The sequence below is a fragment of the Pseudolactococcus reticulitermitis genome (assembly GCF_002260845.1).
Taxonomy (GTDB): Bacteria; Bacillota; Bacilli; order Lactobacillales; family Streptococcaceae; genus Pseudolactococcus; species Pseudolactococcus reticulitermitis.
In genome coordinates this window covers 170624-228294 of record NZ_BEDT01000002.1, presented here as the reverse complement: position 1 = coordinate 228294, position 57671 = coordinate 170624, and the positions used below count along the sequence as shown (strand labels likewise).

Here is a 57671-nt window from a genome sequence, read left to right as displayed (position 1 = left end):
CTCTTCTGAAATGAACAGCATGTGCAGGAGTTGCCCAATCACGTAATTGTCTGTTATTTTAGTGAGAAAACGATCTTTTCGATAGGCTGCTTTGGCTTGCTTGATTTCTTGTTCAAAGCCATGGCGCGGTTGCGATTCCAACTTAAAAATCCGAAAGCTAGAGATGCCTCGACCGATTAAAATATAGAGAATAAAGCCAAAAATGGGGAGTAAATTCACGACAAAGATCCAAGACCAGGTTGCCGCTGTGCTTTTTCTTTCACGAAAAATGATGACTAGGGAGAGGATGAGGTTGATGAAGAACATCATGGTACTAAAATGTGTTCTAATATCTGTCAAGATCAAATCTAAAATAGCATTCATACCTTTATTTTAACATATTATTTGCAAAAAAATGATTTGAGAGTTATGTCATCTCATTTAAAAAGGCATATAAAGCGCTGATAGCATAGAGATAGTGTTGCATTCATCTGAGTCTAGGCAAATATAATTCCCTTTTTTCGTATAAGTCCCATCGCCGCCAGATTTAGTCGTTGCTAAAAATAGACTGACTGTCGTCATTTCTTGGCAAATGGCACAAAGACCTTTGATCGGATTGCTACCAAATTCACCGAAAGTGCCTTGAAGCTGATTATTTTCATCGTAAAATAAGATGAATTTTCATCCCTGATCGGGATCGTGCCAGGCGACATAACTATTTTCTCGGAGGTCTAAACTCGCCCAGTTGGGGATACCGTACTCCAAATTTATAACATTTATCATGAAAACGCACCTAGTTTTTTTCTGATAATAAGAAAAAGAAAAAAAACTAAGGTTTCGTCCCTTTAACTCTTATGTTTCCTAGGATTTTATAAAAATTCTATTTTTATATCTTCTTGAATAATTTCTGATTTTGGAGTAGTATATACATTATGTAGGTTATATTTTCAGAAATGAGGGGGAGATCATGGAAACTTTTTTATAAGTATATTTTAAAAATCATCGGAGAACTGAGCAAGGTACAGACAAAATCAATCTCTTTCAAAAAACTCGAAAATCGCATTGATCTCACGAAAAAAACCATCATAACCTATCTCGACACTTTAGAAGGCTATTGTAAAGAAAATAACATTAAACCCTTTATAATTGATAATCAAAAAATTAGATTATCAGCAAAATCTAATTTTAATGTTTTGGATTTATATTCTTCTATGACGCAACATGCCATCAAATATCAAATTATGACACGGGTTCTGTTAGAGCCACAGGTCTCTTCTGTCAAGTTATACCTGTTCAAATTTATACTGCTGCGCAACTAAAAGGTGAAAAGCCTGATGTCATCATCTCTAACTGGCTACCTGATAAAAAATATCAGGATATTCCCTTCTTCTCTACTTCTTTATTCTACTCAGATTGGAGTCGAGATGATTTAACTCAGTTTATTTATGATTTATCAGATCGGAAGAATCGACTCAGATAAACGTTAAAAATATTATAAAGAAAGGTTTTAGATTGGCGGAGCCTATCCGTCAATCTAACTATACTCAAAAATGAAATTAGTAAGTGTTTTAAATGAATTGCCAATCGTCGGAATACAAGAGGGCAAAGTGATTGGTATCACATCAAAAGTCGTTGTTTCAATGGAAACAAGATGCGTTAAATATTTAATCTTTAACATGATTCAGCATACGAACGTCCCAACAGCAATTGATTTTGAGGCGGTTAGAGGATTAGGTAACGACTATATCGTGGTCCTAACAGCCAATGAAATCAAACCTTTTTCGGATAAGTCAATCCATCTAGAGCGTACGGTTGATCTCATCGGGACACCTGTTTTGATGGACCTTGGAAATAAAGTTGGCAAGGTCATTGATTTTGAAATCAATGAAAAGACTGGTGAGATTTCGAAAATCATCCTAGACTCAGATAACAGCTTCACAGGTCAACAAATTATTTCGCTTTCTGAACATTTTATCATTGTGACTGAGATACCAGAATGCTACCAAATAACGGGTGATCAAAAAGATATGGTCTTTTCTTCACCTCAAGAGTGTGTCGGTGATTCAGAAGAATCGGTATCTGCTGAAACTGAAAAAATAGTGCTCGATCAAAAGATATTAGAGTTATTGACGGGACAAGTCACTGCTAAGAAAACAGCTTCAAAAGATGGCAACTTCTCCATTAATTCCGGTGTGATGTTGACCCCAGAAATGATTGAAGCTGCCAATCAACAAGGCGTGCTAGGCGATTTAGTGATGAATGTTAAATAACCCACGCCTGATGACGCGACTGATATTAAAAAAATAATCTACCTTTTTGCCTTAGTTAGTTTTTCATTTAAAATGGTATCTGAAAATACTGGAAAGGCGTCAAATTTTTGGGGTAAAATCGCATCCATTTTTGTCAAGGTTTGTGCTTGGACTGCTGCAACTGTATCCGTGTCATTAACTAAGGTGGTAGACGTTAATCAAATCGTCCACCACCTTAGTTAATGCAAAATATTGGTAGGATAACACGGCTCATTCCTCCTGAATTTAAGGGAAATTCTCCCAAATGATAGCATTATCATACAAGTATAGTATAATAGTCCTATGATTACAACACAAGACGGCCTCAGAAAGCCAACAACTTTAGAAGCAATTTTTTATTTCATCCTCTCACTCCTGATTAATGCGACAGGCAATGGTTTGACCGTCGCAGCCAATATGGGGTCTAGCATGTGGACCGCTTCCGCTGCGAACATTGCCTTTGATTTTAACGCTTCTATTTCTTGGGTGCTGATTATTTATGGTGCTTTACAGATTCTGATTAATATCGCCCTGCTAGGTCAAGTCAATTTTTCAAGTATTCTAGGTAATATTATTTTTATCAGCTTCTTTGGTCCTTTTGTCGGTATTTTTAAACAATTTTTTATGAATTTAGGCATTTCAAATTTACCCCTGTTCGCCACGATTAGTCTCGATATTCTAGGGATTTGTTTGGTTGCCATTGCCGTTTCAATCTATCAACGGCTCAATCTCATCTTACATCCAGGGGATGAGATGACTAATATTCTCCGGTTTAAATATTTTAGTGGCAATGCCAAAATCGCCCAATGGGTTAATTTTTCAATCCCCGCTCTCGTTATCATCGTTTTAAGTCTCATTTTTCGACAAATCGTTGCTGTCAATATCGGAACGGCAATCGCCCTCCTGTTTCAAGGGATAATGATTACTTATTCTGACCAGCTTATTTTTCCTAGATTGAAACACAGACTATGAGGGTCTGTGTTTTTTCTTCGCTTCTTCATTTGGCGACTGTCTTTGTGCTAATGCCAGTTTGCATCTGATAGGACATTTCCCAAAACAGATATTCAAACTCTAAACTTGATTTGAAAATCGTCTGAATTGCCTGATGTTCCTGTTCAGATTTATCTTGCAGTAAACTTTCTAATTTGGCTAATAACCATTCTGCTGATTTTGCGAAGTCGGCAGAGGCATATTTTTCTAGCCAAACGCGACAGGCTTTGAGCAGACGTTGGGCAAACTCAGCATAAGTCCAAGCACACGGTAGTACTGTCGCGATGATTTTGGATAGCTGACCACTTTGGGCAGTGGCTAACATATTGGCAGCATAGGCGCGATTAAACAAGGACGCCTCAACTTGCGCAGCCACTTCTGCAGATATGTCAAATGTCGCCATATAGTTTCTATGCGTCTCGAGTTCTGAGCCTAAAATATCAGACTGTATTTGCGTAAAATAGCACATACTTGATTCGTCATCCGCATTAATCGCGGCATAAGCCATAAGGCGGGCATAATCAAGGAGGTAGAGGTAGTCTTGTAGCAGATAGAATTTAAATTTTTCTTGTGGTAACGTGCCCTGTCCGAGTTCTTGGACGAATGGATGCTGGTAGGTCGTTTCCCAAAGTTCTAGCACATTTTCTTTCAAGCGTTCTGCTAACATTTTTCAACCAATCCTTTCAACTCATTCGCCGCTTTCTTAATCTCTGTTTGTCCCATAATCGCCGAAACGACCGCAAAGCCATCAATTCCCATAGCCTTAAAATCTAGAATGCTAGCCTTATTAATACCACCGATAACGACGATAGGCAGATTAATCGCTGCACGAATTTCAGCCAGTTCAGCTAATGATACCAGCTGTGCATCTGTCTTGGTATCAGTCGCATACATAGCACCAACCCCTAGATAATCAGCGCCAGCCTTGCAAGCCGCCTGTGCTTCCGCCAAATTACGGGCAGAAACACCAATCAGCTTATCAGCGCCAATCAAGCGCCGAACATCAGCAAGCGGTAAATCATCTTGCCCAATATGCACACCCTCTGCATTGATCGCTAGCGCAATATCCACACGATCATTGATCAGCAATGGCACGCCGTACTGACTTGTCACTTTTTTCACGCGTCTAGCCGTGTCTAAAAATACTTTAGAACTCGCTGTTTTTTCTCGTAATTGAACAAGCGTCACACCGCCTAAAATGGCTTGTTCAACTGCTTCTTCCAAGGTTTCGGTAGACATCAGGTCACTATCCGTCACTAAGTACAGGCTATAATCTATTGCTTTAGTCAATCGTCACACGCGCCCTTTCTTGTAAAATCGTCTCAGTCAACAGGCTAATCCCGTCCTGAATCGCCGCATGAAATTGACCATTACCACCTTTCCCCGCTTTTTCAAAGGCTATTTCTCCAGCAATGCCCATTGACAAAATCGCCGTTGCGGTTGCCTGAAAAATGGTATCTGGATTCCCGCCGCAGTAAGCACCGATTAATGACGTACACATACAACCAGTTCCTGTAATCGCCGCTAATTTCGGATGGCCATTGGCAATAGTTATGACTTGTTGACCGTCAGAAATGACATCTACTGCACCTGTAATGGCAATGACCGCACGCAACTGCTTAGCTAAACTTTTAGCAAGGCTAGCTGTTTCGTCTGTATTTTGCAAATCGTTATCAGCGGCATCAACACCTTTCGTCGCGACATCTAAACCAGCGATAAATTTAATCTCAGAAATATTGCCACGAATCACTGAAAAATTAACTTCTGACAACAACTGGTCAACTGTTTGATTCCGGAAGGCTGACGCACCAGCGCCAACTGGATCTAAAATCACTGGAATGCCAACTGTATTAGCCGCCTTACCCGCTGCAAGCATAGCAGGAACTGTCCGCGAATTAAGGGTGCCGATATTGATGACAAGAGCTTGTGACATTTGCGCAATATCTGCTGCCTCTTCAATTGCCTCAGCCATAATCGGCGAGGCACCAATCGCCAGTGTGATATTGGCGCAATCATTGACCGTGACATAATTGGTTAAATGATGAATCAAAGGTTTTGTTTTCCGAACATTTTCTAGCATGTTGCCCGTCAGTTTCGTCAGTTTCTTCTCTCCTCTTTCTTTATACAAATCATGAAAATGGTGGGTCGGACCATTTCCCCGCCCAAAAGGCAAGGCGTGCATAATCGCTCCTGTCACATAGTCTTTGGCCAGTCGCACTGCTTCAGGCATAGGATGCCCCAAGGCGAGATTGCTAGCAATGGCTGAGGATAAGGTGCAGCCTGTGCCGTGTGTGTTTTTAGTCTGAATCCGCTGCCTTGTCAACTGATAAAATTCAGTGCCATCATACAGCACATCTGTTGCCTCTCCGCTGGCATGCCCGCCTTTGATGAGGACCGCCTGACAGCCCATCTCATGAATTTTTCTCGCTGCGATTGCCATATCAGCGACTGTCACAATCGTCATCCCTGAAATTTTTTCAGCCTCTGGAATATTGGGCGTGATTAACGTTGCAAGGGGAATCACAACATGAATCAAAGTCTCAATCGCATCAAGGGCCATCAGGGGGCTGCCATTTTTGGCATACATGACAGGGTCAATCACGACATTTTTAGGTTGCCAAATTTTAAGGGCATCGGCAACTGTTTGCATCGTTTCAATCGTGTTCAGCATTCCGATTTTGACCGCATCCGGCTCAATATCTTCAAAGACATCTCTGATTTGCTTGTCAATCATGTCAGGGGTCACATCCATAATCCCGCTGACACGATAGGTATTTTCAGCGACAACTGCTGTAATCACAGACATGCCATAGACACCATGAGCCGAAAATGTTTTCAAATCAGCTTGAATTCCTGCACCACCACTACAGTCAGAGCCTGCAATCGTCAGCGCTTTTTGCGTCATTTCCATACAAAAAACCTCTCCTTTTCATCACAAGGAGAGGTCGACTGACACTTATCTCAATCGCACACCGCTCAACTCGTGAAAAATTTGAGTTGAGGTTTATTTGTGTACCAAAAGTCTATCGATCACATCCCTCCGCTCGTGCTAACGAGTTCAGGTTCAAAGAGTCCAGAGCAAACGCTCAATCTCAGCCAAAAACGGCTCCCCTTGTGATGGGTTATTGAATTAATTGTGTTACTAAAAGTCATTATAACACGTTTTTCTTAATTTTAAACTAAAAATTCATCTTTTTTGAAAATCTGCTCAATTCGATCAATCAGTTCTTTTGCATCCGAAAAGATTTCTGATATAATGAAAGCAAAGTAGAAGGAGACAAGATGACATCTGAGACACTTTTCAATCTGATTCTGACAACAGGACAAACAAACACTGCCATTCTTATGATTGGCAGTGAGGGGTCGCGCAATGACCCAACTGTGAAACCAGACCCCTATCAAGATTTTGACATCACCTATTTTGTTTCGGATGCTGATTTTCCAACTTTCGAGCAGTTTGACCGCAGTCATTTTGGCGACATCATGATTCAACAGATTTTACCTGAGAAAAATCGCTGGTGCTGGCTGATGCAGTTCATGGACAGCAATCGCTTGGATTTAAAAATTCAGCCTGTCTCTAGTGTGCCTGATTATTTGGCGGACGATACGCTCAACACGATTTTGCTGGATAAAACAGGGAGTTACAGGAACTTACCCGCAACATCTGACCAAACCCACTGGGTACAGCGTCCAACTCAGACTGACTTTGACAATAGCATCACAGAATTTTTCTGGGTCAGCACTTATGTCCTCAAAGGCATCTTGCGGGGCGAACTTCTCTATGCCAACTTCTTTTTTGAGACAATTGTTCGTGAGGAACTTTACCGACTGCTGACTTGGCGGGTCGGTGTTGACACAGACTTTTCGCTATCAGTTGGTAAGGCACACAAACGACTCCCTGATTATTTTGAGGGGCTTGAGCGCTTGTATGACTTGTCAGATTTGACACGGACTTCGCAAGCGCTCTCTACTGCGCTGACGATGGTGGATGACCTATTACCAAGCCTGAGTCATGATTTACAACTGACTTATGACAAAACAGCCGTTGACCGCACGACTGACTACATTTTTCGACAACTATAAAAAGCCTAGAACGGCTTTTTAATTTTCTTTCACATAGACTTTGACAATCTCGGCGATATACATATCGTGGTAGTCTTTTTCGGGATAGTGTTCGGCAATTTGGGCATCTAGAAATTTCTCGGGGTCAATCGGGGCTTGGTAAAGTTTTTTCATCACGAAAACCATCTCCGCTTCTTCAAAGCCCACCGTGTCCTCAAAGTTGTGGGGCGTGAGACCAGCTTTAGCGATTTTGTCAATGTCACGGCCACTTGTGTGACCGAGATAGGTCAGCTCTTTTCGAAAATCGCGACCAAAAAAGCTGAGGGTAAAGGTATCGGTAGCGTCCACAAAGGTTTTTGTATAGCGCTGCGGGCGGATATAGACTGTCGCGACGTTCCGGTTCCAGAGAAAGCCCAAACCTCCCCAACTAGCGGTCATAGTATTGCAATTGTCAGCCGTACCAGCCGTGATGAGTAACCATTCCTTACCGATTTTCGTGAAAGGGTTCATGTCCAAGATGTTAATGCGGACTGCTTTAAATGTCATGTGGGGGCTCCTTTTCTTGATGTTTAAAGTTTCTCTAAAAAATCACGAACTTGTCGGCGATTTTTTAAAGTGATCAGTTTGACTGTATTCGAACGCGATTCGAGTGCTGTCACGATATACGGCCGCACTTTTTGATTAAAAGTCCAAACAAACTTTAAGAACTTCAGGTACTCTTTATCAAACATTTTTTCTTGAAAATAGTCAGGCATATCTGGACGCGAGCTTTTATCCTGACGAAATTGCATGGAACGTTTGATGATGCGAAAGATGTTTCGTTTAGCGGGAAAGTCAAGCCAGATGACCGTGTCAGCTTGTGCAAGCCGCATCGGTAAGGTACCCGCGTAATTTCCGTCAATAAGCCATCTATCAGTCGCCATCACTTCTTCTTGTTTCGTGATGAAAGTCGCCCGGTCTAACGTCTTACCACCAGGCAAATGATAAAAGGCATCCAAAGAATAAACAGGTAGCTGCAACTTTTTGGCAAGTTCTCGTGATAAAACCGATTTACCAGCACCAGATACGCCAATAATCATAATTTTCTCCATATCTTCATTTTACACTAATTTAACGTAATAAACTATTATTTATCAATCAAAAAAGAGCCCGAAAGCTCTTTTTTTCATTTCTCTAAAATCTCTCGTAAGACTTCTGGATAAAGCAAATACTCCATCTCATGAATTCGTGCCTCAAATGTTTCTAATGTATCATTTGGTAAAATCGGCACACGCCGTTGAGCAATAATCTGACCTGTATCGACGCCTGCGTCAACATAATGAATGGTCACACCACTCTCTGTCACACCTGCACGCCAAGCATCTTCAATACCATGTGCACCCGGAAACTCTGGCAAAAAAGCAGGGTGGATATTAATGATTTTACCTTCATAGGCTTGTAGCAAGGTTGGGCTGACGATTTTCATGTAGCCAGCTAGAACGATAAAGTCAATCTCATATTGCGCCAAGAGCTTTAGCAGTTCCGTCTCATAGGCGGTCTTGTTCTCAAATTCCTTTAATTCAAAGCTATATGTCGTAATGCCAAGTTTTTCAGCGCGCGCCAAAGCCTTGGCATCTCGTTTATCTGTGAACAAAAAGCTAACGGGAATGCCTTTTTTGACCAGATTTTCAAAATTTGTGCCAGAACCGCTGGCAAAAACCGCTGACTTCATTTGATAATAACCGCGGCTGTCTCACGCTTAACGATTTGACCGATTTCAAAGCCCTTGCCGTCAAGCAAGGCTTTGGCTTGATTAAGATTTTCAGGTGAAATCGCAAGCACCATGCCCAAGCCCATATTGAAAATTTCAAACATTTCGCTGTGTTTGAGGTTACCTGTTTTTTCTAACAAATCAAAAATCGGTAAGCTATCCCAAGTGCCTTCTGTGATTTCTGCTGCTAAGTCATCGCCAAACATCCGAGGAATATTTTCGATGAAGCCACCGCCTGTGATGTGTGAAATCCCGTTAATCACACCTGCTTTAACCAAAGGCATGAGGTCCTTGACATAAATTTTAGTTGGGGTTAATAAATTATCAATCAATTTTTGACCGCCAAGTTCAGCCATTTGGGCATTTAAATCAGTCTCGGCAAAAACCTTGCGGACAAGTGAAAAGCCATTGGAATGGATACCTGATGACGCCAGACCAATCAGTATATCGCCCTCTGAAATCTTCTCCCCCGTGATGATCTGAGACTTCTCAGCCACACCGACTGCAAATCCAGCGAGGTCATAATCATCTTCCCCATACATCCCAGGCATTTCAGCGGTTTCGCCACCGACTAGGGCTGCATTAGACTGGACGCAGCCTTCTGCGACACCTGCTACGACTTGTTCGAGTTTGGCAGGAATGTTTTTGCCAGTTGCGACATAATCTAGGAAATAAAGAGGTTCTGCGCCTGCGGCGATGATGTCGTTGACGCACATGGCAACACAATCAATCCCAATCGTGTCGTGCTTGTCCGCCTCGATAGCGAGTAGGAGTTTTGTGCCAACACCATCTGTGCCAGAAACGAGAACGGGCTCTTTCACACCAGTCGTCGTCAGGTCAAACATGCCGCCAAAACCGCCTAGCGCACCCATGACACCTAAACGTTCTGTGCGTTTAACGTGTTTTTTAATCCGTTCAACAACTTCATAGCCAGCTTCTACATCGACACCAGCTTGCGCGTAAGCATTTTTTTCAGACACTCTTGTTCCAACTTTCTTTTGTTTAAGCCAATTCAAATACGGCCTTTTTTATCATTATAGGTTAATTCTCTCGGAAATCAGCAAAAAAACTGCCTTTTTAGACAGTTTTTAGCGATAATGTTCGGTTTTCAGAACAACTGCTAGGTCATCAAGAAAAATGTACAGCCAAATCATACTGAGCGATTTTCGTCTCACCTTGCCAAAATTGATAGCTGGCTTTAAAACCGTGACTTGATTTTTGATAATGCTGGGTTTTAATTTGAAAATGTTGCAGGCCAACTGGTGTGGCAATTGCTGTCTTCGTCACAACTTCTGGGTGCATTTTCATAATCGTAATCGGCTGTGAAAAGCGTGTAATCGTCAGCATTTCAGCATCATATTTCATGACGACTTTCTCGCCTAGTTCATTTTGATAAACGAGAAACTGACTCCCATTTTTCTCATGATAATCGCCAGTAAACGCCTCATGAATGACCTCGGTCTCACGGTCAATTTTGATGAGGTTATCAATCGTTATTTTGACCATTTAAACCTCCTTCATCATCGTGCCAATGGTCGCAAGAATTTCATTAGCGGTTGGGACTTGCGCCAGTTCAACAGATTTAGCCGCTGAAATGGGCATGAAGTGTCCGCCCAACCTTTTGATCGGACCTCTGAAACCTGTTTCGATGATTTGTGCCAAGATTTCACCAGAAATGCCCGAGCGTGTTACCGCCTCAGTTAAAATTAAAACCCTACCCGTTTTTTGAGCAGACGCCGCCAGTGTCTCAATATCAAGCGGTGAAATCGTAATCGGGTCGACAATTTCAACAGAGACAGCCGTTTGACTCGCAACCGTCTTAGCCACCTCAACCATTCGCCCGAGGGCAATAATCGTTACATCACTACCAGATTGGACAACTTTAGCCTGACCAATTGGCACTTCATAGAGCTCAGACGGCACAGGCATGGCTGTTTTATAGAGCGATTTCGGCTCAAAAACCAAGACAGGATTATTATTTTTAACCGCCGCAACTAAAATCCCTTTGGCATCATAAGCATTGGATGGCATAACAACAATCAAGCCAGGCACATGCGCAAACCAGTTCTCAAAACTTTGAGAATGCTGGGAGCTTGCGCCAGTTCCTGAGCCACTGGCTGCACGGATGACCATGGGCACAGACTGCTCGCCATTAGAAAGAAAATGGATTTTCGCCGCTTCATTAACGAGCTGATCAACAGCAACGGTCAGAAAGTCTGAAAACTGAATCTCAAGAATAGGGCGTTTGCCAAGCAAGGCTGACCCTGTCGCGACACCCGTAATGGCAGCCTCAGAAATCGGCGTATCTAGCACACGATCTGGAAAGTCTGCGATTAAACCTTTTGTCGCCCCAAAGCCGCCACCATAAGTGCCGACATCTTCACCCAAAAGATAGCTTTCCGGAATCGTCTCTAAAATTTGACGAAGACCTTCGTTGACTGCTTGTAAATACGTTTTAGTCACTGTAAACCGCCTTCCAACTATCGCTTGGCATGCTTGCTTCCTCATCTGTTAAAGCCTGTTCAGCTTCTGCTGAGAGGTGACGGTAAATTCTTTCATCAATCAAGGCAATTTCTTCTGATGAGACATCATAGTCCGCAATCAAGACTTCCCGTAATTTTTTAATCGGGTCTTCCCAGTTAAAAAACTCGTCTGGCGTACGATATTGCTCGCTATCCGAGCGTGAATGCCCCTTAAAGCGATAAGTCACGGCTTCAATCAAGACTGGACCACTTTTAACATCTTGACGCGCCTGTTTAAAGACATCATGAACAGCAAAAACATCTTGCCCATCTACCTGATAAGCGCTCATCTCATAATTTTTGGCGCGCTCAGAAATGCTCCCTGCAATCATCACAGACGCATCACTCGACATGGCATATTGGTTGTTTTCGACCACAAAAATAATCGGCAATCGCCAGATACTGGCTAAGTTCAGACTTTCGTGAAACGTACCTTCATTAGTCGAGCCATCCCCCGAAAAACAAACGACGATACGCTCTGAGCCATCCATTTTTAGCGCTTGCGCTAAGCCTAAAGCGACTGGATAGTTCCCGCCAACGATGCCGTTGCCGCCAAAATTCCCGACTGATATATCGCTGATATGCATGGAACCTCCATGTCCGCCATTTGTCCCCGTTTTTTTGCCGAAAATCTCAGCAAACATGGGATAAGTCTTCGTCCCTTTAGCAATGGCGTGCCCATGATTGCGATGCGTTGAAAGTATCAAATCGTCTGGTGACAAAAGATCACAAACAGCAGTTGCGATGGCTTCTTGACCATTGTAAAGATGGGTCGTGCCATACAAACAACCCGCTCGATTTTTATCGTCAATGATATTTTCAAAATCTCGAATGGTCACCATCGTTTGGTACCAACTCAACGCCCGATTTTTTTCAATATGTTGCATCATCTCTTTCCTTTCTGCGACTTTGTCTTGAACTTCACGCAAAGTCTTTATTTTTTTTCGTACATAAGCACATGTAACTCTATTATACGATAATTTTGATAAAATAAAGTATTTCAGTTTCATAAAATTTACCGATAAGCGAACAGACAGTGTAAAGTTGTGATTAGTTAGGAAATAATAAGTATTTTTTAACTTAATATCGTGCATTTTTTAGTAGATTAAGTTATAATATAACTACATATCATATAGAGGGTGCAGTATGTCCAATACAAAATTAGAGAAAGTTTTCCGTGATCCGGTTCATAACTACATTTCGGTCAACAATCAGACCATTTATGACTTGATTGGCACAAGAGAATTTCAACGCTTGCGCCGAATTAAACAGCTCGGTACATCCAGCTACACCTTTCATGGTGCGGAACATAGCCGTTTTACCCACTGTTTAGGTGTCTACAATATTGCCAAGCAAATCACGGAAATGTTTACCAAAAACTATCCTGAAACTTGGAACCCAGAAGAAAATCTTGTCGCTCAATGCGCTGCTTTACTGCATGATGTTGGTCATGGTGCTTTCTCTCATACGTTTGAGGGGATTTTTGATACTGACCACGAAGCCATTACCGTCAATATCATCACTGATCCATCGACCGAAGTCAATGCTGTCTTGAGAAAAGTGGCGCCTGATTTTCCTGAAAAAATCGCCAGCGTCATCACGCACGATTATGACAATCAGCAGGTCGTTCAGCTCATTTCAAGCCAAATCGATGCAGATCGCATGGATTACCTTTTACGCGATTCTTATTATACAGGCGCAACCTATGGCGAATTTGATTTAACACGGATTATGCGTGTGATTACGCCCGTTGACAATGGGATTGCCTTTAAGATTCAGGGCATGCACGCTGTAGAAGACTATATCGTCAGTCGCTACCAAATGTATATGCAAGTCTATTTCCATCCCGCAAGCCGTGCGATGGAAGTCCTACTCCATCAGCTTTTGAAGCGTGCCAAAGTCCTCTATCCTGCTCAGAAAGATTATTTTGAACTGACCAGCCCGCGTTTAGTGCCCTTCTTTGAGCATAATTTTACGCTGTCTGACTATCTCCATCTCGATGATGGGGTCATGACGACTTATTTTCAAAATTGGCAGACGCATCCCGATGAAATCTTGTCAGATTTGAGCAGTGCCTTTATCAATCGCAAATTAGCCAAATCCATCAAATACGATAAGGCTGATGAGCAAGATTTAGACATTCTACGGCAAATCATTGCCAAAATTGGTTTTGACACAGATTACTATACGGCTGTGCATTCTAACTTTGATTTACCCTATGATCTCTATCGCCCAGAGCTTCAAAACCCTCGGACGCAAATTGAAATCATGCAAAAAGATGGGACGCTCACTGAATTATCTGAGCTATCTAGCCTTGTTAAATCTTTGACTGGCACGACACATGGGGATAATCGCTTCTATTTCCCACGCGATATTCTCAGCCCAGAGACACTGTTCAAAGCTGAACAAGAAGCCTTTGTCAGCTACATTAGGAATGACCATTTTTTAGGAAAAGAAAGGAAGTAAGCTGAAATGTTCAGTTTACAACTAGATTAACATGTCAATTAAACTCGTTGCTATCGACATTGATGGCACTCTTGTCAACAATAATCGTGAAATCACACCTGAGGTATTTGAAGCTGTTCAAAAAGCTAAAGCTGCTGGCGTCAAAATCGTCATTGCCACTGGCCGACCACTTTTGGGTGTCAAAAACATTCTCGAAGACTTGAAGCTCCTCGATGCGGGCGACTATGTCATCACTTATAATGGCGCACTCGTGCAGGCGACTGCGACTGGCGAAGCTTTCATCGATGAACCTCTGACTTATGACGACTACTTGGATATTGAGATGGAAAGTCGCAGACTTGGGACACCCCTTCACTCGATTACCATGTCAACGGTCTACACGCACAACCGCGATGTCAGCAAATACACGATTAACGAAGCCTATATCACTGGTCTACCCTTGAAATATCGGACGGCTGAGGAAATGGGCAAACATGAAATTGTGAAGATGATGTATATTGATGACCCTGAAAAACTGGATGTCACGATTGAAAAATTGCCACAACGTTTTTGGGAGCGTTATAATATCGTTAAATCAACGCCTTTCTATCTCGAAATTCTCAACAAAAATGCGAGTAAGGGACTTGCCGTCCAGCACTTGGCTGAAAAGCTCGGCATCTCGCATGAAGAAACCATGGCCATCGGCGACGAAGAAAATGACCGCTCGATGTTAGAAGCCGTGGGCAACCCTGTCGTCATGGCAAATGGTAACCCAGAACTCAAGAAAATCGCCAAATACATCACCAAATCAAATGAAGAATCTGGTGTCGCACACGCGATTAACGAATGGGTGCTTTAAGCAGTCAATGCAATAGACATATCGATATAAATAAGTGCCTAGCACTCTGATGAAAAGCCTAGCAAAAGGCTATGGAGGAAATAAAAATGCCACGTAAAAAAGTGATTACTGATGAAATGATGCTGGATTTTGGCTTTCAGTATCTCAATACCTACGGATTTGAAAAATTCACGGCTCGTGATGTTGCGCAAAAATTTGGGATCTCGACACAACCGATTTATGGTGCCTTTAAAAACATGGAGAACTATAAACGCGCTGTTTTGGCACATGTTTTTCACTATATGTTTGATGTTAAACTGAGTGAAAAGTATGCTGAGGATCCTTTAGTTTCAATTGCGATTGCCTTTATTCGATTTTCTGAAGAAAATCCTAATCTCTATCGCGCGCTTTTCGTTGAAGGTTTTGCCCGCAATCACGTCATGTTTGACTATTCTCTTGAGAATTATAAAAAAATTGTTGCTAATTCAAGTCAATACAAAGACCTAACAGAGGATCAAATTGAGGCCTTGCACATTCGGACTTGGATTGTTGTCAATGGCATGGCTGCGTCAAGTATTGCAGGCATTCGAACTTATTCAAATGAGTATTTGATCACGATATTTGAAGAAATCATCAACTATATTCTCAAAAATCCTAATATTGTACCGATTTCACGGTAATTCAGACAAAAAGTGTTACACCCGACACAGGAGGTCATAAAATGGATAATCAAACGTTTGTTGAACGCGTCGCGACATATTACACGATTGACGACTATGCCAACTATGCCGTCATTTATTTCAAAAGTAATGAAATCGAACCGATGAAACAAGTCAAGCTTTACAAGACAGAAGATCCCAACTTGGCGCACGCTTTTGATCAGTACATCGCCAATTTTGATGTTAAAGCATTGACTGAAGCTAAATGGCGCGTCAATCCTGAGTATTGGCTAGAAAAAGTGATTACACCTGATATCGTCGAACAATTCTATGTGGATTGGTTGGCAGAACTTAAAACCTTGCAAGAAAATATCAAAAAATGATGCCGAATAGGCATCATTTTTTGATAAACGGATTAGTGAGGCTACTACTTTCGATAATGTCGACATCGGTCTTAAACTCGCTGAGGACTTGTGCCACTTTTTTGACAAATAAAACTTCGATATGGTGACCAGGATCAATCGCCAAAAGCCCTGCTGACAGCATATCATGCGCTGTGTGGTAGTAAATATCACCAGTGATGTAGACATCAGCTTGCTTGGCGATTGCTTCTGGGTAAAATTTCCCGCCACTACCACCGCAAATGGCGACACGTTGAATGGTTGGTGACAGGCTTTGGTCGTAACTGACCACTGTTAAACCATCTAAATCGAAAACTTTCTTGATTTTTTCAGAAAAATCGTCTAAGGTTTGTGGTTGGATATGCCCCACACGACCCAGACCAAAGTCTGTCAGATTTTCAGTCTCCATGATATCTAACAGCTCACAAAACCAGTCATTCAACCCATTTTCGACGATGTCAATGTTAGTATGGCTGGTGTAAACGGCAATGCCTGCGCGCGCTAAATCCAAGATGATTTTTTGTTGTGTATCTTGATCTGTCAAATTATCCAGTGGTCGAAAAATCACGGGATGTTTGGCTAAAATCACATCGACTTTTTGGTCGATTGCTTCTTGGACAGTCTGCTCACGAATGTCTAGCGTAACCATGACCTTCTGAATGTCTTTATTTAAAGTACCGATCTGCAGACCAACTGGATCATCTGCCATGGCGAGTTCCTTTGGACAGTAGGCTTCATATCGCGCGAAAAAATCACTGGCTAACATTTAAAATCTCCTTGATTTTGGCAATTTTAGCTGAAAATTCGGCTTGTTTTTGTTGGGCTGACGCCGGAATGTTTGCTAATATCGCTTGATTGACTGCTAATTCTGCTTGCCATTTGTCGAGAAAGACGGCTGATTTTTCTTGTAGCAGATAGGGACCGAAACACAATTCTGCTTCGGTTAAATTGGCTTGTTTACCGTGGCGTGCGACGATAATTTCATAAATCTTGTCATTTTCTGCTAAGATTTTTTCATCAGAAATCATGAAATCGTGTGCCTGCAACCATTGTCTGAGATGACGTTCGCCGTTATTGGGTTGTAAAATCAAGGTTGAGACGTGGTCAAGCTTATCACGACCATCCTCTAAAATTTCAGCAATCAAGTGACCGCCCATACCGGCAATCGTCACCGTCGTCACACCATCAACTGCTGAGTCAAAAGCAGCCAAGCCGTTGGCCAATCTGACAGTGATTTGATTTTGCAGACCTGCCGCCTGAACATTGGCCACAGCACTCTCGTAAGGGCCTTTAACAACTTCTCCAGCAATGGCTTGGCTAATCCGACCAGACTTGATTAAATGGATAGGTAAGTAAGCATGGTCGCTCCCAACGTCTAGCAGAACGGCATCTTGTGGGACAAAGGCGCCGACTTGGGTCAGGCGATTTGATAATTTTTCATTTTTCATTTTAAAACTGTTTTTTCTCCAAAGTGACAGTAAGGCAAGACAGGACAGGCGACGCATTTTGGCGCACGCGCGGTACAATGATAACGCCCAAAGAAAATCAAACGATGATGGGTCACAACCCAATCTGCTTCAGGCACAACGGTCATCAGCTTTTCTTCCACTTCTGTGACCGTTGCCGACTGCTTGATCAACTGCAAACGTTTCGACACCCGCTCGACGTGTGTATCGACAGCGATACCTGGAATGCCAAACGCATCTCCCAGCACGACATTCGCCGTTTTACGCCCCACACCCGGCAAAGTCTGCAACAAGTCTTTATCTCTCGGGATTTCACCCCCAAAGTCCGTCTCGATCATCTCAGCCGTTCTGACGATATTTTTAGCTTTACTCCGATACAGACCAATGGTCTTGATTAAGCTTTCAACATCTGACATATCTGCTTGGGCTAGGCTTTGACTATCAGGATATTTAGCAAAGAGTGCTGGTGTCGCCTTGTTCACCCCTTTATCCGTCGCCTGAGCCGACAAAATCACCGCGATGAGTAGTTGAAACGGCGTATCAGCGTTCAGCTCACCATGTGCCTCTGGAAACATCTCAGCGATAATCTCTAGCACTTCTAAAAATTTCTTTTTACTGAGCATCGTCATACCCCCAAGCCTTGCGCAGGCTATCGACTGAGTTAAAATAGTCCTCAGAAAGTGGGGCATCAGTCTGTTGCTCAGCCTTGCGCATCTCACGTTCTTCTCGATTATCCGCAATATCACGCGCCGTCACAATCCCGTCATTACGCCAATTGCGCAAAATCGCTCGAATATAAGGCAAAGAAACTTTGCGGTTCAAGGCTGCTTCACGCAAGGCTTGTAAGATTAAGTCCGCCTCGAATTTGTCATCCGACAACCATTTTTGCAATTCTTCGATATTAATCGGCGTCAAGCCACCCGGCATTTCTGGCTCAAAGGCTGCGATGAGACGTGATATGTCGGAAACGGCTGGCTCGTCATCCTCAGGGATTGTTATGTCGGAACTTGCATCCGATAAAATAGCATCCAATTTGGCAAAGGCTGGCCGTGTGTCAAACCGCATCTCACCTGTCAGGTCATCAAATTCAGCCGTCAATGTTGCTGAATCTGTCAATAAATTAATGGCTTGATTGACATCAGCTGTCGTCAGCTGTAAAAAGCCAGCAATTTGACTCGGCGCCAGTGCTTCATTGCCATAAAAATAAAGCCAGACATTGAAACTCGCAAGTGTCGGAAAAATCTCTAAAATATGCGTCAATATCGCCTGTGGTAAGACGATATCTTTTTTAAATTGGTCATAATAAGTCATAACTTCATTATACCAAAAAACCACACCTTGCGTGATTAAAGATTAAAATAGTCCTATTTGGCGAGCGGTTAAAATGATCATCAAAAAGAGAAATCTTCTCCCAATTGTTGAATCGCTTGACTTGTTTTTTGCAGATTTTGATAGCTCTGGTCAAAATGTTCTGAGACATACATGTAAAAGAGAATATCAACGACGTAGAGTTGCGCCATCAAACTCATGGTCGCTGCTGTTCGCATTTGGAAAGCTTCACCAGAAATTGAGTGCAGGACATAATCTGAAAGCTGTCCTAAAGTAGAGTTTTCATTCGACGTAATTGCGATCATCGGCACTTTCATTGATTTGATAACGCTTGCAAGTTCGACAACTTCTTTCGTTTCCCCTTTCATCGATATACCGATAAAAGCGGCCTGATTTTTCTGAATAGCAAGAAAGGTAATCAATTGATGGGTATCTTGAATAAAATAGACTTGCTTCCCAATTCGACTAAATTTTTGGAAAATATCTTGAGCGACAATGGCTGAGGCACCGATACCAAAAACAAAAATGACCTCGACCTTATCCAGACAAGACACAACCGACATCACCGCCTCATCTGACAATGACGTATTTGTCGTCTCAACCATATGATTAATCCGAACTTTTAATTTATTTTTAATGGATAGGGGCGTCTCAGCATCACTCACTTCTTCATAATCACGCTCATTATCTGCGTGAATGGCATAAGCGGCACTTAATTTCTGTTTAAACTGTGAAAAGCCGTCATAGCCTAATTTTCTGGAAAATCGGACTAGGGCTGCTGAGGAACTTCCGATCTCCTTAGAGACTTCCTGTGCGCTCTTCTCCAAAATCGACTCGCCAGACTCAAAAATATAATCTGCTATCCGTCTTTCGACAGCTGTCAACCGCTTATATCTTTCTCTCATTATCAGTAGTGTATCCATAGCACCTCCATTCCTTCTTTTATTATAACAAAGAGGCTGGCATAAGCCAACCTCTTCTCTTTTAAGGCTCGATTGTCAAGAGGACTTGTCCTTTGTCAACCTTATTTTTGGCAGCAACACTGATTGCTTTATAGGCACTAGAATTCGTCACAACAATCGGCGTTATAGCTGATAAACCAGCAGCTTTGATTTTGTCAAGATCAACACGTAGCATTAAATCCCCTTTTTTCACGCGCTCATTTTGTTTGACAAAACTTTCAAACCCTTCTCCGTTTAACGCAACAGTATCCATGCCAATATGGATTAAAATTTCGACACCCTCATCGCTTGTCACACCGATAGCATGTTTAGTCGGAAAGACAGTTGTGACAATCCCATCTACAGGTGAGTTGATTTGTCCATTTGACGGCTCAATCGCAATACCTTTTCCTAGCATCCCACTAGAAAAAACTTCATCAGCAACCTCAGACAACTCTTTCACTGTGCCTGACATCGGTGCATAAACAGTTGCTGCTTCAAAAGCAGGCGTTGTGACCACGCGCAAAGTGGGTTGAAGGGTTTCCATTTGAACTTCTTGACCATAATTATCTGCTTTTATTTTGGCATCTTTGGGGATGCCGAAGAAATAAGTCGCAAGGAAACCACCCGCATAAGCACCAAGTAAACCTAATACATAAACTAGCCATTTGCCATGAGCAATTAAAGAAATTAAAGCGACACCACTAGGGCCTGGGGCAATCGCACCCACATTACCGAAAAAGCCGATAATTGCGCCACCAATACCACCACCGATACAGGCTGTGATAAATGGTCTCCCCATTGGCAGGGTTACCCCATAAATCAGGGGTTCGCCAACACCAAGAATACCGACAGGTAAAGCACCTTTAATATTTTGAACAAGTGTGCGATCTTTTCTGAGTTTAGCCCAAATTGCCAAGGCTGCACCGACTTGACCTGCTCCTGCCATTGCCAAAATTGGTAATAAATTGGTTTGACCGGTTTTCGCAATCATTTCCAAATGAATCGGGCCTAAAATTTGGTGTAAGCCTAGCATCACCATTGGTAAGAAAGCAATACCTAACACAAAGCCAGAGAAAGCACCACCAATATTTAAGATACCATTAATCCCACCAATCAAGTTATCGGAAACAAAGCCAGCAAGTGGCATGATTAGGAAAATTTCTAACAAACCGATAAGAATCAAACTAATCGTCGGTGTGACAATGATGTCCACTGACTCGGGTACCATTTCGTGAAGTTTCTTTTCGATGATTGATAGTAACCAAACAGCTAGTAAGACACCGAGCATCCCGCCTTGACCTGCTGAAAGGGGCTGACCTGTGAAGATATTTTTGATTGGGCTTTCTGGATTCATACCATTTAGCATGACCACACCACCAATAACCCCACCAAGCGTTGGTGTCGCACCAAATTCATTAGCAGCATTGATACCAACGTAAATCGTCAAGTAGGCAAATAAGGCATTTTTCAAGATATTCATGATATCAATATACTGCTGCCATGTTGCCGCGTTTAAATCACCAGCCAACACCATATTAGATAGGACAGCCGAAATCCCTGCAACCAATCCTGTGCCGACAAACGCTGGAATCATTGGCACAAAAATGTTTGAAATTGATTTTAAGACAGATTTTAATTTTGAGGGTTTATTATATTTTGCTTTAGCCGCTGCTTTATTGGCTAATGTCTGTTCCTCAAAGCTCAAGCCTTCCGAATTTGGAAAAGTCTCGCCGAGTTTGACCCCGACCATGTCCACCATTTTCTTGGCAACTTTATTAACTGTTCCGGGTCCTACGACCACTTGTAGCGTTTCATCTTCAACAATGCCCATGACACCATCAATCGCTTTCAGACCAGCCATATTGACCTTTGAGTTGTCAATAATCGTCATCCGGACACGTGTCATACAATGAATCACTTTTCTGACATTCTTTTCCCCACCAACATTTTCATAAATTTCTCTTGCAATCCGCGCCATTTTTTCTTCTGCCATTTTTTATCTCCCATTCCCTTAGATTGATTAATGCAATGTATCTTTAACAAATCCTTCCGCTTTGGTCAGTTTAGCTCGTCCCTCCTCCGCAGTTGAATCGGTTAAAATCATAACAATCGCAAGCTTGACATCCCGATTGGCTGCCTCGAATGTTGCCTCAGCCTCCTCATAGCTACATTCTGTTGCTTGCATGATAATTCGCTTGCTACGCTCAACCAATTTTTCATTGGTTGGCTTGACATCAACCATCAAATTATTGTAAACTTTGCCGATGCCAATCATCGCAACCGTTGAAATCATGTTCAAAATTAATTTTTGAGCTGTGCCGGATTTCAAACGCGTTGACCCCGTTAAAAACTCAGGACCACAGTCCACTTCTATCGGCAGCGCTGCGTGTTTGGAAATCTCAGCATTTTTGTTACATGATAGACTAGCCGTCGTTGCCCCTACTGCTTTGGCATAATCTAGCCCACCTATCACATAAGGCGTTCTGCCACTTGCCGCAATGCCAATCACTGTATCATTTGGATTCAGATTTAAGTCAATTAAATCTTGACGCCCTAAGGCTAAACTATCCTCTGCCCCCTCTACTGCAACTGTCATGGCTTGCTCACCACCTGCAATCAAGCCAATCACTTGTGTCGCAGGCACACCAAATGTCGGCACACATTCAGCTGCATCCAGTACGCCTAAGCGACCACTTGTCCCAGCACCCATATAAATCAAGCGCCCCCCCTGCTTGAAGGAGGTAATCACTGCAGTCGTAACGCTTTCAACTTCTGGTAAAGCCTGTGAAACGGCTGTGGCAACTTTTTGGTCTTCTTGATTCATTTTATTCAAGGCCTCATGGACACTCATTTGATCAAGGTTGTAAGTTTCTGTATTTCTGCGTTCTGTTGTTAGTGTGGATAAATCAATCATTTTGTTTCTCATTTTCTATTCTAAATTTTTGTCCTGCGCCAATATAGTCAAGCAACGCTATATCCTCAGCAATAATCTGCCCTACTCTATTGACTTTTGAATCCGCTTGCAAATCTTTTTTCACAATTTGAATTTCCCCCATATAACGCCCATAGTCACAATTATCAATCGTAATCGCTCCTTTATGTCTAGCACTTGTATTTTCTGGACGTATCTCGGGTATTGCCTTAAATCGAGCAGTAGCACTACGTATCACATCTCTCGCAGCATCTTGTCTATTGGCATGGTTACCTAGAACGTAGCTAAAGTCGGCTGTCTCTGCTCGTCCTCTTAAAAGAACCGTTTGCTCCTTGATATAATGGCTGAGTTGTCTAGCTGTCATCTCTTTCAAACCGCCATCCCCGATGTAAATATCATCTACGGACATTCGCTCCATATCCATCAAAGCCGCAAGCGGATGTAAAAAGCGATGTGCTTCTAATGTCGGTAAGCCTAGATATAAGGGGTGTCTCAGATCTGCATCTCCTGGTACAAAGGCCATGACCTTGAAACCATGTTGTCTAAGACATTTATTTTTCTCAATGAAATCATCATGTGACATCCCCGTTTCCGGACGTGGATAGTAATTATGCCATGCCTCTAACTGATCAAAATTAGCATGATTTGCTTGTAATTCATCAATATCCTGCTGAGTAATGGTGCTGGCATTTAAACTGATGGTAATGTCTTGACTAGCCTTTGAAATCGTTGCATTGCTGATATGATAATCCATTCTTAAACCAGTGACACCAAGCGCTTTTAGCTCTGCCAAATTGTCAAAGGAAAAGCCTGAACGACTTAAAGCATCACCCGAAATATCAACCATTAACTTTAAGTGATTGGCTTTGGCAAGTCCACCCAAGTCAATCAATCTTTTTTTATAAAGCTTGACATCATCTTCTGGAATATGCATTGAAGTAAAGATTCCTTCAAAACCACGATTAGCCATTTTTGTGAGATATGAACGCTTTGTTTCATTTAAATCTGTGTTCATAAATATCGAGAAACCATACATATTTCACCTCCTTTTGAAATAATATTTCATTTCTATGATTTTATTATACATTAAAAGAATTATAATTTCAACACTTTATTTATATTTTTGTAAAAAAAGAAATATTATTTCAAAAATGGCATTTAAAAAATCACGTTCAACGTGATTAAAGATTGAAATAGTCATATTTAGCAAGCTCATGTAAATCGTAGAGGGTCTCTTGATAAACGGCATAGTTCAACCAATTTGAAAAGAAGAGACTGGCCGCACTCGACCAAGTCATCCGTGGCTTTTGTGTCGGATCATCATTTGGGTAGTAGGCATCTGGCACAACCTCCTCACCCAATTCAGCCTTATCCCGCTGATATTCAAAATCCAAAGTCATGCGGTCATACTCTAAATGCCCAAAGCTGTAAATCTCACGCAGATTTTTCTTGACAACAAGAGACAAACCAGACCTTTCACCATAAGATAAAATCTCAAAATCATGCGGTAAATCGCTCGCCAAGGTCTCAGTACTTCGAGAATGTGGGGCAACAAAATCATCATCAAAGCCACGAAATAAAACATGTTTCGGATTCTCCACCGTCTGATGATAAACCCCCCATAACTTTTGCGCCAAAGGATGTTTAGGGATACCATAACGCGCATATAGTCCCGCCTGCGCCCCCCAACAAATATGTAGGGTCGAATAGACATGCGTCCGTGACCAGTCTAAAATCTGATGCAGTTCATCCCAGTAATCGACTGCTTCAAACGCTAAATTCTCAACAGGCGCCCCCGTCACAATCATGCCATCGTAATACTCAGTTTTAATATCATCAAAACTTTTATAGAAAGTATCCAGATGATTTTGCGTAATATTTTTAGACTGATGGGTCCTCATATGTAGAAAATCAACATTAATTTGTAACGGCGTATTCGACAATAAAGCCAATAACTGGGTTTCTGTTACCATTTTACGAGGCATCAGGTTGACCACCAAAATCTTTAAGGTTCTAATATCTTGTTGCGCTGCTCTCGTTTCGTCCATGACAAAAATATTATCGGCTTCTAATAGCTTGACGGCTGGTAGTTGACTATTGACTTTTACAGGCATCTCATCCCTCCTTTCCTAGTAGGTTATTCCACTATTTTATCACGTTTCACCATAGGTTAAAACTATGATGAAATTATACTTAGCTATAAAAAAAAACTATACATCGATAGTTTTTAAGCATTCAAGCGTTGATAAAGTGGGAATAAAGCCTCTAAAGTCTCTAAAATATAGGCTTGTGGATCTGCTTGCCAGATTTTAGCATCTCGGGAAATGATCCGCCCGACTTCAAATTCCCCCTTTTTCACATCGTGCAAGCGCTGGATACCTGTCTCTAACCCCTGCGTCACAGAGAAAAATTCAGGTTTGGTATGATCCAGAGAATAGACAAAATCATCTGGAAAATCATGATGACTAGCTAACTCATCCGCATACTGCTCCCGTTTAGCAGGATTATCAATAATCGACAGATACATAAAGACATAGCTATCCCAAATCCCTAGCTGTAAATGTGCCTGAGACTTGTAGCCACGCTTATTATCAGAAATTGCCGACCAGGTATTTTCAGGCGCATATTTCGTCCGTCTCCGATGTTGGGCAATATGCACATAGGTGTCATGCCCGACAAAATCTGTCAGACGCGCTGATACTTCAGTCATTACTTCTGCAAAAATCGGTTGGATATTAGCCCGAATGGCAGCCATTCGGTCATCTAAGCCTGCAACCTCAAAAACTTTAAATGACCTATCATTAAAACATTTCACTCGAAATACCTTCTCTTCTTTCTCACAGAGCTTTCATCAACCTTGATAAACAATCTCGCCATCACAAATGGTATAAGCAATCACACCTTGCAATTGTTCCCCAACAAATGGTGAATTGCTAGATTTTGATGCAAAGTCATCTGTGATGTTACGCACCGCATCTGCATCAAAAATGACAAAATCAGCTGGCCCATTTTCGGCTAGATAGCCTGCATCTAAACGCAAGACTTGAGCAGGATTGCTAGTCATTTTTTCTAATAAAGCCATTAAAGACAGATGACCCGGCGCAACCAAATGCGTCAAGCCAAGCGATAAAGACGTTTCAAGACCCGTCATACCAGACGGCGCTTTTATAATTTCTTGGTCTTTTTCAGCGTGTGTGTGTGGCGCATGGTCTGTTGCAATCACATCAATCGTGCCGTCTTGCAGGCCGACAATCAATTTAGCAATATCAGCTGCCCGACGCAAAGGTGGATTGAGCTTGGCATTGGTGCCATGCGTCAAAATCGCTTCTTCTGTGATTGAAAAATGCTGGGGCGTGACTTCTGATGTGACCTGTGCACCAAGCGACTTGGCAAATCTAACGACATCGACCGATTCCCCAGCCGACAAATGCTGAAAATGCACGCGCGCGCCTGTATCCAGCGCTAACATGGCATCACGTGCCACCATACTGTACTCAGAAACCGTCGGCGCACCCGTCACCCCACAGTGGTGGGCAACTGCCCCGTCGTTAATGCCTAACACCCCCGTTAATTGCGGGTCTTCTTCATGTAGCGCTAAAAACGTGTCAAACGCCACTGCTTTTTGCATGGCCTTGCGCACTTGACCCGCATCGGCAAACGGAATCCCATCATCAGAAAAACCAACTGCCCCCGCCTTTAAAAGCGCCTCAAAGTCTGTCAAGGTCTGCCCGTCAAACTTATCGGTAATGGTCGCAACACTCTTAACATGAATGTTTTCATGCGCCGCAGTAGACAGCACCTCGATCAAAGTTTCAACGGTTGAAACTGTCGGAGTGGTATTCGCCATCATGACAACAGTGGTAAAGCCACCACGCGCCGCAGCCAGACTACCCGTATGAATGTCTTCCTTATGCGTTTGACCTGGCTCCCGAAAATGAACATGCATATCAATCAAACCGGGTGCGACAATCTTGCCCGTCGCATCAATGATGTCAGCACCTTTTTGTGACAAATCTTGCCCAATGGCAATAATTTTCTGCCCATCAATCAAAACATCAGCCATCGCATCAAATTGACTTTTGGGATCTATCACACGGCCATTTTTTATGAGTTTCATTTCGGTCCTTTTCTATCTATCGAGCGCTATTATTCAACTAACCAACTGATATACACTTAATCTTGCCAAGTCGTTTGGTTTTCCTTGAATTTTTTAAGTAAGGCTAATTCATCGGCATCGACATAACCGATTTCTTTGGCAATCTCAATCAAATCAGAATAATTTGACAAGGTAATCAAAGGCAAATTGGCTTTTTCAAAGTTTTCAATCCCGCGTGGTAATTCGTAGGTGAAAATCGCCGCAACGCCTAAGACATCAGCACCCTCTCGGCTTGCTGCCTCAGCGGTGCCAATCACAGAGCCACCCGTTGAAATCAAGTCTTCGATAATGACCATCTTTTGATGCTCAGTAATGCGACCCTCGACTTGATTGCCTGCACCATGGTCTTTAGCTTTAGAGCGGATATAAACCATTGGCAAATCAAGAATTTCAGCAACCCAAGCGGCATGAGGTACGCCACCAGTTGCTGCCCCTGCAATCACTTCAACATCGGGAAACTCGGCACGAATACGGTCAGCAAAGCCTTGGGCAATGCGACGACGCACTTGAGGATAGGAAATCGTCATCCGATTATCGGTATAAATCGGAGATTGGATACCACTCGCCCAAGTAAACGGATCATTGGGTTGGAGGAAAACGGCCTTGATATCGAGTAAGTCTTTAGCGATTTCGCGAGATAGTGTTTGCATGGGTGTGCTCTCTTTCAAAAGTTTGTTTGTTACTATTTTATCACAAGATGTCCGGGAAATGGTTGAGATAATTTGAAATTTTCTTACGATTGTTGAAACTCTTTTTCAACGGCAACTAAAGCTGCGTGAAAAACTTGATCCATGTCGTAGTATTGGTAAGTGGCTAACCGCCCACCCAAGATGACCTTGTCAAGTTTTTGAGCCTCTGCTTGATATTGTTTAAACACGGCTGAATTTTTCTCATCATTGACTGGATAATAAGCTTCTTTAGTTCTATCCCAGTCTTGCGGATATTCCCGTGTCAAAATCGTAACATCATCATCGCCTTTTTGATCGAAATGGCGCCATTCCATGACCCGTGTGAAAGGCGTTTCTGCATCTGTATAGTTGGTAACGGCATTGCCTTGAGCATTTTCCGTCGGTAAAAGCTCAGACTGGAAACGAAGACAGCGGTAGTCTAGCTCGCCAAATTTGTAAGCAAAAAATTGGTCAATCATGCCGGTATAAACAATCCGCGGAAACTCAGCTAAATAAGCTGCCTTATCAGCGAAAAAGTCCGTATCCAGTTGGACATCTATCAAATCACTGTCCAACATTTTCTCAAAAATTTCTGTATAGCCGTTTACTGGTAGGCCTTGATAGCGATGATTGAAGTAATTATTATCAAAAGTAAAACGTGTTGGTAAACGGCGAATGATAAAACTAGGTAGCTCAGTCGCCTTGCGTCCCCATTGTTTTTCTGTGTAACCTTTAACCAGTTTCTCGTAAATATCAGTCCCGATAAGCGAAATCCCTTGCTCTTCTAGATTTTTAGGTGTGCCCGTAATCCCTGCAGCCTCACGCTGTTCAGCAATTTTAGCTTGCGCTGCTGCTGGTGTTTTGACACCCCACATCTGATAAAAAGTGTTCATATTAAAAGGCAGATTATACAAATCCCCTTTAAAATTAGCAATAACTTGGTTAATATAGCCGTTAAATGCCGTGAATTGATTGACATAATCCCAGATGGCTTTGTTGTCTGTGTGGAAAATATGCGCCCCATAATCGTGGATAGTGATCCCATTTTCTTGGTGGGTATAGAGATTACCACCTAAATGACTGCGACGCTCGATAAGCAAACACCGCTTACCACGCTTAGCTACCTCATGGGCAAAAGTTGCGCCAAATGGTCCTGCCCCGACAATCAGATAGTCATAATTTTTTGTATGATGTCGCACTAAATTGACTCACTAAGTTCTTCAGATTTTTCTAGCCATAATTCTTCAACGGCTTCTTTTTCTGCCTCAATTGCATCCAGCTCTTTTTGTAGCTCGCCTAAGCTGACAAAGTCTTCTGATGACGCGACCATTTGCTCATGCAAGGCTGCAATCCTTTCATCAAATACCTGTAATTTTTCGTCTAAGGCTGCGATGTCCCGCGTCAATTTGCGACGCCATTTTTGATCATCTTTCGATGCTTGATAGCTTGACGGTTGCTCAGTTTCTGAGTTTTGATTGCTTTCTGTTGCTAAAAGTGCCGCAATTTCAGCCTCCTCAGCCTTTTTTTCCAAATAATAGTCATAATCACCCAAGTAAAGTCTGCTGCCTTGGGCAGATATTTCAAGGACTTTATCGGCAACTCTGTTAATGAAATAGCGGTCATGACTGACAAAGAGTAGCGTGCCGTCAAAATCGATGAGGGCATTTTCCAAGACTTCACGGCTATCAATATCCAAGTGGTTGGTCGGCTCGTCAAGCACCAAGAAATTATCATTTTGCATGGAGAGCTTAGCCAAGAGTAAACGCGCTTTTTCACCACCAGACAACATGCCAACAGCTTTTTGGACGTCATCGCCTGAAAAAAGAAAGGCGCCCAGACGATTTCGGATGTCAACCTCTGGCACAAGACTATGATCTTGCCAAAGCTCCTCTAATACTGAGTTAGACGGCGTCAAGTCACGTTGTTCTTGGTCATAATACCCCATGGCGACATTGGCCCCTAATTTGACCGTACCGTCAATCAAAGGAATTTTGCCAACAATCGACTTGATTAAAGTCGATTTGCCAATCCCATTTGGCCCGACAATGGCGATTGAATCGTACTTGCGCTCGTCTAAGTTAATCGGGCTAGATAAAACTGCTTTATCGTAGCCAACAGCACCATTTTCAACCGTCAACACGACATTTCCCGACTCAATCGCCGGTGAAAAGGCGAAATGGGCTGATTTTTCATTGGTCAGAGGTTGATCCAAGCGTTCCATTTTTTCAAGTTTTTTCCGTCTCGACTGGGCGCGTTTGGTCGTTGAGACACGCGCTAGATTACGGTTCACAAAATCTTCTAAACTGGCGATTTCTTTTTGCTGTTTGTCATATTGTTTGGCTTGGGTTGCCAATTTTTCAGCTTTTAGTTCAATGTACTTGCTGTAATTGCCAGCATATTTTTCAAGCTTGCCACGTGATAATTCTAGCGTTTCAGTCGTTACTTTATCCAAAAAATAGCGGTCATGGCTGACAATGAGAATTGCGCCACGATAGTTTTTCAGGTAATTTTCCAACCACAATAAGGTTTCGATATCCAAGTGGTTGGTCGGTTCATCAAGAATTAAAAAGGCTGGGTTTTCGAGCAAAATCTTTGCCAAAGCCAGACGTGTTTTTTGACCACCTGACAAACTTGCGACAGATTGCGACCAAAACGTGGCATCAAACTTGAAACCATTTAAGACATTTTTGATGTCAGATTCATAGGTAAAGCCTTTATTTTGGCGAAATGTCTCAGTCAGGCTGTCATAACGTGTCATCAAACTAGCGAGGTCATCACCCGACAACTCTCCCATTTGTGTTTCCATCTGACGTAATTGCTTTTCCTGACTCATTTGCAAGTCAAAAACGCTGAGCATCTCGTCATAAATCGTCCGCTCAGATGAAAAATTTGCCTCCTGTGCCAAGTAAGACAGGGTCAAATTTTTAGTCTTTGAAATCTCTCCAGCACTTGGTGTCTCCACATCTGCAATAATTTTCAGCAGGGTTGATTTGCCTGCACCATTGCGTCCGACGAGTGAAACCCGCGAGTTATCTTGAATTGTAAAATTTATTTTTTCAAACAGGACATCTGCGCCAAATGTCCGTGAAATATTGTTCCCTTGTAGTAAAATCATAGGTCTATTTTACCATAACTCAGCCTGTTAATCTAATCGGCTAGTTGATTTTGTTTGACAACTTCACAAACTTTTGGTAACCTATTCACAAAGAGTACTAATAAATAGTAAGCAATACTAATGGAGGTTTTTACTTTTATGGTCGTCACAAAATTTAATGAAGTCTTACCCAAGGCAACTGCCAAACGCTTGCCCCAATACTACCGCATTTTCAAGCAGTTTGTGGCAGACAAGGTGGATCGAACCAATTCGCAGGCCATCGCCGCAAAATTAGGCGTTGACTCAGCTACCGTCAGACGGGATTTTTCACTGTTTGGCGAACTTGGCAGACGTGGCTATGGCTATGATACCACTGCCCTTCGTGACTTTTTTGGCAATCTATTAGGCGACTCTGCGGAAACTAACATCGCCCTTGTCGGTGTCGGTAACTTAGGCCGTGCCTTGATTAATTATCGCTTTCATGATCGCAATAAAATGCGGATTACCCAAGCCTACGATGTCGCGGGCAACCCGCTCGTTGGCACCAAGACTGATGATGGTATCCCAATCTACAATATCTCAGATATTCAAAAAAATCTTCAGGATTCAAATATCGAGACTGCTATCATCTCAGTGCAGTCTGACCGCGCCCAAGAAGTCGCTGATACTTTGATTGCTTCTGGCATTAAAGGCATTCTCAACTTTACACCAAGACGCCTTCAAGTCCCAGAAAATATCACGGTGCAATCGATTGATTTGACCAGTGAACTCCAAACGCTCTTGTTTTTCATGCAAGACAAAAAAGAGACTGAGCAAAAATGATGCCAAGGTCTCAAGCATTGGTGTTTGTCGCAAGATTCGTTTTCTGGGCGTTCAATGGCATCCTGACTTTATGTATCATGTCCGTAATGAAGACTTAGCTTTCTTGCCTTACACTGTCTCTAATCTTTAACGACACGTCCTTTATCTGGACGTGTTTTTTTAACCTCAAAACATCAAACCACTCTCCTGAAATGAAAAATAGCGCTGATGCCCGACGATGATATGGTCAATCAAGTTAATACCAATATAATCACAAGCATTTTCCATTCGCTCAGTGAACACAACATCCGCCTCTGACGGTTTAGGGTCACCAGACGGATGATTATGGGCGATTAAAATACCAGCTGCCAAGGTTTTAACTGCAAAATGCAAAATTTCACAGGGATTGGCACTCGCTGAATTAACGGTTCCCACAAAAATTGTCCGCTTTTTGATGATTTTATTTTTACCATCCAGATAGACTGCCACCAAATGCTCCTGATCAAAGTCTGACATCTCATCAATCAAGGTCTTGGCAAATTGTTGTGCCCCTTTGACTTGACCATATCGTTTGCGTTCAGTGGTTTGTATCCGCTTGCCCAGCTCTATCATGGCACGGATTTCGACAGCTTTACTCTCGCCAATCCCTGAAATTTGCATTAGCTCTTCAATACTAGCCCTGCGAAAATTTTCCAGCGTTTCAAAATGGCGAAGTATCTGACCTGACAGCTCTAAGACAGATGACCGAGCCGTACCCGTTCGCAGTAAAATAGCCAGTAATTCTTGATCCGATAAATACTTTTCTCCGAGTGTTCTCAGGCGCTCACGTGGTCTCATGGGGTAGTCTACTTCTTGTATATCATACATATTTTTGCCCTCTAACTCTATATACGAAAAATAGTAACACTTTGCTTATCTTTTTTGATAATTTCTGATGATGGTTACTACAAAAAATCAAACCACATCAGTGGCTTGATTTTATATCAGATATATGCTCGAAATAGGTTGAGCTACTGTCATTAAGTCCTAAAAAATAAATCATGTTCTATTTTTTGCGCATACTCTCACCTTGATAATCATTGAAAATTTCAGATGGCGTGCTAACATCGGTATAGTAAGCATCTTTTCCATATATTTTTTTATTTATCCATGACACCTCTTCATCAAATTTTTTCTTTCTAACCTTTCCAATTGAACTGTATAATCTGACCACTACTTCCTCAAATACAATTGGAACCAAAATAATTTTCATATGCAATGAAATTGGTAGCCAATAAAACATTAATAACCATCCTAAATATAGATATAAAATATACTTTTGATTACTTTTTAATTTAATAATACTTCGTTTTGCATTGATAAATAAGTCTTTTTCTTTCGCCTTAAACTTATCAATACTTTTAGCCATTCTTATTACCCCAATGATAATCCCTATCAGCGCAAGAAAGATAAATAGAGAAACCGCAAGTTTGTTTGTAAACCAAAAATGCCAAGTTACTTTATAATTAGAAACATATATGGCTAATAGAGTACTCACGGTTGCAACACCAATCATGGTATAATCATATAGCGTTTTTTCTTGTAACCTTTCAGCATCTAATTTACTAATAGACACTGCATGCCATTTATCGACTTTTCTAAATAAATTAATTGCTGAAAATTTAGGAGAAAAATGATTAACTAGAAAATAATGGTCATCTTTTGTTTTAATGATTGAATAAAATCTTGTCCCTGTGACACTATAAATATCAACAGGAGACCATTTTTGTCTATATTCATCTAATTTTATGACTTCTTCTTCACTCCTATCAGAAAAAAATGATGTCTTTTTTAAGACAAACAATATGCCATAAGTCGTTCCCCATAAAAACAATCCTATTATAGCTAATATAACAAAAATCATTTATTTCTCCACATACTAATGATTAGCTAATTCACAATATTTAATAGATTGATTGGATGCACTAACCCTTTAGACATTTGGCATCTCCTCTTTTATAAGAACTTAGGTAAGAAAAATAAGAGCAACACAACACATATTAAAATAGCAATAAATAGTATTACTGAAATAAACTGCGAACGGAAACTATTACAATAGACATCCCCCTTACGTCTCCATTTTCCGCCATATCTTCCATTTCCTACCCATTCAAAATCAGGATTATCATATTTCCAATCTCGTGCACCTAGAAAGTCAACTGGCTCACCATAAATTTCTTGGATATCTTTAAATAACTTATCAGCGTTTGGTGTTAGACCATTTTGTTGATATATTTCTAAGTCTCTCAAGCCTAACGAAAGAACATTGATTACTTTTTTAAAGGCTACTCCTTCATTAAAAGCTATCGCAGCACGTGTTAAAATTTCACGTTCTTTAACAGAGACAGAGCTACTCAAACTCAGTAGTTCTTTTGTTCTAAAAATGAATTTTGTTTGTCTTGCTGTCACTCCCATTGTTAATCCCCATAACCATTATAGACGATATTTTTTGTTGTGCTTTGATATATTCCTTTACAATCTTCAATCAGATTAAATTCATTATATCATTTCAATCAACCCATTTCTATCTTTTTTAAATGAGCAATCGCCACAAAAAAATCATGCAGATAAAATCAAACTCAACATGATTTTTATAATAATTCTGATTAACCTCTAAAATAAGCCACAGCACTTTCAAAAAGTTGCTGATCTTTATGACCGGGGATATTTTTGAAAAGTCCAGCTTCATAGCGTTCAGAATGTCCCATTTTACCGAGAATCTGACCGTTTTTACTGATAATGCCTTCAATGGCTGCGACTGAACCATTGGGATTGTAGAAAGAATCCATGCTTGGTTTGCCATCAAAGTCAACGTATTGTGTGATGATTTGACCGTTGTCAATCAAGTCAGCGAGTTCAGCATCGGAAACAACAAACTTCCCTTCTCCGTGCGAAACTGGAATGGTATGAATGTCACCGACTTGAACACCTGTCAACCACGGCGAATTGGTGTTGGTGATTTTGGTCTCAACCATTTTCGCCACGTGCTGATTGGCATCATTATAGAACAGGGTTGGTGACTGATTAGTCAAGCTGTCAAATTGACCATAAGGCAGCAAGCCAGATTTGACCAAGGCTTGGAAACCATTACAGATTCCAAGAATCAGCCCACCATGCGCGATAAAGGCATCAATGGCTGATTTGACTTGCTCGTTCAAGAGAATGTTGACGATAAATTTGGCAGAACCATCCGGCTCGTCGGCTGCCGAGAAACCGCCCGCAAACATGAGAATATTGGCTTGCGCGATATTGGCAACCATTTCCTTGATTGAATCCGCAATATCTAAGGTACGGAAGGGTACGATTTTAGCTTGAGCACCCGCTGCTTCAAAGGCTTTGGCTGTATCGTATTCACAGTTAGTCCCCGGAAAGACTGGGATATAGACGATCGGTGTCTCGATTTTAGCCGGTGCTTGAATCGTCGCGTGAGAAGCTTTCGTCTCAACCTCTACTAAACGATCAGCTTGTTCAAACAAAGTTGGATAGACTGATTCTAGCGGGCTTTCGTAGCTTGACAATAAGGTCTCACCTGACAGGCTGATACCATTGATCACGAGATTAAAGTCCGTCGTTGTACGACCGATTTTTGTCACACCTGTGATTTCTTCAGGAGAGGTGAAGATAAAGCCAGCAAACTGCGCTTTGATGATGTCTGAGATGTCAGATAGGGCAAGGTTGGCACCGATGTGATTGCCGAAGGTCATGAGGGCGATGGCTTCACCAAAACCGCCTGCCTTGGTCGAAATGGCTGCCGTGATGTTATGGTGTGCTTGCAAGTCTGTCAGCAAGTCAAAATTCGATTTGATAATGTCCCAGTTGATGTTATCTGTGACCGTTATGCCAGGGATATAGTAGATATTGTCATGAGGGGACTTAAACTCAGGCGATAAGATGCGGTCTGTTTCAGACGTCGTCACGCCAAAGGCAATCAGTGTTGGTGGCACTGTGATGTCCTCAAAGGTGCCACTCATGGAATCTTTCCCACCGATTGACGGCAAGCCGAGCTGTTCTTGCGCCTCGATCGAGCCAAGGAGAGCCGCAAGTGGCTTACCAAAACGTTCAGGCTGTTTGTCCATGCGCTCAAAATATTCTTGGTATGAAAAACGTGCTTGAGCCCAGTTTGAACCTGTCGCAACCAGACGTGCTGTCGCCTCAATCACAGCATAAGCTGCACCGTGATAAGGTGACCAAGCCGCGATTTCTGGATTGTAGCCATGCGCAAGTAGGGAAACAGTATCGGTCACACCGTGCAAGACTGGTAATTTCTGAACAGTGCTTTCAGTTGGTGTAAGTTGATAGCGACCACCAATCGGTTGGTTGACTGTTGAGCGCCCGATGGAGCTATCAAAAATCGTCTGCAAACCTTTTTGTGAGGCGAAGTTGAGCTCTGACAAGAGACCATTCAAATCAGTATCTAGCGTCTCTAAAGTTGATGTTTTATCAAATGGTACAGGTAAGTCAGAATCAACAACGGTGGCATCCACAACGACACGAACACCATTTGTATCGAGGAATGAGCGTTCGATGTCAACAATCGTTTGCCCTTTCCAGACCATGGTTAGGTTGGCTTTTTCAGTCACTTCTGCGACTTGAACCGCCAAAATGTTTTCCTTGGCACATTCAGCGATAAATTTATCAACGTCTCTAGCTTCAACGACAACAGACATTCGTTCTTGCGATTCAGAAATCGCAATTTCAGTTCCTGATAGCCCTTGATATTTCAATGGAATTTTATCTAAATCAATGCGTAAGCCGTCTGCTAATTCACCAATAGCAACACAGACACCACCCGCACCGAAGTCATTAGATTTTTTAACGAGCTGTGTCACTTCTGGATTTCTGAACAGGCGCTGAATCTTACGTTCTTCAATGGCATTACCTTTTTGAACCTCAGCGCCTGCGGTTTCAACTGTTTCCTTGGTCTGAACCTTAGACGACCCAGTCGCCCCACCGACGCCATCACGACCTGTTTTGCCACCGAATAAGATAATCGCATCACCTGCTTGAGGTTTCAAACGCAGGACATTTTCCTTTGGTGCAGCACCGACAACAGCACCAGTCTCCAAACGCTTGGCGATGAAACCGGGGTGGAAATATTCCTTGACATAAGTCGTCGCAAGCCCAATCTGGTTACCGTAGGAGCTGTAACCATGGGCAGCCCCTTTAGAGATGACCTGCTGTGGCAATTTACCCGCTCGCGTCTCAGAAATCGGCGCCGTAATATCGCCCGCACCTGTAATTCGCATGGCTTGATAGACATAGGCACGACCAGAAAGTGGGTCGCGAATGGCACCCCCGATACAAGTCGACGCCCCACCAAACGGCTCGATTTCAGTCGGGTGATTATGCGTTTCATTCTTGAACATGAGGAGCCATGGTTCTTTGACACCATTGACATCGACTTCAATCTCAACCGAACAAGCATTAATTTCATCAGACACTTCCATGTCATCTAAACGACCATTGGCACGCTCGTAACGCCCGAAAATCGTCGCCAACTCCATCAATGTCGTTGGCTTTTCGCTCCGGTTGATATCTTCACGCATGGTCAGGTATTTTTCAAATGTCGCTTGAAGTTGCGTCTGAAATTTTGAACGTGAAAAATCAATATGTCGGAGTTCTGTTTCAAAAGTCGTATGACGCGTATGGTCACTCCAATAGGTATCCAAAACTTTCAATTCCGTTTCGGTTGGGTTTCGGTCTACTGTCTTGAAATAATCCTGAATCCACACCAAATCAGCCACTTCCATGGCGAGTGAGTAAGCTGTGTGCAGGTCAGCAATCTCAGTTTCAGATTTTGTGATAAAGTCTTCGAGAACTGGAATCCTGTCACTCGCACCTGAAATGGTTTCCTCCGCAATCTCAGTTTCGATGTCTTTAAAGCGTGAATCAACAGCGTTGAGCTGATAGGTCTTAATTTTTTCAAATTCCGCGTCAGACAAATCCGAATTGAGCAGATAAAGTTGTGCCGTTTTGACGACGGCATCATGGCTCGCACCTAGCAAGAATAGCGCTTCTTCTGCCGAGGTTGCCCTCTGGTCGAATTGTCCCGGAAGTGCCTCAATGGCGAAAAATTTAGACTCAGCAAGAGCAGCCTTGACTGTTGCATCGCTCAACAGGTTGTCCGTCACTTTTTCAGAGAAGATAGATTGTTCCGCAGCAGCCAAAATAGCATCTGCCACATGAAAAACATCATAGACTTGGACGATATTAACAGATGTCAACGTTTCAAGTTGCAGATTATGTTGTAACTCTGTCAAGAGGGCATGGTTTTTGACTTTAAATTCAGGTTTTTTAGCGACAAAAATACGTTTTTTCACGAGATTATTTTCCTTCAAATTCTGCTTGTAAATCGGCGAGGACTTTTTGATAAACTGGGATTATATCCCCTAAGTCACGGCGATAGACATCTTTATCAAGATGGTTATTATCGGCATCCCAAAGGCGTGAGGTATCAGGAGACACTTCATCAGCTAGGATAATGGTGCCGTCAGGCAAACGACCATATTCCAATTTGAAATCAATCAATTTGAGACCAATTTTGGTAAAAATATCTGTCAAAATCGCATCAGTTTCAAGCGCTGCTTGTTTGAGAAAGGCAATCTCGTCATCGCTTGCAATGTCTAAAAATTTAACATGGGCATCATTGATAAAAGGATCATCCAAATCATCATTTTTATAGTAAAATTCAACGATTGGCGTTGGAAATTTCACGCCTTCTTCAATCCCAAAACGTTTGGAAAATGAGCCTGCCGTATAATTTCGAACGACCACTTCCAAGGGAATAATGTCAACTTTTGTATTTAACTGTTCGGTTTTAGAGACTTGTTCAATGAAATGCGTTTTGACACCACGACGATTCAGCTCACGGAAAATCAGACTGGTAATTTGGTTATTGAGCTCACCTTTACCCGCAATCTGGTCTTTTTTCTTGCCATTGAGTGCTGTTGCTTGATCTTTGTAGGCAGCCAAAACAATTCTCTCGTCATCTGTCAGATAGAGATTTTTTGCCTTACCTTCATAGAGTAATGTCCGTTTTTCAGTCATGATTTCTCCTAAGTTTAATATAAATCTATCATAACGTAAAATTTGTTGAAATCATGAAAAAAACTGCCTAAATCAGGCAGTTTCTGTCTTAAACGTTCGGTTTTTATCCTATTTTCAGGAACATTTCTGACTTAAAATCAGTAAATGTGCCAAAAACAGCGGTTCAAAGTTCATACCTTCTTGTCAGAACAGCTTAGTAATCCAAGTCATCCGCATGGCCCGCGCCATTGCCGACAAAGTATCCTGTTTTACAGTTAATCGAAACGAGATAAGTGCCGTCAGGTCGGTAGAGATTGTAATAGCCGTTGCCTTTTTGGATGCTTGCTGGCAAAAGGATATAGGCATTACCTGTGATATAGCCGCGATCACGACATTTTTGCAAGACTAACTCTTGGATACCAGGCGCCCAAGCATAGGCGGGATTGCTGAGGTCAGCGTTTGGATCCACCGGAACACGGGAATTTCCCGTAGAAAGGCTGACGTTTGGATATTGGGCTTGATACTGAGCGGTTGATAAGCCAGAGCCAGTAGATACTGGCGTACTGGCTGAGCCCGCTGGCGCTGTAGCAGCCCCTTGTTCGGGTGCTGTTGTCGTATTAGCAGGCGCTGATGGTGCGACTGGTTGGGCTGGGGTTGCCGGCGCTGGTGCTTCAGAAGTCTTAGCTTTTTGCTGGGCTTGTCCATGGGCAACAGCGTCTTTTAATAAGATATTGAGCGCGTCATTTTCGGTCGCCGTATAGCTCAACTTAGCACCCTCTCGGACCTGCACTGATTTATCCAAAACACCATCCTTGATAACGGCCTTATCGAAATTCCCATTCATTGCTTTAATCGCTGAGATTTCCGACTTGAGTTCGGCTACTTTGGCTTGCAACGTTTTGTAGTCAGATTGGTTTTTCAACTTATCCAACTCGCCGGTCAGCTTGTCGATGTGATCAAACTGATCATTTTTTAATTTTGTCGCTTTATCATCTACGAAAAATGTCGCATAAACTTTGTTAAAAGCAGCTGTTTTTTTAGCTTCCTCAGACTTTTTAGCCTCTAATTTTTCGGTTTGGGTAGCTTGTTTTTGATTCACTTGATCAAAATGGTACCAGACTGCTCCCCCCACTGCCAATAAGAGCAAGGCGCAGACACCGATAATGACTGGCTTTTTATGTGAGTGAGTTGCTTCATCAGAAGTTACACTTGAATTGGCTGGACTGGCTTGAGGCACTATCATTTCAGGGACTTTGATAGGTGCTTTAGGCTCAGCCTTGGGTTCTGATATTTTGGTCGCTGATGGTGCAACAACTGGTACAGGTTCAGCTTGATTGACAGGGACATCATCAGACTTTTCAGTTAGCGCAGGCTCAGCTGGTTCTGTTTCAGTGCCAGCTTCATCTGACAAAACGACCGTGTCAAAAGACCCTTGAAGCTCTGGAAAATCAGGCTCAACTTCTTCAGTCATTCCAGTATTTTCAGCAACCTCTGGTGTTTCTGACGTTTCGATTTCAGCTTCTGGAGCAACTGGCTCTTTTGTCTCAGCAGTTGCTTCTTTTCTAACTGTTTTGACTAACTTATCCAGACTTTCAGATGCTGCCGCTGCTTTGAGTTGCCGCGCTTTTTTAGCAGATTCAATATCAGATCTGTGCTGACGAATATACTTATCAAGCGAGCTTTCCTTAGTCAAATTTTCAGTCTCAAGCTCATCAGACTTAGCCGCAACCTGTTCAACTGTCAGGTTTTCAGCATCTTTCATTGCCAATGTTTTTTCCTTGTAAGCTGTCTTTTTCTTTTTTTTAGCCATATTATTTTATTCTCTTACCAAAATATTGATACAAATCTGTCCGCAAGCGACCATTGTATAACTTACGTTTTTTAGTCGCCTTAGCGCCATAATGTTTTTCGAATTCTAAATCACTTGTGATGATATATTTACTCCAAGTCTCAAGTGGCTTGAAGGTCTCACCCATTTCTTCATAGAGTTCATAGGCCGCCATCTCATCGCCTAACCGCTCGCCATAAGGTGGGTTAGAAATCAAGACACCGTCTAATTTGTCAGAGCGAAAGTCTTGCAGACGCATTTGCTTGAAGTGAATGATGTCATCGAGACCGATTTCGAGGGCATTTTCTTGGGCGATTTGGATCATCCGCCCATCAATATCAAACCCAGAAATGTCAAGTTTGGCATCATAATTGGCTAGACTTTCCGCATCATCTCGAACTTTTTTGAAAATCTCATCTTCAAACCACGGCCACGCTTCAAAAGCAAAGTCTCGGTTGAAACCTGGTGCAATGTTCATCCCAATCAAAGCCGCTTCGATACAAAATGTCCCTGAACCACAGGTGGGGTCAACAAAAGGGCGTGACATATTGGCGCGCCAGTTGGTCAACATGATAATAGCCGCCGCCATATTTTCCTTAATCGGTGCGCCACCTTTGTCAACCCGATAGCCCCGCTTAAAGAGCGACTCTCCTGTTGTATCCAGCATGATGGTCGCCACATTTTTATGTAAAGCGACTTCAATCGAAAATAGCGCACCTGTTTCAGGGATTGGTACATTTTCAGGTCGATGATAATGGACTTGCATTTTTTTAGCGATGGCTTTTTTCGTAATCGCCTGAATACTTGGCTCATTGTGTAAGTCAGACTTGATGGCTTTAGCTTTGGCGATTGGAAACTGAGCGCCGAAAGGTAAAAGCTCAGCCCAATCTAAGGCGTAGACACCTTCAAATAGGTCATCAAAAGTTTTAGCCGGAAATTCACCGATAATGATTTTGACACGATCAGCCGTTCTCAACCAGAGATTGGCTTTGGCAATCGTTTCCTTGTCACCTGAAAATAAAACACGTGAGCGATCATCTAGTTTCGTTTCAATGCCTAAATCTCGTAATTCACGCGCGGTTAGACTTTCAAGTCCCGCCGCTGCTGTTGCGACTAAATTAAAATTATTTTTCATCTTTTCTTTTCTATGAGTTGTCTCTCGTTTGAGACCTAGTCAAACAAGCATAGTATCTCAAAAAGGCTGGAGCTTTGCGCTCCAGCCCCTGTCATCCAGTTTTCTATAAGCCATGTTTTGTTCCAGTTGACCGTTCAGCCAACCTTCGATAATCATCTGTCTGCTATTTTTAAGCAAGCCTAAAAATAGCCTCGTCGTGCGTTCAATTTCCGCGTGACAAGTGCCCCTACCATAAGTTTGGGTTGCTCGCTTGAGGGGTTTACCACGTTCCACTTGCTCTGTTTCCAAAGCAACTCGTCTCTATGGCACTTTTACAGAATTCGTCGCCTATTTTCGTGAGAAAACTTAGCTAAAATTCAGCCGTTAGGTCTGACAAACCTACCTAGGCTTATGGTTTCGCCTAGCACAAACACTGCGGGCATCGCAGCCCGCGCGAGCATGGACTTTCCTCACGATTCACAAGGATTACTCCAAGAAACCGCGCAATTATCCAAAAACTGGTTGTTAAAATGTGTGAAAGTATCGGAAATAACCGACGTCTTATTCTGCAGAGATATCATTTGCTGCTGTTGCTTGGGCTTGAGGACCAAAAACAGCACGTTCCAAACGGTTTAAACGTTTAAGAATGTCAAAATTATTGGCTGATTTCATCGTCACACGTGGGCCACTCGCTGTTTCAGTTGCATCTGTTGACGCAGTAATTGGGTTAAACCGTTGTGTGTTTTCAGAAACTGCAACCTGTGGTTTTGACTCAATGTTACGGATTTTTTTCTTCAAAAATTCATTTTCTTCTTGCAAAGCTAGAATTTCTTCTTGAAATTTTTCGTAATCGACAATGACATCATCTAATAAATCATTGACTTGGTCTTTATCGTAACCACGCATTTTCACATCAAAATCTGCATCGTAAATATCTTTCGGAGTAAAATTATAAGTTGCCATTATTTAGAGTCTCGCTATTTCTTTTCGTTATATCTTCAATCTTACCAAAAAAAATCATCATTGACAAGGGATAGTTCAAGCTGTCTCTAAACTTATCTTAGTTCTGCTTGCCTTGCCAGTCATTTTTGATTAAATGGTAGGCTGTCACAGGATTTTCTGCCTGCGTAATCGGCCGACCAACGACAATCAAATCACTGCCGATTTGTCTCGCTCGGCTTGGTGTCATCACACGCTTTTGGTCACCCACTGCGGCACCCGCAGGACGAATCCCCGGTGTCAGGCAGATGAAGTCTGATGAGGTTGCTGATTTGATCAACTCAACTTCTTGGGCGGAGCAGACAACGCCAGCAAGCCCAGCTTCCTGTGTTTTTTGGGCATAATGCACCACCGACTCCGTCAAACTCGTCTGGATATTTTGAAAATCGTGCATTTGTTGCTCACTGGTTGAGGTCAGCTGGGTCACAGCAATGAGTTTTGTTGACCCTGCCAAGCCGTCCAGCGCCTCAGACATCATCTCAACACCACCTGCGGCATGCACATTGGTCAAATCAACGCCAAGATGGCGAATGACTTTCATGGCTGATTTGACTGAGTTTGGAATATCATGCAATTTCAAATCCAAGAAAACATCGTGTCCTAAAGACTTGATATATTTAACGACATCAGGACCCGCCGCATAAAATAATTCCATGCCAACCTTGACATAGAGCTGTTCAACTGTATCAAACTGTTTTAAAAATGATTTGACTTCTGTCATGCCTGCAAAATCTAGTGCAATGACTGGTCTGTTTTCTGTTAATTTACCCACGAATCGCCTCCTGACAGTCTCTCATAAAAGTTGTTAAATCGGTGATACCATATTTGTCCATGACCTCTGGCAAAGTCTCGATGATTTTCGGACAGATAAAGGGATCGGTAAAGTTTGCTGTCCCGACACCAATGGCTGACGCTCCCGCAATCATCATCTCTAAAGCATCTTCAGCAGAATCCACACCGCCCATCCCGATAATCGGTAGTGATGACGCTTGTGCGACCTGACGAATCAGTTTAAGCGCCACGGGGAAAATAGCAGGGCCAGACATCCCCCCTGTACCATTCGCGATAATCGGCTGTCTCGTCTGCAAACTAAATCGCGTGCCGACCAAGGTATTAATCATCGTAAACCCAGTTGCGCCCGCATCTTCGACCGCTTTGGCAATGGTTGTGATATCAGCGACACTCGGTGTCAACTTGACATAGACAGGCGCATCAGACACTGAAACAGCAGCTTTGACAGCAGCATAAGCGAGTTCTGGGACTTGACCGATGAGCAGACCATGATTGCCGTGATCGACATTAGGACAGGAAATATTAAGCTCAATCGCGGTCACATTTTTAACCTTAGAAAGCTTCTGCGTGACCAAGGCGTATTCTGCATTAGAAAAACCAGCAACATTGGCAATAATCGGCAAGTCTGGACATTCTCGTGCCAGCCAAGTCAATTTGTCTGCAATGACAGCGTCCACACCCGGATTTTGCAGGCCAATAGCATTGAGCATGCCAGACGGCGTTTCTGCCACACGGGGTGTTGGGTTGCCAAAACGGGCTTGCGCTGTTGTCGCTTTAATCATGATAGAGCCAAGACGATTGATGTCATAGTATTTGGCGTATTCTTGGCCGAAACCAAAACAACCTGAGGCTGGGATAATCGGATTTTTCAGGTCAAGTCCTGGTAATTTGACTGCTAATCTCGTATTTGTCATCAGATGACTACCTCACTTGCTCTAAAGATCGGGCCTTGAACACAGACTTTCAAGGCTTGCTGACCCGTTGTATCGCCTGCCACATGAACGACGCAAGCGTAACAAGCCCCCATGCCACATGCCATTCTTGCCTCCATTGAGATGAAAGCATTGGGGTGATTGACTGTATGGCTAGCGACTGCTCTGAGCATCCCTGTGGCACCACAAGCATAGACCGCATCAAAGGCCATGACATCTAGTTCATCTAGTAAAACGCCAACATTGCCATCCCGACCGTACGACCCGTCATCTGTTACGATTTTAAGTTCAGATGCCACGGCTGCAAATTCTGCTTCTAAAATGACTGCTGATTTTTGGGCGAAGCCTAGCAAGACTGTCACGGCTACCCCCATTGCCACCAAATCACGCGCGAGTTGCACGAGCGGTGGGGTGCCAATACCACCGCCGACAATCAGGGCTTTTTGTTTTGGAAAGGGCATGTTGAGGTCAAAACCATTGCCGAGCGGTCCCATGACATCTAGTTTTTGACCGAGCGTCATTTGTGAGACATCCGCAAGACCGGGACCTTCGACACGATAAATGATGACGCAAGTTTTGGCTTTGCGGTCATACTCGGAGATCGAAATCGGGCGGCGTAAAACCTTGTCAGGACTTGGGACGCGGATATGGAGGAACTGGTCAGGCACGGTCATATCTAGCACCATGTCACCTTGTAGCACCATGCGAAACACACGGGGCGCAATCTTAACATTGGACAAAATTGTCATCTTTTCTTGTAAAATCATCGCAACCTTTCTTAATCCATTTCGTACAAAATCGTACTTGGCTAAAGCAGACCTATAAAAAACCGCAGGAAAAATCCCGCGGTTTGCTTTCATCTGACGCTGCAACCTTGTCATGCTCTCGGCATGACTTAAAGGACTTTCATCTATTATAACAGATTGGTGGCTAAAAACCAATAGGTTTCAAGTATTTATTTTCGATCTTTCAAGGCTTTCAAGGCGTAGAGGATAGAAACGGTATCAATGACTTCTTGGAGCAGGGCACCGATAATCGCTGGTAAGACACCAGTTGAAGCAATCAGCATGAGCGCGATACAGATGAAGATACCAATTAACACTGCTTCTTTCGCGACTTTCATCGTTTCACGAGAAATTTTGATGCTCTCAGGCACAAGGTTTAAGTCATTTCGCAAAACAACAACGTCGGCACTTTCACTGGCGACTGTTGAGCCACTGGCACCAAGGGCAATCCCGACATCAGATAAGGCGAGGGCTGGGGCATCATTGACACCGTCTCCGACCATGACCATAGGCCGATGCGTTTCTGGCAATGCTTTCAAAATACCAATTTTTTCACTTGGCATGAGGCCTGCGTGTACCTCTGTAATGCCTAACTCACCTGCGACGAGCTCAGCGGTTTTTTGATTATCACCTGTCAGCATCAAAATGTGTTGCACGTCTTGGGCTTTTAGTCTTTCAATGACGTGCTGAGATTCTGGTCGAATTTTATCTTCAAATAAAATTTTACCGATAAACGTCTCATCTTCACTGATGAAAACAGCTGTCCCATTCACTTTTTCATCTGCTGCATTGGCAAAGTTAGCGCGACCGATGCGATAGGTTTTATTGTCAATGACACCACTCAAGCCAAGACCAGTTGATTCTTTTAAATCTGATACGTCTAAAAGTGCCAAGCCTTTTTCTGTGGCAAGTTTAACCAGTGATTTGGCTAAAATATGGTTACTGCCAATTTCTAAGGCTGCAGCGATTTGGAGTAAGTCATTTTCTGAATGCTCTGTTTTTTCAGGTGTGATAGCCTTGACCTGTAAAACACCTGTCGTCAAGGTGCCTGTTTTATCAAAAGCAACGGTTTTAGCGAGTGACAATTTTTCAATCGTTGTGCCGTTTTTAACCAGAAGACCATTACGCGAACTACGGCTCATGCCACCGACAAAGGCAATCGGTGCTGCCAAAATCAAGGGGCATGGACTTGCGACAACTAGCACCTCAGCAAAACGGGTCACATTGCCTGAAATCAGCCAAGCTGCTCCTGCAATCACCAAGGACACAATCGTAAATGGCACGGCATAACGATCTGCCAGACGGACAAATTGGGCAGGTGTTGCTTCACTTTCTTTGACCAACTGAACGATTTTTTGGTACTGACTATCGGATGCTTTTTTACTCGCCTTGATTAAGACAGCCGTTTCGCCGTTGATACTGCCAGATAAAACGTCTTCCCCCACTGCTTTGGTCACAGGTTCTGATTCCCCAGTTAGCGACGATTCGTCAAACCAGCTATCGCCTTCTAAAACAATGCCGTCAATCGGCACCACTTCACTTGCCTTAACGAGCAACACATCGTCAATTTCAATCTCATCAATGGGTGTATCTTGATAGCTATCGCCAACTTTTTTATGAGCAAAGGTTGGGGAATTTTCCAATAACTTATGCAGTTCACGGCTGGCACGGTGCGCTGCGTAGTCTTCTAGCGACTCCCCACCAACAAGCATGACAATAATAATCAGACTTGCCCAGTATTGCCCAATGGCTAAAGTAGAGATAATCGCAATAATCGCAAGCAGGTCAACGCCATAGCGACCGCTACGTAATGTCTTGACCATCTCAATAAACATCGAAATGGCTAAGATTGCTCCGACAATGGTCACGAGTAAACGTGTCATCATCGGCTGATGAAAGCCAAAATCTAATATAATTGCAACAATCGCAACGATAAATGTGAGGGTTAATTTTTGCCAGTTTTTCATAACTTATATCATCTCATTTCTAAAATTCTCTATCATTAGTATAGCACAAATGCCCTGAAAATAGAGGCTTGTTGCTTGTTTTATGAAAAATTTCATGAAAAGTAAAAACGTTTTGACAGTTTCTTTCAAATAAGTCAAAACACTTTGACAATCAAAAAACACGAACCTCAATCCATGTTTTCTCATTTTTTATTCATGTTTAAATTAAATCGCTTGTGTCACAAATGAGCGACTTTCCAAAACTTTCAACATGGCAGCAATCGTATCTAAAGATGTAAACAAAGGCACACCATGCTCAATAGATTCACGACGAATGGTCATGCCGTCTGTGTTGTGGTCGTTTCTGTCTTTCCCCATGGTATTGACAACCGCCTGAATGCGTCCTGCACGGATACTGTCAACAATGTTGGCTTGTGTGTCTGTACTTTCGCCAATTTTAGCAATCACTTCCGAATAGACACCATTGGCCGCAAAGAACTTAGCTGTGCCAGCAGTGGCATAGATGCCGTAGCCAATGTCATAGAAGCGTTTCGCAAGGGTCAGCGCCTCTTCTTTGGCATCATCGGCAACGGTAAAGAGAATGTTGCCAAAGGTCGGAAGATGGAGGTAAGACGCCTCAAAGGCTTTATAGAGCGCTTTTTCAAGTGTCGTATCAGAGCCCATAACTTCGCCTGTCGATTTCATCTCTGGCGAGAGGTAGGCGTCCACTTTTTGCAGTTTCGTGAAACTAAAGACCGGCGCTTTGACATGAACCTTGTCATCTTCAGGGAAAAGCCCATCTTCATAGCCTAACTCTGCCAATGTTTTGCCTAAAATCAGCTGGGTTGCCACTTGTGCCATCGGAATACCTGTCACTTTGGACAGGAAAGGCACCGTCCGTGAGGCACGCGGATTGACCTCGATGACGTAAACCGTATTGTCAAAAATGACAAACTGCACATTCATCATGCCGATACAGTTCAGACCAAGCGCCAAGCGTTTGGTATAATCGGCAATCGTTGCTTGAATTTCAGCTGACAGATTTTGTGGCGGATAAACCGCCATGGAGTCGCCAGAGTGAACCCCCGCACGCTCGATATGCTCCATAATGCCTGGAATCAAGACATTTTCGCCATCACAAATCGCATCGACTTCACACTCGCGACCTAACAGATAAGAATCGACCAAAACGGGATGGTCAGGACTGGCTTTAACCGCTGTCTGCATGTAATTGCGCAGGTCAGCCTCATTATCCACGATTTCCATAGCACGACCGCCCAGGACATAAGACGGCCGGACGAGGACAGGATAACCAATCGCATTCGCATTCGCCACCGCTTCTTCTTCGTTAGTCGCTGTTGCACCAATCGGTTGCGGAATCTCAAGCTCTTGCAGCGCCGCTTCAAAGAGCTTCCGGTCTTCTGCACGGTCAAGCGCCTCAACCTGCGTCCCTAAAATCTTCACGCCCGCTTGAGATAAAGGCTCAGCCAAGTTAATCGCCGTTTGCCCACCAAACTGAACGATCACACCTTTGGGTTGCTCCAAATCAATCACATTCATGACATCTTCGAATGTCAGTGGCTCAAAGTAAAGTTTGTCAGAGACTGAAAAGTCAGTCGACACAGTCTCTGGATTTGAATTCATGATAATCGCTTCATAACCCGCAGCTTGAATGGCTTTGACTGAATGCACCGTCGCATAATCAAACTCGACCCCTTGCCCAATCCGAATCGGACCAGAACCCAAGACAAGGACAGATTCTTTTTCTGAGCGGATGGATTCATTTTCAAACTCATAAGAGCTGTAAAAATAGGGCGTTGTTGACTCAAATTCAGCCGCACAGGTATCCACCATTTTGAAAACGGGCATAATCTTGTTATCTAAGCGACGTTTGCGAACTTCTGCCGCATCTGTCTGCCACAAATCAGCGATTTTACGGTCTGAAAAGCCGTTGCGTTTGGCATCTTTCAAGACTTCTGGACTGAAAACATTGACAACCAATGCTTGCTCGATTTCAAAGATATGTTGTAATTTATCCAAGAAAAAGAGGTCGATTTTTGTTAGGCTGTGCAATTCTTCAATCGTATAACCACGGCGAATGGCTTCTGACAGATAGAAAAGTCTGTCATCTTGCGCCTTGACAATTTTTTCCACCAAGGCATCATCCGTTACGGCTGCCAATTCAGGCATTTCGTTGTGATAAACCCCGACTTCAAGTGAGCGAACCGCTTTGAGGAAAGATTCCTCGATGTTTCGCCCAATCGCCATGACTTCTCCTGTTGCTTTCATCTGCGTACCAAGCCGACGCTCGCCAGACTCAAATTTATCAAATGGGAACCGTGGAATTTTAGAGACGACATAGTCAAGCGCTGGCTCAAACATGGCATAAGTCGTGCCTGTCACAGGATTAATCATCTCGTCCAAGGTCAAGCCAACCGCGATTTTCGCCGCTAATTTGGCAATCGGATAACCCGTTGCTTTCGAGGCAAGCGCTGATGAACGTGACACACGTGGATTGACTTCGATGACATAGTAATTAAAGCTGTCAGGATCTAATGCTAACTGAACATTACAGCCACCCTCGATTTTGAGGGCACGGATAATTTTCAAAGACGCATCACGGAGCATTTGGTATTCAATATCACTAAGCGTTTGGCTGGGCGCAAAAACGATTGAATCACCCGTGTGAATGCCAACTGGGTCAAAGTTTTCCATGTTACAGACGACAATGGCATTGTCAGCTGCATCCCGCATCACTTCATACTCGATTTCCTTGAACCCGGCGATTGATTTCTCAATCAAACATTGCGTTACAGGCGAAAGTTTCAAGCCATTTTCAGCTGTTTCGCGCAGTTCTTCTTCATTGTCACACATACCGCCACCAGTACCGCCAAGGGTAAAGGCTGGGCGAACAATAATCGGATAGCCGATGGTATTGGCAAAAGCGACGGCTTCCTCAACTGTATTCACAATCTCAGATTCAGGAATTGGCTGATCCAATTCTTCCATGAGTTGCTTAAACAAATCACGGTCTTCTGCTTGGTCAATGGCTGAAAGTTTCGTACCAAGGAGCTCAATCTTTAATTCTTCCAGAATACCTGTTTTCGACAATTCCATTGCCATATTCAGACCCGTTTGCCCCCCAAGCGTTGGCAGCAAAGCATCTGGGCGTTCCTTACGGAGAATGCGTGTGACAAATTCAACTGTAATCGGTTCGATATAAACCTTATCCGCAATTTCCTTGTCAGTCATGATGGTCGCAGGGTTGGAATTGACCAAGACAACACCGTAACCTTCTTCTTTTAAAGCAAGACAAGCCTGTGTGCCAGCGTAGTCAAACTCAGCTGCTTGACCGATGATGATAGGGCCAGAGCCGATGACCATGATTTTTTTGATATCGTTACGTTTTGGCATTATTTCTCCTCTTTCGTATTCCAGTAAAAACCTTCTTCAAGTAATAAAAGGCGTCCTTCTAGTCTGAGCTTGTGTAATAAAACATCACTCTCTTTACCCATTGTTTCATCTTCGTATCTTCGGATTAAGTTGTCAATGCGCTTGTAGTTTTCTTCTCTGATTTCACTTATCTTGTCTTTATCATAGATACTAAAAAAGAAAATAAGTTGCACATCACCCTTAACTAAATTAACACTGTCAAAAATAATTTTGAAGTAAGTATAGTCCATGCCTCCCAAAGAGTGACCATAAAACTTTATTATTTTAGTGTTAATTCCAAATAAAGGAATTCTAAAATCTGGTTGCCTAATAGACAATGAACGATAGGTTTTGGTAAATGGAATTGCATTATCTGGTAAACTTTCATTTTCAATATTTCTATCAATCCCAAAAACTATCCCATGTTTTAAAGTACCGTGAACATTTTGAATTTTTGAAATTTCAATTTTCGGATCTTCCATTAAACAATAATACTTTTTATCTGGAAAAGGGAAAGCTGTAAATGGTTCTGTGTAGTTAAAAGAAATAATTTTTGTCTCAAAAGGTTCAACAGCGGTGTCATAAGTGATGATTTCTTTTAAAATATTAGTTGATTGATTGTTATATTCTTCATTGTTTTCAATTTCTTTTCGCAAATAATTTTTAAATTCATTTTCAAACACTTTGAGTTTGAGCATTAGAAAATCATAAAAGTTTTTGCTATTAAATTCTTCGCCAAACATCAGATTTGATAATCTAGTTTGAGATTCTTCATCTCCTCCTCTTGCATTGCTATCTAGTACCACAGCACCTGCACGAGTATCATAATGTGCCTTTTCATTACCCATTGGCTTTACTTTTTCCATGGATAACTTATGTCCATATTTTTTTATAAAATCATTAATATTATCCTGCTTATTCTTTATTTGCTTTTGACTATCAACATCTAGGCTAGCATAAAAATTCGGAACTTCAGACTCAATTTCTTCGCTTAAAACATATTCTTTAATAACCTGTTCAATATCTTTCCAATATGCCTCTTTGACATCTTCAATCTCACAGAGAATAATATCCCAGATAGTCAAAACGAAATCTATTTTATTGAATTTTTCAACATCGTTATCTTTCAAATATTTAATTTTATCGTTATATTCTTGAGAATCGTATCTAGATACATAAAAATCTTTATAACTGGACTTCAACCCACAGCGTAAATCAAACCCATTACCCAAAATAATCAGTTGTTCAGCCATAGACTACTCTTGACCTTCTTTAGTTGCATCAATCATTTCCATAAATTCATCAAAGAGATAATCTGCATCATGCGGACCGGGTGCAGCATCTGGGTGAAATTGGACTGAAAAAGCTGGCAAGTATTTGTGCCGAACCCCCTCGACTGATTTGTCGTTGATTTCAATATGGGTGACCATCAGGTCTGTCTTGTCAATCGACTCCGCATCGACAGCATAGCCATGATTTTGACTGGTAAAATCAACACGGCCTGTCGCAATTTCACGAACAGCATGGTTGAAGCCCCGGTGACCAAATTTCATTTTACTGGTCGTGGCACCATTGGCCATGGCAAAGAGTTGATGTCCTAGACAAATGCCAAAAATCGGGAATTTTTCTTGGATACCACGAATCATGTCTAAAGCTTGGGGCACATCTGTCGGATCACCAGGCCCATTGGTCAACATGACGCCGTCTGGATCCATATCAATGATTTCTTCAGCCGTAATCGTATGTGGCACAATCGTCAGATTACACTCACGTTTTGACAACTCGCGCAAGATGGAATGTTTGAGTCCAAAATCGACAACGACAATATTGCGACCTGTCCCCGGACTTGGATATGCGGTACTCGTTGACACTTGCTCAACTTGATTGGTCGGTAAAACCGTTGCCCGCAGTTGATCTTGGACGTGCTTAATCTCATCGCCTGCATTGGTAAGGGTTGCCTTCATCGTCCCATGATGACGGATAATTCGTGTCAAAGCACGCGTGTCAATGCCAGAAATGCCCGGAATATTTTTACGTTGTAGAAATTCATCCAGCGACATTTGATTGCGCCAATTGCTCGCCAAACGGGCATTTTCACGGACAACAACGCCTTTACAAGTCGGGACAATAGACTCATAATCATCCCGATTAATGCCATAGTTGCCAACCAAGGGATAGGTAAAGGTCAGAATTTGACCGTTATAGGACTGGTCAGTAATCGATTCCTGATACCCCGTCATCCCCGTAGAAAAAACGACTTCCCCCGTCACATCTATCTCTGCACCGAAAGCTGTCCCCTCAAAAATCGTGCCATCTTCTAAAACTAAAAGTCGTTTCATGTTTTCCTCTTTTCTTTATGCCTTGCCGTTGAGTATCGCTTCCAAAATCGCCATCCGCATGAACATTCCGTTCGTCATCTGTGCGATAATGCGAGATTTTGGCGCTTCGACTAAGTCACTTGCGATCTCCACACCACGATTAACTGGCGCTGGGTGCATGATAATCGCCGACGCTTTCATCTGCGCGTATCTCGCGTGCGTCAAACCGTATTGCGCATGGTAAGCTTCTTTTGAAAATGTTTCGCCAGACTCATGTCTCTCATGCTGCACCCGAAGGAGCATCAGCACATCGACACTGTCAATCATATCGTCCAAACCGACATATTGACCATAGACATCAAACTCGTCTGCATACCAGCTCTCAGGCCCTGTGAAATAAATAGCTGCGCCCAACCGTTTCAGCATTTGCATATTTGACTTGGCAACCCGACTATGGGTAATATCGCCCGCAATCATGATTTTCAAGCCGTCAAAGGTGCCAAATTCTTCATAAATCGTCATCAAATCTAGCAAAGATTGGCTCGGATGTTGCCCTGAACCATCGCCACCATTGACAATGGCTGCTTGAATCGTTCGGCTATCCACCAATTCTTGATAGTAATCTTCGTCCGTATGGCGAATGACACAGACATCAACGCCAATCGCGCTCATGGTCAAGACCGTATCATAGAGGGTCTCACCTTTTTTAACCGAGCTGGTCGACGCCTCAAATTCAATGACATCTAAACCCAACTTTTTCTCTGCTACTTCAAAGGACTTGTGCGTTCTTGTCGAGTTTTCAAAGAAAAGGTTGGCGACAAAGAATTGGCGGTTAAAGACTGGTTTAATCCGTTGATATTTGAAATCTTGGGCACGTTTGATTAAGCCCAACACTTCGTCATTACTGAGCAATGCCATGCTTGTCAAGTGTTTGATGGACACGATACCGTCGGGTGTTATTGTCAAGATGAGATTCCTTTCACAAAAAAATGGCTACCCTAAAGGCAGCCATAGTTTCGCCGTGCTCAAAAAGCCGGACGTTTTCGTGGACAACCTTCACAGCCTCACGGGACTGTTGTTAAAGGATTTTTATTCGTTTCTACTATTGTAGCAAATTTTCAGTCACTTTTCAATAGTCTGAGGTAAAATTAAGTGCATGAGAATACCGAGAATGGTCGAAAAGGCAACACCTGAAATGGAGATACCCGCGACATTCAAGGTCAAGCCACCAATACCTGAAACCAAGATTACACTGGCAATCAGGAGATTACGTTTATCATCAAAGTCTACTTGATTCTCCACCAAGATTTTCAAGCCACTTGACGCAATGACACCAAAGAGCGCGATTGAGACACCCCCAATAACTGGTGTTGGAATAGAATGAATGAGCGCAGAGATTTTCCCAACAAAGCTGAGGACGACTGCAAAGAAGGCGGCGCCAGCAATGACATAAACCGAATGAATTTTGGTAATCGCCATCACGCCGATATTTTCCCCATAAGAAGTCACGGGCGGTGCACCAAAGAATCCGGCAATCATCTGCGCAATCCCATCACCTGTTAAGGTGCGTTCCAATCCCGGGTCTTTAAAGTAATCATTCCCAGTTAAAGAGTTCAGCACCATGAGATGACCGAAATGTTCGGTCATGGTCACAAAGGCAATCGGTGCCATGGTCAAAATCGCTGACGGGTAAAGTTTGAAGTGATAATCGACAAACATGATATCGAACTTGGGCACGTCCAACCAAGCACTTTTAGCAATTTCATCAAATGAAATAATCGTCGTGCCCGTGATTTTTTGAACGATGAGGGTAAAAACGTAGCCAACGATGATGCCGAGCAAAATCGGAATCAGGCTCACCAAACCCTTGCCAAACATGTTAAAAGCGAGCACCGAAAAGAGGGTCACGAGGGCAATCATCAGAAAAGTCAAGTTGTAGGCGCCATTTTTGTTCATAGCGTCATTGACGGCAGTCCCTGCAAGGCTCAGCCCAATCACCATGACGATAGGGCCAACGACAATCGGCGGTAGGACTTTATCAATCCAACCTTTGCCGACAAATTTGACAATCAAGGCAACGAGGAGGTAGACAAAGCCACCAACTACTGCCCCCTGCGCGACCGCCGCAATCCCGTCAGATTTCATCAGGCTTTGCATGGCGAGAATGTAGGCAAAACTTGAGCCCATGTAGGCTGGAATTTTATGCTTGGTGACAGTTAAGTGTGCTAGTGTGCCCAGACCACTTGAAAAGAGGGCGATGGCTGGATCAATACCGACCAAAATCGGCACTAAAACGGTTGCCCCAAACATGGCAAAGAGATGTTGGAAAGACAGACCTATCCACATACCAACTGGCGGTTTATCGTGGACATCGTAAATCACGTCATTTTTATTGGCAGTCATTTAGTCCTCTTTCTTAATCAAAATGCTATCGGCAGCGTCAATCTCAGAAACATGAACAATAATTGCTTCATCACGTGCTGTTGGGATATTTTTACCGACATAATCGGCACGAATTGGCAGCTCACGGTGCCCACGGTCGACAAGGACAGCCAAGCTCACTTTTGATGGGCGACCAAGCGCAACAAGTCCGTCAATCGCAGCACGGATTGTCCGACCGGTATATAAAACATCATCGACTAAGATGATTTCACGATCCGTGATTGAAACAGGGATTTCTGTTGTATTTTCTTCTGTTTTTTTGTCATCACGAAAGGGTTTGGTGTCCAATTCGCCAAGCGGAATATCAATGTTTTCTAACTGTTTTAAACGCTCTTGAATCCGTTGTGCAATATAGACACCGCGCGTTTTAATCCCGACGATAACCAATTTATCCAGCTCTTTATTGCGTTCGATAATTTCGTAAGTAATCCGTGTAATCGCACGTTTCATCGTGACTTCATCAATGATTTCTTTTGTTTTTGACATAATCTCTCCCATATTTTCAACAAAAAATCCCTACCAGTATAGGCAGGGAAATGATAAAAAACAGTCATTTTGCCTTGCCGTCTCTCTGGACGAATTAAAGGTTTATTGGCTAGACCATTACACTCGAAAGGGATGGCACCTATTTCTGTTGTTGATTGTCATTATTATATCAAATTTTTTGTGGTTTGGCTATGCCTAAATTTCAGAAAATTTCCATGATATAAAAATCCCTGATCACTCAGAGATTTTGTCTATTATTTTTCAACTTTTTTCTTGTTTTTACCATGGCGTTTTTGGCGGAAATCATTTTGACGGACTTCCATCACGACTGGTAAAACAACTGGTCGGCGTTTGGTTTGGTCATATAAGAATTTACCAAGCGTATCGCGGATTTCAGATTTGATTTCTGCCCAATCAAAGTTAGCACCAGCCAAGTAAGTCTTGACTTTTTCGTCTACTTTAACCGCTGCTTCTTTCATCAGATTACGTGAATTTTTCACGTAGACAAAACCGCGTGTGTGAACTTTTGTCTTACTGATGATTTTTTTCTCATGTTTAGAGATGGTGATGACAGCGATGAAGATACCATCTTCACTCAAAATTTTACGGTCTCTTAAGACGATATTCCCAATATCGCCAACACCAGAGCCGTCAATCATCACGTTTTCAGCCGCAATCACACCATTGGGTTCAAAATTACCAGTCGCATCAAATGTGACAACTTCCCCACGTTTTGCTAGGAAGATATTTTCTGGTAAAATCCCCACTTCCATGGCACGCTCGGCGTGCGCCTGCAATTCGCGGTATTCACCTTGAACCGGCATCAAGTTTTTAGGCTGAAGGATATCTAGCAAGAACTGTAAATCACGGGAATTGGCGTGGCCTGAAACGATCAAATCGCTTGAGAGCATCTTCATGATACCGCCGGCGCGGTAGACGATATTTTCGGTTTTAGCGACCATCGTTTCGTAAGAAATCGTTGGGCTTGTGACCGTGTAGACCAAATCGCCATCTTTGATTTTAACGGCACGGTGACGACCGGTCGCCATGTCGCCCAGGGTTTTAAGCGGCTCGCCCATGCGACCTGTTTCCAAAATCAAAATCTCGCGATCTGCATATTGGTTAATATCTTTAGGATTGATGATCATTTCTGCATCATCGATGCGCAACTTACCCAAATCGCTGGCTGTCTTCACGATTCTGTCCATATCATGACCAGTGAAAGCGATGTGACGCCCGACTTTAATGGCACTGTCGATGACTTGTTGAATCCGTGCTAAGTTGCCCGCAACAGAGGCGATAATCACGCGCCCTTCCCAGTCAGCAATGGTATCAAAAATCTTATCAGCGATTTCTGACTCACTGGCTGGTTGGAGATTGGTCAAGGCATTAGCCGACTCACTGAGCAATGCCAAGACACCTTGAGACCCAATCTCAGCTAAGCGACCGATATTCGTTTTATAGCCCTCGCCAACGGCTGGGTCAAATTTGAAATCGCCAGTATAGACGATATTACCGTCTTGTGTACCAACAACAATCCCCAAGCTTTCTGGAATGGTATGCGTCGTCGCAAAGAATGAAATCACAGCTGTGCCAAAATCAATTTCAGTCGACTCGTCAACCACATGGAAATCATCAAATTTCTTGCTGCCGTCAAAGTTTTTCACGCCGATTTTAGCCAGTTCAATCGTTAATTGGCTACCAAAAACAGGCACGGGCACTTCAGACACCAGATAAGGCAAAGCTCCGATAGAATCTGGGTGACCGTGTGTCAAAAACACACCCGCCACGCGATCGGCATTTTCCACCAAATAACTCAAGTCAGGAATGACAAAATCCACCCCTAACATCTCAGTTTCTGGGTATTTCAAGCCTGCATCCAACACAAAAATCACATCGTCAACTTCAACGACATACATATTTTTGCCAAACTCACGCACGCCACCTAGCGCAGCAATTTTTATCTTACTCATAAATCTTTTTTCTCCAATAAATTGATATTTTTGTAAATCAAAAGTCGAAACCGTGCAGCTCCGACTTATCTTGTACAGTTACACTATTATAAGTGTACCATTTATTGGGGCTTATATCAAACCTTACTTACCACCGAAATTATCCGAACCATTTTCAATCACTCGGATAATGGCCTTGGCTTCCTCAAGTGTTGCTGCCACAAGTGGCAATCTTAAAGGTCCAACTTCAAAGCCC

At 42.7% G+C, this 57671-nt stretch carries 53 protein-coding genes, 1 other RNA gene and 1 riboswitch (2 of these 55 running past the window's edge); of the genes, 8 read left to right on the top strand and 46 right to left on the bottom strand.

Annotated features, from left to right (window positions below):
* On the bottom strand, positions 1–363 hold the 5' end (the start) of the coding sequence (gene cls, locus RsY01_RS05000) for a cardiolipin synthase (protein ID WP_094784454.1). It extends 1110 nt beyond the left edge of the window; only the first 363 of its 1473 coding nucleotides appear in the window; it begins with the start codon at positions 361–363; the stop codon falls past the left edge of the window.
* A gap of 1166 nt (positions 364–1529) precedes the next feature.
* Here cls and RsY01_RS04990 point away from each other — a divergent pair.
* Both RsY01_RS04990 and RsY01_RS04985 read left to right on the top strand, forming a co-directional pair.
* Positions 1530–2249 (top strand): PRC-barrel domain-containing protein, encoded by a 720-nt coding sequence (locus RsY01_RS04990; RefSeq protein WP_094784452.1) that lies wholly within the window; start codon positions 1530–1532, stop codon positions 2247–2249.
* A 321-nt stretch (positions 2250–2570) separates the two neighbouring features.
* Positions 2571–3239, top strand: a complete 669-nt coding sequence (locus RsY01_RS04985; RefSeq protein WP_094784451.1) for a DUF6198 family protein — start codon at positions 2571–2573, stop codon at positions 3237–3239.
* A 25-nt stretch (positions 3240–3264) separates the two neighbouring features.
* Here RsY01_RS04985 and tenA read toward each other — a convergent pair whose 3' ends face one another.
* From tenA to thiD, 3 genes are read right to left on the bottom strand one after another with little or no spacing between them, the layout of a single operon-like run.
* On the bottom strand, positions 3265–3924 hold the full coding sequence (gene tenA, locus RsY01_RS04980) for a thiaminase II (protein ID WP_094784450.1): 660 nt from the start codon (positions 3922–3924) through the stop codon (positions 3265–3267).
* A complete protein-coding gene (gene thiE, locus RsY01_RS04975) occupies positions 3918–4547 on the bottom strand; it encodes a thiamine phosphate synthase (protein WP_094784449.1) in 630 nt (209 codons plus the stop codon). The genes tenA and thiE overlap by 7 nt, the downstream gene beginning before the upstream one ends.
* Positions 4540–6168 (bottom strand): bifunctional hydroxymethylpyrimidine kinase/phosphomethylpyrimidine kinase, encoded by a 1629-nt coding sequence (gene thiD / locus RsY01_RS11145; RefSeq protein WP_094784448.1) that lies wholly within the window; start codon positions 6166–6168, stop codon positions 4540–4542. Before thiD ends, thiE begins: the two co-directional genes overlap by 8 nt.
* Before the next feature lie 107 nt (positions 6169–6275).
* A riboswitch (TPP riboswitch) is annotated at positions 6276–6380 on the bottom strand.
* A gap of 159 nt (positions 6381–6539) precedes the next feature.
* On the opposite strand from thiD, the gene RsY01_RS04965 reads away from it, so the two are divergent.
* The gene (locus RsY01_RS04965; RefSeq protein WP_094784447.1) at positions 6540–7340 is read left to right on the top strand and encodes an aminoglycoside 6-adenylyltransferase; all 801 of its coding nucleotides are present in this window, start codon (positions 6540–6542) and stop codon (positions 7338–7340) included.
* Positions 7341–7358: 18 nt separating this feature from the next.
* Here the strand turns inward: RsY01_RS04965 and RsY01_RS04960 are convergent, their stop codons facing one another.
* The 7 genes from RsY01_RS04960 to RsY01_RS04930 all read right to left on the bottom strand — a co-directional run bounded on the left by RsY01_RS04960 (position 7359) and on the right by RsY01_RS04930 (position 12481).
* Positions 7359–7865: a flavin reductase gene (locus RsY01_RS04960; protein WP_094784446.1), complete on the bottom strand. Its 507-nt coding sequence runs from the start codon at positions 7863–7865 to the stop codon at positions 7359–7361.
* Positions 7866–7888: 23 nt separating this feature from the next.
* A complete protein-coding gene (locus tag RsY01_RS04955) occupies positions 7889–8398 on the bottom strand; it encodes a P-loop NTPase family protein (RefSeq protein ID WP_094784445.1) in 510 nt (169 codons plus the stop codon).
* An 86-nt stretch (positions 8399–8484) separates the two neighbouring features.
* A complete protein-coding gene (gene purN, locus RsY01_RS04950) occupies positions 8485–9030 on the bottom strand; it encodes a phosphoribosylglycinamide formyltransferase (protein WP_094784444.1) in 546 nt (181 codons plus the stop codon).
* Entirely contained in the window at positions 9027–10049 is a 1023-nt protein-coding gene (purM, locus tag RsY01_RS04945; protein ID WP_094784674.1) for a phosphoribosylformylglycinamidine cyclo-ligase, read from the bottom strand. The genes purN and purM overlap by 4 nt, the downstream gene beginning before the upstream one ends.
* Before the next feature lie 148 nt (positions 10050–10197).
* Positions 10198–10575, bottom strand: coding sequence for a YwiB family protein (locus RsY01_RS04940; protein WP_094784443.1), 378 nt, complete (start codon positions 10573–10575; stop codon positions 10198–10200).
* On the bottom strand, positions 10576–11532 hold the full coding sequence (locus tag RsY01_RS04935) for an alpha-ketoacid dehydrogenase subunit beta (protein ID WP_094784442.1): 957 nt from the start codon (positions 11530–11532) through the stop codon (positions 10576–10578).
* Entirely contained in the window at positions 11525–12481 is a 957-nt protein-coding gene (locus tag RsY01_RS04930) for a thiamine pyrophosphate-dependent dehydrogenase E1 component subunit alpha (protein WP_157905779.1), read from the bottom strand. The genes RsY01_RS04935 and RsY01_RS04930 overlap by 8 nt, the downstream gene beginning before the upstream one ends.
* 256 nt (positions 12482–12737) lie before the next feature.
* Here RsY01_RS04930 and RsY01_RS04925 point away from each other — a divergent pair, with 256 nt between their 5' ends.
* From RsY01_RS04925 to RsY01_RS04910, 4 genes are all read left to right on the top strand, one after another.
* Positions 12738–14057: an HD domain-containing protein gene (locus RsY01_RS04925; RefSeq protein ID WP_094784440.1), complete on the top strand. Its 1320-nt coding sequence runs from the start codon at positions 12738–12740 to the stop codon at positions 14055–14057.
* 31 nt (positions 14058–14088) lie between these two features.
* A complete protein-coding gene (gene yidA / locus RsY01_RS04920) occupies positions 14089–14895 on the top strand; it encodes a sugar-phosphatase (protein ID WP_094784439.1) in 807 nt (268 codons plus the stop codon).
* An 86-nt stretch (positions 14896–14981) separates the two neighbouring features.
* Positions 14982–15554: a TetR/AcrR family transcriptional regulator gene (locus RsY01_RS04915; protein ID WP_157905778.1), complete on the top strand. Its 573-nt coding sequence runs from the start codon at positions 14982–14984 to the stop codon at positions 15552–15554.
* Between the two features lie 41 nt (positions 15555–15595).
* Positions 15596–15916 carry a hypothetical protein gene (locus RsY01_RS04910; RefSeq protein ID WP_094784437.1) on the top strand — a complete coding sequence of 107 codons (321 nt, stop codon included), beginning with the start codon at positions 15596–15598 and terminating at the stop codon, positions 15914–15916.
* A 13-nt stretch (positions 15917–15929) separates the two neighbouring features.
* Here the strand turns inward: RsY01_RS04910 and RsY01_RS04905 are convergent, their stop codons facing one another.
* The 14 genes from RsY01_RS04905 to RsY01_RS04840 form a co-directional block, all read right to left on the bottom strand.
* Entirely contained in the window at positions 15930–16700 is a 771-nt protein-coding gene (locus RsY01_RS04905) for a Nif3-like dinuclear metal center hexameric protein (RefSeq protein WP_094784436.1), read from the bottom strand.
* Positions 16687–17382: a tRNA (adenine(22)-N(1))-methyltransferase gene (locus tag RsY01_RS04900; RefSeq protein WP_094784435.1), complete on the bottom strand. Its 696-nt coding sequence runs from the start codon at positions 17380–17382 to the stop codon at positions 16687–16689. The genes RsY01_RS04905 and RsY01_RS04900 overlap by 14 nt, the downstream gene beginning before the upstream one ends.
* On the bottom strand, positions 17379–18023 hold the full coding sequence (gene nth / locus RsY01_RS04895) for an endonuclease III (RefSeq protein WP_094784434.1): 645 nt from the start codon (positions 18021–18023) through the stop codon (positions 17379–17381). The genes RsY01_RS04900 and nth overlap by 4 nt, the downstream gene beginning before the upstream one ends.
* On the bottom strand, positions 18013–18711 hold the full coding sequence (locus RsY01_RS04890; RefSeq protein WP_094784433.1) for a DnaD domain-containing protein: 699 nt from the start codon (positions 18709–18711) through the stop codon (positions 18013–18015). The genes nth and RsY01_RS04890 overlap by 11 nt, the downstream gene beginning before the upstream one ends.
* Positions 18712–18791: 80 nt before the next feature.
* Entirely contained in the window at positions 18792–19652 is an 861-nt protein-coding gene (locus tag RsY01_RS04885; RefSeq protein ID WP_094784432.1) for a MurR/RpiR family transcriptional regulator, read from the bottom strand.
* A 61-nt stretch (positions 19653–19713) separates the two neighbouring features.
* Entirely contained in the window at positions 19714–21666 is a 1953-nt protein-coding gene (locus tag RsY01_RS04880) for a glucose PTS transporter subunit IIA (protein ID WP_094784431.1), read from the bottom strand.
* A gap of 27 nt (positions 21667–21693) precedes the next feature.
* Positions 21694–22587, bottom strand: a complete 894-nt coding sequence (gene murQ, locus RsY01_RS04875) for an N-acetylmuramic acid 6-phosphate etherase (RefSeq protein ID WP_094784430.1) — start codon at positions 22585–22587, stop codon at positions 21694–21696.
* Positions 22580–23641 (bottom strand): DUF871 domain-containing protein, encoded by a 1062-nt coding sequence (locus RsY01_RS04870; protein ID WP_094784429.1) that lies wholly within the window; start codon positions 23639–23641, stop codon positions 22580–22582. Before RsY01_RS04870 ends, murQ begins: the two co-directional genes overlap by 8 nt.
* Positions 23642–23786: 145 nt before the next feature.
* Entirely contained in the window at positions 23787–24719 is a 933-nt protein-coding gene (locus tag RsY01_RS04865) for a homoserine O-succinyltransferase (RefSeq protein WP_094784428.1), read from the bottom strand.
* 113 nt (positions 24720–24832) lie between these two features.
* A complete protein-coding gene (locus tag RsY01_RS04860) occupies positions 24833–25420 on the bottom strand; it encodes a DUF1054 family protein (RefSeq protein ID WP_094784427.1) in 588 nt (195 codons plus the stop codon).
* A gap of 36 nt (positions 25421–25456) precedes the next feature.
* The gene (locus RsY01_RS04855; RefSeq protein WP_094784426.1) at positions 25457–26722 is read right to left on the bottom strand and encodes a dihydroorotase; all 1266 of its coding nucleotides are present in this window, start codon (positions 26720–26722) and stop codon (positions 25457–25459) included.
* Between the two features lie 56 nt (positions 26723–26778).
* Entirely contained in the window at positions 26779–27411 is a 633-nt protein-coding gene (pyrE, locus tag RsY01_RS04850) for an orotate phosphoribosyltransferase (RefSeq protein ID WP_094784425.1), read from the bottom strand.
* An 83-nt stretch (positions 27412–27494) separates the two neighbouring features.
* Positions 27495–28628, bottom strand: a complete 1134-nt coding sequence (gene glf, locus RsY01_RS04845; RefSeq protein ID WP_094784424.1) for a UDP-galactopyranose mutase — start codon at positions 28626–28628, stop codon at positions 27495–27497.
* On the bottom strand, positions 28628–30544 hold the full coding sequence (locus tag RsY01_RS04840; protein WP_094784423.1) for an ABC-F family ATP-binding cassette domain-containing protein: 1917 nt from the start codon (positions 30542–30544) through the stop codon (positions 28628–28630). The genes glf and RsY01_RS04840 overlap by 1 nt, the downstream gene beginning before the upstream one ends.
* Before the next feature lie 138 nt (positions 30545–30682).
* Between RsY01_RS04840 and RsY01_RS04835 the strand changes: the two genes are divergently transcribed.
* On the top strand, positions 30683–31345 hold the full coding sequence (locus RsY01_RS04835; protein WP_094784422.1) for a redox-sensing transcriptional repressor Rex: 663 nt from the start codon (positions 30683–30685) through the stop codon (positions 31343–31345).
* Positions 31346–31510: 165 nt separating this feature from the next.
* On the opposite strand, the gene radC is transcribed toward RsY01_RS04835, so the two are convergent.
* The 21 genes from radC to dapA form a co-directional block, all read right to left on the bottom strand.
* Entirely contained in the window at positions 31511–32191 is a 681-nt protein-coding gene (gene radC / locus RsY01_RS04825; RefSeq protein WP_094784421.1) for a RadC family protein, read from the bottom strand.
* A gap of 178 nt (positions 32192–32369) precedes the next feature.
* A complete protein-coding gene (locus RsY01_RS04820) occupies positions 32370–33227 on the bottom strand; it encodes a hypothetical protein (protein WP_094784420.1) in 858 nt (285 codons plus the stop codon).
* Positions 33228–33319: 92 nt separating this feature from the next.
* The gene (locus tag RsY01_RS04815; RefSeq protein WP_094784419.1) at positions 33320–33778 is read right to left on the bottom strand and encodes a bacteriocin immunity protein; all 459 of its coding nucleotides are present in this window, start codon (positions 33776–33778) and stop codon (positions 33320–33322) included.
* 191 nt (positions 33779–33969) lie between these two features.
* Positions 33970–37683, bottom strand: a complete 3714-nt coding sequence (locus RsY01_RS04810; protein WP_094784418.1) for a phosphoribosylformylglycinamidine synthase — start codon at positions 37681–37683, stop codon at positions 33970–33972.
* A 4-nt stretch (positions 37684–37687) separates the two neighbouring features.
* Positions 37688–38410, bottom strand: coding sequence for a phosphoribosylaminoimidazolesuccinocarboxamide synthase (gene purC / locus RsY01_RS04805; protein ID WP_094784417.1), 723 nt, complete (start codon positions 38408–38410; stop codon positions 37688–37690).
* A gap of 193 nt (positions 38411–38603) precedes the next feature.
* Positions 38604–40199, bottom strand: a complete 1596-nt coding sequence (locus tag RsY01_RS04800) for a cell division site-positioning protein MapZ family protein (RefSeq protein WP_094784416.1) — start codon at positions 40197–40199, stop codon at positions 38604–38606.
* Position 40200: 1 nt separating this feature from the next.
* Positions 40201–41352, bottom strand: a complete 1152-nt coding sequence (locus RsY01_RS04795; RefSeq protein ID WP_094784415.1) for a THUMP domain-containing class I SAM-dependent RNA methyltransferase — start codon at positions 41350–41352, stop codon at positions 40201–40203.
* Positions 41353–41453: 101 nt separating this feature from the next.
* Positions 41454–41850, bottom strand: an RNA gene (gene rnpB / locus RsY01_RS04790) — RNase P RNA component class B.
* 42 nt (positions 41851–41892) lie between these two features.
* A complete protein-coding gene (gene gpsB / locus RsY01_RS04785; RefSeq protein WP_094784414.1) occupies positions 41893–42294 on the bottom strand; it encodes a cell division regulator GpsB in 402 nt (133 codons plus the stop codon).
* Between the two features lie 97 nt (positions 42295–42391).
* Positions 42392–43102 (bottom strand): orotidine-5'-phosphate decarboxylase, encoded by a 711-nt coding sequence (gene pyrF, locus RsY01_RS04780; protein ID WP_094784413.1) that lies wholly within the window; start codon positions 43100–43102, stop codon positions 42392–42394.
* On the bottom strand, positions 43095–44036 hold the full coding sequence (locus RsY01_RS04775) for a dihydroorotate dehydrogenase (protein WP_094784412.1): 942 nt from the start codon (positions 44034–44036) through the stop codon (positions 43095–43097). The genes pyrF and RsY01_RS04775 overlap by 8 nt, the downstream gene beginning before the upstream one ends.
* Positions 44036–44821: a dihydroorotate dehydrogenase electron transfer subunit gene (locus RsY01_RS04770; protein WP_094784411.1), complete on the bottom strand. Its 786-nt coding sequence runs from the start codon at positions 44819–44821 to the stop codon at positions 44036–44038. The genes RsY01_RS04775 and RsY01_RS04770 overlap by 1 nt, the downstream gene beginning before the upstream one ends.
* Positions 44822–45009: 188 nt before the next feature.
* Positions 45010–46806 carry a heavy metal translocating P-type ATPase gene (locus tag RsY01_RS04765; protein ID WP_094784410.1) on the bottom strand — a complete coding sequence of 599 codons (1797 nt, stop codon included), beginning with the start codon at positions 46804–46806 and terminating at the stop codon, positions 45010–45012.
* 204 nt (positions 46807–47010) lie between these two features.
* Positions 47011–50199 carry a carbamoyl-phosphate synthase large subunit gene (gene carB, locus RsY01_RS04755; RefSeq protein WP_094784408.1) on the bottom strand — a complete coding sequence of 1063 codons (3189 nt, stop codon included), beginning with the start codon at positions 50197–50199 and terminating at the stop codon, positions 47011–47013.
* A complete protein-coding gene (locus RsY01_RS04750; RefSeq protein ID WP_094784407.1) occupies positions 50199–51470 on the bottom strand; it encodes an AbiH family protein in 1272 nt (423 codons plus the stop codon). The genes carB and RsY01_RS04750 overlap by 1 nt, the downstream gene beginning before the upstream one ends.
* Before the next feature lie 3 nt (positions 51471–51473).
* Positions 51474–52556 (bottom strand): carbamoyl phosphate synthase small subunit, encoded by a 1083-nt coding sequence (locus RsY01_RS04745; RefSeq protein ID WP_094784406.1) that lies wholly within the window; start codon positions 52554–52556, stop codon positions 51474–51476.
* A gap of 15 nt (positions 52557–52571) precedes the next feature.
* Positions 52572–53501, bottom strand: a complete 930-nt coding sequence (locus tag RsY01_RS04740; protein WP_274519418.1) for an aspartate carbamoyltransferase catalytic subunit — start codon at positions 53499–53501, stop codon at positions 52572–52574.
* 156 nt (positions 53502–53657) lie between these two features.
* Positions 53658–54938 carry a uracil-xanthine permease family protein gene (locus tag RsY01_RS04735; RefSeq protein WP_094784405.1) on the bottom strand — a complete coding sequence of 427 codons (1281 nt, stop codon included), beginning with the start codon at positions 54936–54938 and terminating at the stop codon, positions 53658–53660.
* Positions 54939–55463 carry a bifunctional pyr operon transcriptional regulator/uracil phosphoribosyltransferase PyrR gene (gene pyrR, locus RsY01_RS04730; RefSeq protein WP_094784404.1) on the bottom strand — a complete coding sequence of 175 codons (525 nt, stop codon included), beginning with the start codon at positions 55461–55463 and terminating at the stop codon, positions 54939–54941.
* A 254-nt stretch (positions 55464–55717) separates the two neighbouring features.
* Entirely contained in the window at positions 55718–57436 is a 1719-nt protein-coding gene (locus RsY01_RS04725) for a ribonuclease J (protein ID WP_094784403.1), read from the bottom strand.
* A 123-nt stretch (positions 57437–57559) separates the two neighbouring features.
* Positions 57560–57671: the final stretch of a 4-hydroxy-tetrahydrodipicolinate synthase gene (dapA, locus tag RsY01_RS04720; protein WP_094784402.1), read on the bottom strand. 794 nt of this gene lie beyond the right edge of the window; 112 of the gene's 906 nt are visible here — the last part of the coding sequence; the start codon falls outside the window, past its right edge; its stop codon occupies positions 57560–57562.

What these genes read in the sequence shown, in the direction of transcription:
- gpsB (WP_094784414.1), bottom strand. Translation starts at nt 42,294, where the DNA reads ATGGCAACTTATAATTTTACTCCGAAAGATATTTACGATGCAGATTTT.
- nth (WP_094784434.1), bottom strand. Translation starts at nt 18,023, where the DNA reads ATGCTCAGTAAAAAGAAATTTTTAGAAGTGCTAGAGATTATCGCTGAG.
- purN (WP_094784444.1), bottom strand. Translation starts at nt 9,030, where the DNA reads ATGAAGTCAGCGGTTTTTGCCAGCGGTTCTGGCACAAATTTTGAAAAT.
- murQ (WP_094784430.1), bottom strand. Translation starts at nt 22,587, where the DNA reads ATGATTGATTTATCCACACTAACAACAGAACGCAGAAATACAGAAACT.
- RsY01_RS04960 (WP_094784446.1), bottom strand. Translation starts at nt 7,865, where the DNA reads ATGACATTTAAAGCAGTCCGCATTAACATCTTGGACATGAACCCTTTC.
- RsY01_RS04775 (WP_094784412.1), bottom strand. Translation starts at nt 44,036, where the DNA reads ATGACAAATACGAGATTAGCAGTCAAATTACCAGGACTTGACCTGAAA.
- RsY01_RS04865 (WP_094784428.1), bottom strand. Translation starts at nt 24,719, where the DNA reads ATGCCTGTAAAAGTCAATAGTCAACTACCAGCCGTCAAGCTATTAGAA.
- RsY01_RS04855 (WP_094784426.1), bottom strand. Translation starts at nt 26,722, where the DNA reads ATGAAACTCATAAAAAATGGCCGTGTGATAGATCCCAAAAGTCAATTT.
- RsY01_RS04885 (WP_094784432.1), bottom strand. Translation starts at nt 19,652, where the DNA reads ATGGATACACTACTGATAATGAGAGAAAGATATAAGCGGTTGACAGCT.
- RsY01_RS04990 (WP_094784452.1), top strand. Translation starts at nt 1,530, where the DNA reads ATGAAATTAGTAAGTGTTTTAAATGAATTGCCAATCGTCGGAATACAA.
- pyrE (WP_094784425.1), bottom strand. Translation starts at nt 27,411, where the DNA reads ATGCAAACACTATCTCGCGAAATCGCTAAAGACTTACTCGATATCAAG.
- RsY01_RS04915 (WP_157905778.1), top strand. Translation starts at nt 14,982, where the DNA reads ATGCCACGTAAAAAAGTGATTACTGATGAAATGATGCTGGATTTTGGC.
- RsY01_RS04770 (WP_094784411.1), bottom strand. Translation starts at nt 44,821, where the DNA reads ATGATTTTACAAGAAAAGATGACAATTTTGTCCAATGTTAAGATTGCG.
- RsY01_RS04820 (WP_094784420.1), bottom strand. Translation starts at nt 33,227, where the DNA reads ATGATTTTTGTTATATTAGCTATAATAGGATTGTTTTTATGGGGAACG.
- RsY01_RS04800 (WP_094784416.1), bottom strand. Translation starts at nt 40,199, where the DNA reads ATGGCTAAAAAAAAGAAAAAGACAGCTTACAAGGAAAAAACATTGGCA.
- RsY01_RS04835 (WP_094784422.1), top strand. Translation starts at nt 30,683, where the DNA reads ATGGTCGTCACAAAATTTAATGAAGTCTTACCCAAGGCAACTGCCAAA.
- RsY01_RS04905 (WP_094784436.1), bottom strand. Translation starts at nt 16,700, where the DNA reads ATGTTAGCCAGTGATTTTTTCGCGCGATATGAAGCCTACTGTCCAAAG.
- RsY01_RS04750 (WP_094784407.1), bottom strand. Translation starts at nt 51,470, where the DNA reads ATGGCTGAACAACTGATTATTTTGGGTAATGGGTTTGATTTACGCTGT.
- RsY01_RS04985 (WP_094784451.1), top strand. Translation starts at nt 2,571, where the DNA reads ATGATTACAACACAAGACGGCCTCAGAAAGCCAACAACTTTAGAAGCA.
- RsY01_RS04925 (WP_094784440.1), top strand. Translation starts at nt 12,738, where the DNA reads ATGTCCAATACAAAATTAGAGAAAGTTTTCCGTGATCCGGTTCATAAC.
- RsY01_RS04955 (WP_094784445.1), bottom strand. Translation starts at nt 8,398, where the DNA reads ATGATTATTGGCGTATCTGGTGCTGGTAAATCGGTTTTATCACGAGAA.
- RsY01_RS04725 (WP_094784403.1), bottom strand. Translation starts at nt 57,436, where the DNA reads ATGAGTAAGATAAAAATTGCTGCGCTAGGTGGCGTGCGTGAGTTTGGC.
- RsY01_RS04900 (WP_094784435.1), bottom strand. Translation starts at nt 17,382, where the DNA reads ATGAAAAATGAAAAATTATCAAATCGCCTGACCCAAGTCGGCGCCTTT.
- radC (WP_094784421.1), bottom strand. Translation starts at nt 32,191, where the DNA reads ATGTATGATATACAAGAAGTAGACTACCCCATGAGACCACGTGAGCGC.
- carB (WP_094784408.1), bottom strand. Translation starts at nt 50,199, where the DNA reads ATGCCAAAACGTAACGATATCAAAAAAATCATGGTCATCGGCTCTGGC.
- RsY01_RS04870 (WP_094784429.1), bottom strand. Translation starts at nt 23,641, where the DNA reads ATGTATGGTTTCTCGATATTTATGAACACAGATTTAAATGAAACAAAG.
- RsY01_RS04745 (WP_094784406.1), bottom strand. Translation starts at nt 52,556, where the DNA reads ATGAAACGACTTTTAGTTTTAGAAGATGGCACGATTTTTGAGGGGACA.
- RsY01_RS04795 (WP_094784415.1), bottom strand. Translation starts at nt 41,352, where the DNA reads ATGAAAAATAATTTTAATTTAGTCGCAACAGCAGCGGCGGGACTTGAA.
- RsY01_RS04880 (WP_094784431.1), bottom strand. Translation starts at nt 21,666, where the DNA reads ATGGCAGAAGAAAAAATGGCGCGGATTGCAAGAGAAATTTATGAAAAT.
- RsY01_RS04815 (WP_094784419.1), bottom strand. Translation starts at nt 33,778, where the DNA reads ATGGGAGTGACAGCAAGACAAACAAAATTCATTTTTAGAACAAAAGAA.
- tenA (WP_094784450.1), bottom strand. Translation starts at nt 3,924, where the DNA reads ATGTTAGCAGAACGCTTGAAAGAAAATGTGCTAGAACTTTGGGAAACG.
- purC (WP_094784417.1), bottom strand. Translation starts at nt 38,410, where the DNA reads ATGACTGAAAAACGGACATTACTCTATGAAGGTAAGGCAAAAAATCTC.
- pyrR (WP_094784404.1), bottom strand. Translation starts at nt 55,463, where the DNA reads ATGTCAAAAACAAAAGAAATCATTGATGAAGTCACGATGAAACGTGCG.
- RsY01_RS04735 (WP_094784405.1), bottom strand. Translation starts at nt 54,938, where the DNA reads ATGACTGCCAATAAAAATGACGTGATTTACGATGTCCACGATAAACCG.
- RsY01_RS04765 (WP_094784410.1), bottom strand. Translation starts at nt 46,806, where the DNA reads ATGAAAAACTGGCAAAAATTAACCCTCACATTTATCGTTGCGATTGTT.
- yidA (WP_094784439.1), top strand. Translation starts at nt 14,089, where the DNA reads ATGTCAATTAAACTCGTTGCTATCGACATTGATGGCACTCTTGTCAAC.
- RsY01_RS04930 (WP_157905779.1), bottom strand. Translation starts at nt 12,481, where the DNA reads ATGATGCAACATATTGAAAAAAATCGGGCGTTGAGTTGGTACCAAACG.
- RsY01_RS04965 (WP_094784447.1), top strand. Translation starts at nt 6,540, where the DNA reads ATGACATCTGAGACACTTTTCAATCTGATTCTGACAACAGGACAAACA.
- RsY01_RS04840 (WP_094784423.1), bottom strand. Translation starts at nt 30,544, where the DNA reads ATGATTTTACTACAAGGGAACAATATTTCACGGACATTTGGCGCAGAT.
- thiD (WP_094784448.1), bottom strand. Translation starts at nt 6,168, where the DNA reads ATGGAAATGACGCAAAAAGCGCTGACGATTGCAGGCTCTGACTGTAGT.
- RsY01_RS04940 (WP_094784443.1), bottom strand. Translation starts at nt 10,575, where the DNA reads ATGGTCAAAATAACGATTGATAACCTCATCAAAATTGACCGTGAGACC.
- RsY01_RS04910 (WP_094784437.1), top strand. Translation starts at nt 15,596, where the DNA reads ATGGATAATCAAACGTTTGTTGAACGCGTCGCGACATATTACACGATT.
- RsY01_RS04890 (WP_094784433.1), bottom strand. Translation starts at nt 18,711, where the DNA reads ATGACTTATTATGACCAATTTAAAAAAGATATCGTCTTACCACAGGCG.